General features: G+C 57.9%; 53 protein-coding genes and 2 pseudogenes (2 of these 55 only partly in view). 26 read left to right on the top strand and 29 right to left on the bottom strand.

All coding sequences use genetic code 11. The annotated features are described in order from the left end of the window. Positions 1 to 739 carry the 3' portion of a helix-turn-helix domain-containing protein gene (locus BN1936_RS05410; RefSeq protein ID WP_022444369.1) on the top strand. The gene continues 158 nt to the left of window position 1, outside the view, so the window shows 739 of its 897 coding nt (coding positions 159-897); its start codon lies off the left edge, out of view; its stop codon occupies positions 737 to 739. Positions 740 to 766: 27 nt separating this feature from the next. Here BN1936_RS05410 and BN1936_RS05405 read toward each other — a convergent pair whose 3' ends face one another. Further along, a complete protein-coding gene (locus tag BN1936_RS05405; protein ID WP_022444370.1) occupies positions 767 to 1264 on the bottom strand; it encodes a GNAT family N-acetyltransferase in 498 nt (165 codons plus the stop codon). 201 nt (positions 1265 to 1465) lie between these two features. Here BN1936_RS05405 and BN1936_RS05400 point away from each other — a divergent pair, with 201 nt between their 5' ends. Beyond that, positions 1466 to 1789 carry a hypothetical protein gene (locus BN1936_RS05400; protein WP_022444371.1) on the top strand — a complete coding sequence of 108 codons (324 nt, stop codon included), beginning with the start codon at positions 1466 to 1468 and terminating at the stop codon, positions 1787 to 1789. 89 nt (positions 1790 to 1878) lie between these two features. Here BN1936_RS05400 and ygfZ read toward each other — a convergent pair whose 3' ends face one another. Then, positions 1879 to 2784, bottom strand: coding sequence for a CAF17-like 4Fe-4S cluster assembly/insertion protein YgfZ (ygfZ, locus tag BN1936_RS05395; protein ID WP_022444372.1), 906 nt, complete (start codon positions 2782 to 2784; stop codon positions 1879 to 1881). 115 nt (positions 2785 to 2899) lie between these two features. Continuing rightward, positions 2900 to 3892, bottom strand: a complete 993-nt coding sequence (locus BN1936_RS05390; RefSeq protein ID WP_049686831.1) for a LysR family transcriptional regulator — start codon at positions 3890 to 3892, stop codon at positions 2900 to 2902. A 315-nt stretch (positions 3893 to 4207) separates the two neighbouring features. Here BN1936_RS05390 and maeA point away from each other — a divergent pair, with 315 nt between their 5' ends. The 7 genes and pseudogenes from maeA (at position 4208) to BN1936_RS05355 (ending at position 13263) form a co-directional block, all read left to right on the top strand. Further along, a complete protein-coding gene (gene maeA, locus BN1936_RS05385) occupies positions 4208 to 5716 on the top strand; it encodes an NAD-dependent malic enzyme (protein WP_232422066.1) in 1509 nt (502 codons plus the stop codon). Between the two features lie 166 nt (positions 5717 to 5882). Continuing rightward, positions 5883 to 7336, top strand: a pseudogene (locus BN1936_RS11915) (DASS family sodium-coupled anion symporter). A 13-nt stretch (positions 7337 to 7349) separates the two neighbouring features. Further along, positions 7350 to 8639 (top strand): nickel-dependent lactate racemase family protein, encoded by a 1290-nt coding sequence (locus BN1936_RS05375; protein ID WP_022444377.1) that lies wholly within the window; start codon positions 7350 to 7352, stop codon positions 8637 to 8639. 189 nt (positions 8640 to 8828) lie between these two features. Beyond that, on the top strand, positions 8829 to 9470 hold the full coding sequence (locus BN1936_RS05370) for a nitroreductase (protein ID WP_022444378.1): 642 nt from the start codon (positions 8829 to 8831) through the stop codon (positions 9468 to 9470). Positions 9471 to 9870: 400 nt separating this feature from the next. Continuing rightward, positions 9871 to 10812, top strand: coding sequence for a LysR family transcriptional regulator (locus tag BN1936_RS05365; RefSeq protein ID WP_082164480.1), 942 nt, complete (start codon positions 9871 to 9873; stop codon positions 10810 to 10812). A gap of 238 nt (positions 10813 to 11050) precedes the next feature. Beyond that, positions 11051 to 12217, top strand: coding sequence for a nucleotide sugar dehydrogenase (locus tag BN1936_RS05360; protein WP_022444380.1), 1167 nt, complete (start codon positions 11051 to 11053; stop codon positions 12215 to 12217). Then, positions 12217 to 13263 carry a glycosyltransferase family 2 protein gene (locus tag BN1936_RS05355; RefSeq protein ID WP_022444381.1) on the top strand — a complete coding sequence of 349 codons (1047 nt, stop codon included), beginning with the start codon at positions 12217 to 12219 and terminating at the stop codon, positions 13261 to 13263. Before BN1936_RS05360 ends, BN1936_RS05355 begins: the two co-directional genes overlap by 1 nt. 121 nt (positions 13264 to 13384) lie before the next feature. Here BN1936_RS05355 and BN1936_RS05350 read toward each other — a convergent pair whose 3' ends face one another. Next, positions 13385 to 13588 (bottom strand): hypothetical protein, encoded by a 204-nt coding sequence (locus BN1936_RS05350; protein WP_022444382.1) that lies wholly within the window; start codon positions 13586 to 13588, stop codon positions 13385 to 13387. A 286-nt stretch (positions 13589 to 13874) separates the two neighbouring features. Here BN1936_RS05350 and BN1936_RS05345 point away from each other — a divergent pair, with 286 nt between their 5' ends. The 5 genes and pseudogenes from BN1936_RS05345 (at position 13875) to BN1936_RS11705 (ending at position 18194) form a co-directional block, all read left to right on the top strand. Beyond that, positions 13875 to 14261, top strand: coding sequence for a hypothetical protein (locus tag BN1936_RS05345; RefSeq protein WP_022444383.1), 387 nt, complete (start codon positions 13875 to 13877; stop codon positions 14259 to 14261). A gap of 246 nt (positions 14262 to 14507) precedes the next feature. Then, complete coding sequence (locus BN1936_RS05340) at positions 14508 to 15461, top strand: LysR family transcriptional regulator (RefSeq protein ID WP_049686828.1); 954 nt, start codon at positions 14508 to 14510, stop codon at positions 15459 to 15461. Between the two features lie 221 nt (positions 15462 to 15682). Further along, a complete protein-coding gene (locus tag BN1936_RS05335; RefSeq protein WP_049686827.1) occupies positions 15683 to 17209 on the top strand; it encodes a flavocytochrome c in 1527 nt (508 codons plus the stop codon). Between the two features lie 625 nt (positions 17210 to 17834). Then, a pseudogene (locus tag BN1936_RS11910) lies at positions 17835 to 17957 on the top strand (helix-turn-helix domain-containing protein); the annotation flags it as partial. 57 nt (positions 17958 to 18014) lie between these two features. Continuing rightward, positions 18015 to 18194, top strand: a complete 180-nt coding sequence (locus BN1936_RS11705; protein WP_232422065.1) for a hypothetical protein — start codon at positions 18015 to 18017, stop codon at positions 18192 to 18194. A 179-nt stretch (positions 18195 to 18373) separates the two neighbouring features. On the opposite strand, the gene BN1936_RS05330 is transcribed toward BN1936_RS11705, so the two are convergent. The 13 genes from BN1936_RS05330 to BN1936_RS05275 all read right to left on the bottom strand — a co-directional run bounded on the left by BN1936_RS05330 (position 18374) and on the right by BN1936_RS05275 (position 31276). Further along, positions 18374 to 19024: a ferric reductase-like transmembrane domain-containing protein gene (locus BN1936_RS05330; protein WP_022444038.1), complete on the bottom strand. Its 651-nt coding sequence runs from the start codon at positions 19022 to 19024 to the stop codon at positions 18374 to 18376. Between the two features lie 418 nt (positions 19025 to 19442). Beyond that, positions 19443 to 20327, bottom strand: a complete 885-nt coding sequence (gene nrfD / locus BN1936_RS05325) for an NrfD/PsrC family molybdoenzyme membrane anchor subunit (protein ID WP_049686826.1) — start codon at positions 20325 to 20327, stop codon at positions 19443 to 19445. Then, positions 20324 to 20917 carry a 4Fe-4S dicluster domain-containing protein gene (locus BN1936_RS05320; RefSeq protein ID WP_022444041.1) on the bottom strand — a complete coding sequence of 198 codons (594 nt, stop codon included), beginning with the start codon at positions 20915 to 20917 and terminating at the stop codon, positions 20324 to 20326. The genes nrfD and BN1936_RS05320 overlap by 4 nt, the downstream gene beginning before the upstream one ends. Before the next feature lie 14 nt (positions 20918 to 20931). Further along, on the bottom strand, positions 20932 to 23574 hold the full coding sequence (locus tag BN1936_RS05315; RefSeq protein WP_049686825.1) for a molybdopterin-containing oxidoreductase family protein: 2643 nt from the start codon (positions 23572 to 23574) through the stop codon (positions 20932 to 20934). A gap of 276 nt (positions 23575 to 23850) precedes the next feature. After that, positions 23851 to 24195 (bottom strand): response regulator transcription factor, encoded by a 345-nt coding sequence (locus BN1936_RS11700; protein WP_232422079.1) that lies wholly within the window; start codon positions 24193 to 24195, stop codon positions 23851 to 23853. Then, the gene (locus tag BN1936_RS11695) at positions 24113 to 24520 is read right to left on the bottom strand and encodes a response regulator transcription factor (protein WP_267900960.1); all 408 of its coding nucleotides are present in this window, start codon (positions 24518 to 24520) and stop codon (positions 24113 to 24115) included. Before BN1936_RS11695 ends, BN1936_RS11700 begins: the two co-directional genes overlap by 83 nt. Positions 24521 to 24655: 135 nt before the next feature. Beyond that, positions 24656 to 26473: a sensor histidine kinase gene (locus BN1936_RS05305; RefSeq protein WP_049686824.1), complete on the bottom strand. Its 1818-nt coding sequence runs from the start codon at positions 26471 to 26473 to the stop codon at positions 24656 to 24658. Positions 26474 to 27033: 560 nt separating this feature from the next. After that, a complete protein-coding gene (locus BN1936_RS05300) occupies positions 27034 to 27918 on the bottom strand; it encodes a C45 family autoproteolytic acyltransferase/hydolase (RefSeq protein ID WP_022444199.1) in 885 nt (294 codons plus the stop codon). A gap of 139 nt (positions 27919 to 28057) precedes the next feature. Next, positions 28058 to 29011, bottom strand: a complete 954-nt coding sequence (locus BN1936_RS05295; RefSeq protein WP_022444200.1) for an AEC family transporter — start codon at positions 29009 to 29011, stop codon at positions 28058 to 28060. Positions 29012 to 29113: 102 nt separating this feature from the next. Beyond that, positions 29114 to 29764, bottom strand: coding sequence for a hypothetical protein (locus BN1936_RS05290; RefSeq protein WP_022444201.1), 651 nt, complete (start codon positions 29762 to 29764; stop codon positions 29114 to 29116). A gap of 20 nt (positions 29765 to 29784) precedes the next feature. Beyond that, positions 29785 to 30324: a hypothetical protein gene (locus BN1936_RS05285; protein WP_022444202.1), complete on the bottom strand. Its 540-nt coding sequence runs from the start codon at positions 30322 to 30324 to the stop codon at positions 29785 to 29787. 45 nt (positions 30325 to 30369) lie between these two features. Next, positions 30370 to 30558, bottom strand: a complete 189-nt coding sequence (locus tag BN1936_RS05280) for a hypothetical protein (protein ID WP_049686823.1) — start codon at positions 30556 to 30558, stop codon at positions 30370 to 30372. Between the two features lie 13 nt (positions 30559 to 30571). Then, the gene (locus BN1936_RS05275) at positions 30572 to 31276 is read right to left on the bottom strand and encodes a twin-arginine translocation signal domain-containing protein (RefSeq protein WP_148521184.1); all 705 of its coding nucleotides are present in this window, start codon (positions 31274 to 31276) and stop codon (positions 30572 to 30574) included. A 526-nt stretch (positions 31277 to 31802) separates the two neighbouring features. Here BN1936_RS05275 and BN1936_RS05270 point away from each other — a divergent pair. Both BN1936_RS05270 and BN1936_RS05265 read left to right on the top strand, forming a co-directional pair. Further along, entirely contained in the window at positions 31803 to 33206 is a 1404-nt protein-coding gene (locus BN1936_RS05270) for an FAD-dependent oxidoreductase (protein WP_049686821.1), read from the top strand. A 263-nt stretch (positions 33207 to 33469) separates the two neighbouring features. Next, positions 33470 to 34885, top strand: a complete 1416-nt coding sequence (locus BN1936_RS05265; protein WP_049686820.1) for an FAD-dependent oxidoreductase — start codon at positions 33470 to 33472, stop codon at positions 34883 to 34885. A gap of 76 nt (positions 34886 to 34961) precedes the next feature. Here BN1936_RS05265 and BN1936_RS05260 read toward each other — a convergent pair whose 3' ends face one another. After that, on the bottom strand, positions 34962 to 35555 hold the full coding sequence (locus tag BN1936_RS05260) for a thioredoxin fold domain-containing protein (protein ID WP_022443525.1): 594 nt from the start codon (positions 35553 to 35555) through the stop codon (positions 34962 to 34964). A gap of 508 nt (positions 35556 to 36063) precedes the next feature. Here BN1936_RS05260 and BN1936_RS05255 point away from each other — a divergent pair. Together BN1936_RS05255 and BN1936_RS05250 are read left to right on the top strand one after the other, a co-directional pair. Beyond that, entirely contained in the window at positions 36064 to 37467 is a 1404-nt protein-coding gene (locus BN1936_RS05255; protein WP_022443524.1) for an FAD-dependent oxidoreductase, read from the top strand. Positions 37468 to 37792: 325 nt separating this feature from the next. Beyond that, positions 37793 to 38245, top strand: coding sequence for an Hsp20/alpha crystallin family protein (locus BN1936_RS05250; protein WP_049686819.1), 453 nt, complete (start codon positions 37793 to 37795; stop codon positions 38243 to 38245). A 209-nt stretch (positions 38246 to 38454) separates the two neighbouring features. Here BN1936_RS05250 and BN1936_RS05245 read toward each other — a convergent pair whose 3' ends face one another. Then, complete coding sequence (locus BN1936_RS05245) at positions 38455 to 39549, bottom strand: threonine synthase (protein ID WP_022443522.1); 1095 nt, start codon at positions 39547 to 39549, stop codon at positions 38455 to 38457. Between the two features lie 132 nt (positions 39550 to 39681). Here BN1936_RS05245 and BN1936_RS05240 point away from each other — a divergent pair, with 132 nt between their 5' ends. The 4 genes from BN1936_RS05240 (at position 39682) to BN1936_RS05225 (ending at position 45576) form a co-directional block, all read left to right on the top strand. Next, complete coding sequence (locus BN1936_RS05240) at positions 39682 to 41172, top strand: aminotransferase-like domain-containing protein (protein ID WP_049686818.1); 1491 nt, start codon at positions 39682 to 39684, stop codon at positions 41170 to 41172. A gap of 963 nt (positions 41173 to 42135) precedes the next feature. After that, positions 42136 to 42489, top strand: a complete 354-nt coding sequence (locus BN1936_RS05235) for a helix-turn-helix domain-containing protein (protein WP_022443520.1) — start codon at positions 42136 to 42138, stop codon at positions 42487 to 42489. Between the two features lie 19 nt (positions 42490 to 42508). After that, positions 42509 to 43498, top strand: a complete 990-nt coding sequence (locus BN1936_RS05230; protein ID WP_022443519.1) for a hypothetical protein — start codon at positions 42509 to 42511, stop codon at positions 43496 to 43498. Between the two features lie 1328 nt (positions 43499 to 44826). Then, on the top strand, positions 44827 to 45576 hold the full coding sequence (locus BN1936_RS05225; RefSeq protein WP_022443518.1) for an HNH endonuclease signature motif containing protein: 750 nt from the start codon (positions 44827 to 44829) through the stop codon (positions 45574 to 45576). Positions 45577 to 46297: 721 nt separating this feature from the next. Here BN1936_RS05225 and BN1936_RS05220 read toward each other — a convergent pair. Together BN1936_RS05220 and BN1936_RS05215 are read right to left on the bottom strand one after the other, a co-directional pair. Then, positions 46298 to 46744 (bottom strand): surface-adhesin E family protein, encoded by a 447-nt coding sequence (locus BN1936_RS05220; protein WP_022443517.1) that lies wholly within the window; start codon positions 46742 to 46744, stop codon positions 46298 to 46300. A 45-nt stretch (positions 46745 to 46789) separates the two neighbouring features. Then, positions 46790 to 47353 (bottom strand): sugar O-acetyltransferase, encoded by a 564-nt coding sequence (locus BN1936_RS05215; protein ID WP_022443516.1) that lies wholly within the window; start codon positions 47351 to 47353, stop codon positions 46790 to 46792. Positions 47354 to 47515: 162 nt separating this feature from the next. On the opposite strand from BN1936_RS05215, the gene BN1936_RS11685 reads away from it, so the two are divergent. Beyond that, positions 47516 to 48190 (top strand): alpha/beta hydrolase, encoded by a 675-nt coding sequence (locus BN1936_RS11685; RefSeq protein WP_232422064.1) that lies wholly within the window; start codon positions 47516 to 47518, stop codon positions 48188 to 48190. After that, positions 48187 to 48528, top strand: a complete 342-nt coding sequence (locus BN1936_RS11680; protein ID WP_232422063.1) for an alpha/beta hydrolase family protein — start codon at positions 48187 to 48189, stop codon at positions 48526 to 48528. Before BN1936_RS11685 ends, BN1936_RS11680 begins: the two co-directional genes overlap by 4 nt. A gap of 106 nt (positions 48529 to 48634) precedes the next feature. On the opposite strand, the gene BN1936_RS05205 is transcribed toward BN1936_RS11680, so the two are convergent. From BN1936_RS05205 to BN1936_RS05195, 3 genes are all read right to left on the bottom strand, one after another. Beyond that, positions 48635 to 49012 carry a cupin domain-containing protein gene (locus BN1936_RS05205; RefSeq protein WP_022443513.1) on the bottom strand — a complete coding sequence of 126 codons (378 nt, stop codon included), beginning with the start codon at positions 49010 to 49012 and terminating at the stop codon, positions 48635 to 48637. An 87-nt stretch (positions 49013 to 49099) separates the two neighbouring features. After that, complete coding sequence (locus BN1936_RS05200; protein WP_022443512.1) at positions 49100 to 49519, bottom strand: MarR family winged helix-turn-helix transcriptional regulator; 420 nt, start codon at positions 49517 to 49519, stop codon at positions 49100 to 49102. 98 nt (positions 49520 to 49617) lie between these two features. Continuing rightward, complete coding sequence (locus BN1936_RS05195; RefSeq protein ID WP_022443511.1) at positions 49618 to 49968, bottom strand: hypothetical protein; 351 nt, start codon at positions 49966 to 49968, stop codon at positions 49618 to 49620. 144 nt (positions 49969 to 50112) lie between these two features. On the opposite strand from BN1936_RS05195, the gene BN1936_RS05190 reads away from it, so the two are divergent. Continuing rightward, positions 50113 to 51321: an MFS transporter gene (locus BN1936_RS05190; protein ID WP_049686817.1), complete on the top strand. Its 1209-nt coding sequence runs from the start codon at positions 50113 to 50115 to the stop codon at positions 51319 to 51321. Positions 51322 to 51426: 105 nt separating this feature from the next. On the opposite strand, the gene BN1936_RS05185 is transcribed toward BN1936_RS05190, so the two are convergent. Continuing rightward, positions 51427 to 52041, bottom strand: a complete 615-nt coding sequence (locus BN1936_RS05185) for an HD domain-containing protein (RefSeq protein WP_022443509.1) — start codon at positions 52039 to 52041, stop codon at positions 51427 to 51429. A gap of 143 nt (positions 52042 to 52184) precedes the next feature. Here BN1936_RS05185 and BN1936_RS05180 point away from each other — a divergent pair, with 143 nt between their 5' ends. Beyond that, positions 52185 to 53324 carry an MFS transporter gene (locus BN1936_RS05180; protein ID WP_049686816.1) on the top strand — a complete coding sequence of 380 codons (1140 nt, stop codon included), beginning with the start codon at positions 52185 to 52187 and terminating at the stop codon, positions 53322 to 53324. 153 nt (positions 53325 to 53477) lie between these two features. On the opposite strand, the gene BN1936_RS05175 is transcribed toward BN1936_RS05180, so the two are convergent. From BN1936_RS05175 to BN1936_RS05160, 4 genes are all read right to left on the bottom strand, one after another. Then, the gene (locus BN1936_RS05175) at positions 53478 to 53966 is read right to left on the bottom strand and encodes a nitroreductase family protein (protein ID WP_267900964.1); all 489 of its coding nucleotides are present in this window, start codon (positions 53964 to 53966) and stop codon (positions 53478 to 53480) included. A gap of 8 nt (positions 53967 to 53974) precedes the next feature. After that, positions 53975 to 54577: a nitroreductase family protein gene (locus tag BN1936_RS05170; RefSeq protein WP_022443803.1), complete on the bottom strand. Its 603-nt coding sequence runs from the start codon at positions 54575 to 54577 to the stop codon at positions 53975 to 53977. A gap of 949 nt (positions 54578 to 55526) precedes the next feature. After that, positions 55527 to 56198, bottom strand: coding sequence for a protein-disulfide oxidoreductase DsbI (gene dsbI, locus BN1936_RS05165; protein WP_022443804.1), 672 nt, complete (start codon positions 56196 to 56198; stop codon positions 55527 to 55529). 16 nt (positions 56199 to 56214) lie between these two features. Next, positions 56215 to 56822, bottom strand: partial view of a thiol:disulfide interchange protein DsbA/DsbL gene (locus BN1936_RS05160; protein WP_022443805.1) — the 3' portion only. The gene runs 52 nt beyond the window's last position; the window shows 608 of its 660 coding nt (coding positions 53-660); the start codon falls outside the window, past its right edge — the gene reads right to left on this strand; it ends in the stop codon at positions 56215 to 56217.

Raw genomic sequence — 56822 nt, 5'->3', positions numbered from 1 at the left:
GAAGAGCGGCGCGGTGTATGTCTGTCTCTCCGATAAGAAGCTCGAACTGAAAGCAGGCGAAGGCTGTTTCATCAATAGCGGCATGCTTCACATGATCGCCCCGGTGGAAGACCCGGACAGCACTTACTACTGCATCGACTTCCTTCCGGCGCTTCTCTCACTCTTCCCCGGCTCCATTTTCGAAAAGCGCTATATCGACCCCTATGTCGGGAATCCGGCGTTTGCCGAGATGGCGTTCAGGCCTTCCGTCCCCTGGCAGGATGAGATTCTCACGCGGCTTCAGACGATCGCGGATCTCGCGGAGTCGAAGCTCTTTGGCTACGAGTACCAGGTCGCCGAGTGTCTGATGCAGATCTGGCTCTCGCTCCTTCAGAATTTCCGGCCCGACGCCGCGAAGAAGACGGTCGTCAGCCGGGCGAGGAATGACGCTGTCGCCCGCGCGATCATGACGTACGTTCAGGCGCACTATAAGGAAGAGATCACGATCGACTCGATCGCGGAGGCGGTTCACTACAGCCCGGGCGAATGCTGCCGGCTTTTTAAGCGCGTCACCCACGACACGATCTTCTCCTATATCCGGCTCTACCGCATCACGCAGGCGTCGAAACTCCTCCGCGAAACCGGACTGTCGGTTGAGGACATCGCGACGGAATGCGGGTTCGCGAGCGCGAGCTACTTCATTTCCGCCTTCAAGAAGTGCTTAAAAACAACGCCGCTCCGATATCGGAACGGCGCTTAGAGGGCCAGGACTCTCACCCTTCAGGCTTCAGACCTGAAGCTCCCAGTACTGCACGTCAAGCCACTTCCCGAATTTCTTTCCGGACTCGTGGATCGTCCCGACGTACTTGAACCCGTATTTCTTATGAAGCGCGATGCTCGGCTCGTTGACACCCGTGATCAGGGACACGACGAGATGCGTCTCGGGATCCTCTTTCGCGAGATTCAGGATCGCTTCCATGAGAAGCGTCCCGATGTGGTGACCGCGGCAGTCGGGGGCCACATAGATCGAAAGTTCCACCGTGCTGTGGTACGCGGCTTTTGAGGAGAAGGAGGAGAGTGACGCGTAGCCGACAGGCTTCCCGTCGAGTTCCGCCGTGATCAGCGGATGATTCTCCTTGTTATGCTCGTAAAACCACACCGCCCGCTCTTCAAGCGTCAGCGGCTTCAGGTCAAACGTCGCGACGCCGTGCTCCACCTCGTGGTTATAGATGTCGAGGAGAGCGGGAAGATCGCTCTCAACAGACTTACGAATTGTGACTGCCATTCTCTTTCTCGCTTTTTTAGTGTTCTGCAGGAAGGGTCTGCATAGGAAGCAATCATAACCGCGGCGACATGCGCCGAATCCCGGAGTAACCCGGGAAACTGAGGTTTCCTCGGTAATACGTCTATCATCAGTAAACTAACCGGTTATCAGGGCGGCTTCCGCCTGCCCTTTCTCCTCATTTCTTCTGAATTCAGGATCGCTATGCCAGACACCACGACTCTCATCATCACGCGCTGCGAAGAAAAATCGGGCGAAGTCCTGGTGTACGGGCGGGAGGGGTCGGATCCTGATGCGTCGGACCGCCTCCTCTTCACGAAGAAGGGGCGGCTTCGCGCCTTCAGCAAGACACAGGTCGCGGTGGAGTTTTATGACGGGGCGACGGAGTACTACGACGCGCGGGGCGCGATGGTGATGCCGGACTTCACGGCAAACGGCGCGGCGGACACCCGATGGATCAAGTACGCGATGATCGCGGTCGTCATCCTCATCATCGTCGCGACCGCGATGGGAGTGCCGATCGGCTGAAGACCGATTTTCTTCTCCCAAAATAGAAAGCGGAGTTCCTGCTGAAGGAACTCCGCTTTCGTCAATCAATCAATGAAACTTTAAGCCGCTTACTTCGTCGTCTGGAAGAGGAAGTACGTGGTGCCGGCCGCCTTCACGGACTCGACGACAATTCCAAGTTTCTCCTCAAACGTGAAGTCAGAGCCCGCGGCCGGGACATCACCCTCAGTCTTCGCGAAGACCATCGTCTTCCCGAACTTCGCCATGTTGTTATGGACGCGCGAGATCACTTCCTGTCCCGGGTAGCAGCCCTTGTTGTAGGTCACGCCGCCGAGCGTGTCGTAATTGATCGCCTGCGGGACAAATTTCGACATGGAGCTCGTGAACACCGTTGGGACACCAGCGGAGATCTCAGCGAGCCACCAGAAGGCTTCGGGAACGCGGGTGCCGGCGAGCGCCGCGATCTGATCGGCGGACCCGAGAACGAGGAGACGTTCAGCCGGGGTTTCAAACCCAGGGACCGGCTCTTCTGTCGGAATCACGCGGCCCGCGATCGCGCCGTTCGCGCGGGCGGTGGTCCAGAGGCAGGGCGGGACATCAAGCCCGGCGGGGGCGAGAGCGGCTTTGAGATCGTCGTTTGCCCCCATCACGCCCGCGACCTTCACCGTGTCCGACACGTCCTCAAACTTCACCTTGGAGCGGAAGATATAGATGCTGATCCGTTTCACAAACTCCGGCAGCGTTTCGCGCGGCACCACGAGAAGCACGGACTCCTCGTTCTCCATCACGATACGCGGGGTCGCGAGCAGCCGCCCCTTCACTTCGGCCCAGCCCGCGAGTTTCATCGCGTCGCCGAGACCCGTCACACGGACGCAGAAAAGCTTATCGAGAAGATCCACGGCGTCCTTGCCGCTCGCGCGGACAACACCCAGACCGGCAAGCTCCGTGATAAGAGGCCGGTTCGCCGCGAGAGAGAGTTCATCTGCAGAAAGTTCCCAGCTTCCGTTATCGCTCATGTTCTTTGGTTCCTTTCGGGTTGTGGTGTGAAACGTGAGAAAACGCGTAATTCCGAGCGTTTCTCTCTGAATTGACCGAAAGGATACACGCGTTAAAAGAAAATAACGCGGCTTTTTACGATTTTGCTTGGGGTACGAAACCTTCGGGCATCGGAATCCAGAGCTTCCCGTACCAGAACTGCCACTGGTTCGCGAAGGTCGCGAAGACCCCTCGCTCCACGTACGCCATGAGTTCGCGGAGCACCTTATCGTCCTGAGATCCCGCCCGGCAGTAGACGTGATAGTGGCAGGGCTCACGGTGCCACCCTTTCAGCACCGGAAAGACAAAGCCGCTCGCGAGGTAATCCGACACGAACCCGGGCGTAAGGTCAATCGCGAGGCCTTCGCCCGCGAGCAGCATCTCGCGGCACGCCGCGGCGTCCCCGTGCTGCACCCGGTGCCCCCGGTCGATGTAGTAGGTCTCGGTCCCGTTCTCGAGCTTATTCGAGTACCCGAGGTTCTGCGTGTAGCGAAGGAGGATCGTGTGTCGCTTCAGATCCTCAATCGTTTCCGGAAGCCCGTACTTCCGCTCGTACTTTTTGGTCGCCATGATGAAGGAGTAGCAGATGCCGGCGGGGAGCGCGAAGAGTCTCGGATCCGGCCGGTAGTAGCTCCCGAGCGACACATCGGTCTTCCCCGCGATCAGCGCGGGGAGCCCGGAGTCCGCCGAAATCTCAACCCGGACGTCCGGGTGCCGGTCTTCGTACGTCATGATCTGGCTGATGAGGGTCACGCGGTTCAGATTCATCGGGAGACTGAGCCGCAGCGTCCGCTTTTCGCCTTCCCGGGCTTCCAGCGAGTGGACTTCACTTGCGAGTTCCAGCGCGTCACGCCTTGCCTTCACCATCTTCTGCGCGAAGACGGCGAGCCGCGTCCCGGTTTCGGTGAGCACCGCGGGCCGCACGCGGCGGTCCAGAATCCCGACCCCGAGCTCGGTCTCAAGCCCCGCGATGAGGCGGCTCGCGACCGAAAGATCGAGTGACTCCGCGGCCGCGGCTTTCGCGAGCCCTCCGGTCTTCCGGCAGGCGGCGAGCAGCGACCAGGCTTCAAAATTATCGGTTTTCCTCATCTCTCGGACCTTCCCGGCGTTACGTCTGACGCTCTCATTCTAGCTTGTTAAAACAGCAAGTAAAGTTTGCCGCTCTGTCATTCACTAATTCTTTCGGACTACATATATTGTCCAGTAACGGAGAAAAGCGCCGGGGCCTGGATTCATCGGGCTTCCGGCCCGATTCCCCAACTCTCAATCTTGAAGGACGGGAAATAAAGATGACGGAAACTCTGAAAGGCAATGCCCTGCTTCAGAACGGGGCACTCAGCAAAGGAACGGCTTATACGGCGGAAGAGCGGAAGGCGCTCGGACTCACGGGACTCCTCCCCCCCGATGCCGGCCTCGATCGGCATGCAGGAAGAAGCGATGATGGAGATCTATCACAGCTTCTCCACGCCGCTTCAGAAGAGCATCTTCCTTGACGCGCTCCGCGCGGCGAATGAGACTCTCTTCTTCCGCATGCTGATGGATAACGTGGATGAATTGCTCCCCGTGGTCTACACGCCGACCGTCGGTGACTTCTGCAAGCAGTACAGCCATCTCCTCCGCTTCCCCCGCGGCATGTTCCTCTCGATCGAGGATAAGGGGCATCTCGCGGAGATTCTCGATAACGCACCGCAGAAAGAAGTGGACATGATCGTCGTGACAGACGGTGAACGCATCCTCGGTCTCGGTGGCCTCGGCATCAACGGTCACGGGATTCCGGTCGGGAAGCTCGTGTTCTACACGGTCTGCGCGGGTGTGGACCCCGCGAAGTGCCTCGGGATCACGCTTGATGTCGGCACGAACCGCGAGCGTTATCTGAAGGACCCGCTCTACCTCGGCCACCGTCATGAGCGTGTCCGCGGAAAGGAATACGACGAATTTATTGAAGAGTTCTTCCAGGCCGTGAAGGCGAAGTGGCCGAACTGCGCGATTCAGTTCGAGGACTTCGCGAACCAGAACGCGTTCCGGCTCCTTGACCGCTACCGTAACCGCTACGCCTGCTTCTCGGACGACATCCAGGGGCCCGCGGGCGCGGTTATCGCCGGCTTCTTCTCCGCCTGCCGCGCGAAGGGGACGAAGGTGTCAGACGAACGGATCATGTTCCTCGGGGCCGGTGAATCCGGCACGGGTTCCTCGCGGCTCCTCGTTGAGGCGATGAACGAAGAGGGGCTCACGGAAGAGGAAGCCCGTTCGAAGATCTGGCTTTTCGACATCAACGGTCCGATTTCAACGCGCCGCGGCGATATCGCGGACTACATGAAGCCGTTTGCGAAGGACGTGGATCCGAGCCTCACGTTCGAAGCCTATGTTGACCTCGTGAAGCCCACCGCGATTGTCGGTCTCTCCACCTGCGGCGGCGCGTTCACCGAGTCGATTGTCCGGAAGATGGCCGCGATGAACGATCGCCCGATCATCTTCGCGCTCTCGAACCCGAACTCCCACTCCGAATGCTCCGCGGAACAGGCCTACGAGTGGACTGACGGCCGGGCGCTCTTCTGCTCAGGGTCTCCGTTTGAGCCCGTCACCTATAACGGGAAGACCTTTGTCCCGCGGCAGGGGAACAACTACTTCATCTTCCCGGGGATCGGGCTTGGCGCGATTCTCTCCGGCTGCACCGGGATTCCGCCTGAAGTCCTGCTCCTCGCGAGCCACACGGTCGCGGACTGCGTGACAGACGCGGACCTCGCTCAGGGGTCGCTCTTCCCGCCCTCTTCCTTCATGAGGAAGATCAGCCACGACATCGCGGTGAACGTGATCCGGAACGCCCAGAAGACCGGACGCTGCGCGAGAACCGATATCCCGGCTGACCTCGATCAGTACGTGACGGACTACATGTATTCGCCTGAGTACCGGTAATCCATGAAAGGCCGCGAGTCGGGTTCCGGCGGTTTCGGGCCCGGCTGGCGGCACCCCCCCGCGCCTCCCCTGGCTTCCCTCTCCGCCCGGGTCCGTTTCCTTGATATCGGACCAGGCCAGGGGCAGGCGTCCCTAAATTCGCGGTTTGGGCGGATTTTCTGATCGGATGCCTACCATGTCTGATACAAAAAGTAATGAAGCACCCCGGCCTCAGCCCTCTAAAACAGAGTGGTGGCGAGCGGCGATTCCGCTCGCGGTGCTCCTCATTCTCTGGTTCTGTCCGCTGCCTGATGGCCTGAGCGCCAAAGGGATGCACATGTTCGCGATTTTCGCGGCGACGATTGTGAGTATCCTCACCGCGCCGCTCCCAACCGGCGCGATCATGTTTATCGCGCTCACGGTCGCCTACTTCACCGGGACGCTGACCCTCAAAGAAGACCTCGCGGGGTTCTCTTCCGGCACCGTGTGGCTCATTTTCTCGGCCCACATTCTGTCGCTTGGCTTCGTGAAGTCCGGTCTCGGAAAGCGGATCGCGTACTTCATGCTCTCGAAGTTCGGCGGCAGCTCTACCGGCATCGCCTATTCGCTTGGGCTCGCTGACCTCATCATGGCGTCCGCGATGCCGTCTGTCACCGCCCGAGGCGGCGGCATCATCATGCCGGTCGCGCGTTCCATCTGCCGTGTGATGGGGTCGGAGCCGGGGGAATCCGGCAAGAAGATCGGTGACTACCTCATGATGACCTGCTTCCAGGTCACGCCGATCACGGGCGGTCTCTTCATGACCGGTATGGCAGCGAACCTCCTTGCCGTGCAGCTCGCGAAGGATCAGCTCGGGATCAGCTCACCTGGGGCGGGTGGACGCTTGCCGCCTTCGCGCCCTGCGTCGCCGCGTTCCTCATCCTCCCCTGGTTCACGAAGCTCCTCATCCGCCCGACGATGAATCACACGCCGGAAGTGAAGGTGCATGGGAAAGAGATGCTCGCGGAGCTAGGGCCGCTCTCCACGCAGGAAAAGAAGGTCGCGGTGGGCTTCATCCTCGCGCTCCTTGGCTGGGGCACCGCGATCATCACGGGCTTCAACGCGAACGCGATCGGTATCGCCCTGGTCGCGTACCTGATGGTGACTATGGCCCTTGAATGGAAGGACGCTCTCGCTGAAAAAGCCGCCTGGGACACGGTGGTGTGGTTCGGTGTCTTCATTTCACTCGCGACCGGTCTCTCGAAACTCGGCTTCATCAAGTGGTTCACGGGTGTGGTCTCGGCGCAGCTCGCGGGTTCCGCCTGGATCGCGGCGTTCCTGCTCCTCCTCGTGATCTATGTCTACACGCATTACCTCTTCGCGACGGTCGCCGCTCACGTGATCGCCATGTATGTGCCGTTCGCCGCGGTCGCCATTGCCTGCGGCGCGCCGGTGGGGCTCGTCGCGATCGCGTTCTGCATCTTCTCAAACCCGATGTGGGGTCTCACGGAATACGGTTCCGGCCCTGGCCCGCTTTACTTCGGTCAGGGGTACTTCGAGCGCCCCAGGTTCTATGCCCTCAATTTCGCCGTGATCACGATGGATGTGGTCGTGATGCTCGCGGTCGGCATCGCCTGGTGGAAGGTAATCGGTCTCTATTGATAGGAATGGAAAAATGACGCTGAAGACGTATGAGCTCCCGTATGGCGACACCGTGAAAACCGTGACGCTGCCAGAGGACGAAGTGATCGCGGAAGTCCGGACGAAGTCATTCACCCCGATCCCGAAGGAAGAAGTGAAAGCGAAGATCCTTGAGGCGATCCGGAACCCGATCGGGATCGGACCGCTCGACGAACGCGTGAAGCCGGGCGACACCGTCTGCTTTATCTGTAACGACCTCACCCGCGTCGCGAATTCGTTTGACTTCATGCCGGTGTTCCTGGATGAGCTTAACCGCCTCGGGGTCCCGGATGACCACATGAAGATCGTCTTTTCGCTCGGAGCCCACCGGAAGATGACCCGCGAAGAAATGGCTGAAGCCGTGGGGGAAGAGGTCGCGTCCCGTGTCCCGATGTTTAATTCCGACTGCTACGCGGACCAGAATTTCGAGTACTTCGGGCAGACATCGCGCGGTACACCGGTGCTCATTAATAAGCTCCTCTGCAACGTCGACCACGTGATTCTCACGGGAACGATCGTCTTCCACTACTTCGCGGGGTTCGGGGGCGGCCGGAAAGCGATTCTCCCGGGCTGCGCCGCGATGGAAACGATCCGCATGAATCACCAGTGGATGATGGATGACCGTGTGGGGCTCGGGATCACCACAGGCAACCCCTGCTACGAGGACCAGGTGGAGGGCGTGGAGCGCTTCGCGAAGGACCGCGACCTCTTCCTCTTCAACGCGGTGCTTAACGCGAAGCACGAATTCCTCCGGATGTACGCCGGACACTGGGTGAAAGCGCATCTCGAGGCGTGCAAATTCGTGCGCGAAGTCTACGGCGTCCCGATCCCGCGGGAAGCTGATCTCGTGATCGTGAGCTGCGGCGGGTATCCGAAGGACATCAACGCGTATCAGATGCAGAAAACGATGGATAACGCGAGGATCGCGGTGAAGAAGGGCGGAGCCGTGATTCTCGTCGCCGAGTGCCGCGAGGGGAGCGGGAATCAGAAGTTTGAGGACACGTGCCGCCGGCTTGGGAGCTACGAGGCGATCGTGAAGGAGCTGAAGGAACACTTCGTGATGGGCGCGAATAAGGCGTCCGCGGTCACGCGGAATATGCAGAAAGCGCCCTACTTCCTCGTTTCCGCCCTCGACCCGAAGCTAGCCAAAGAACTTATGTTCGCGGGCTGCGTGACGTCGATCGAGGAAGCGCTTGCTCTCGTCCGCCCGATTGTGGGGGAGCATCCGTCCGTCATCCTGATGCCAGAAGGGTCGCTTACCGTCCCCCTTTTGCCTGAAGACTGAGAAGGAATAAGACACCGGTACTCACATACCACTCTCTGCTCAGAAGTGTTTTTTTCAGGCGGCAGATGGAGCCAAAACCGCAGAATCGGCTCCATCTGCTCTTTTTTTTCAAACACACATATAGTTTTCGCTCTATAAGGAGCGTAATTATTGTAGTAATCGGGCTTTCCGGGTAGAGGAGAAACATATATGGATTTCGATCTGGTTCTGCGTTCACGTCACTCCGTCCGCGTTTTTTCCGAGAAGCCTGTGACCCGCGACATTCTGCGGAAGATTGTTGAGGACGCCGGCCGCGCGCCGTCCTGGGTGAATGCTCAGGAGTGGCACGTTTACATGGCGACCGAGAAGACGCTGAAGAACATCCGCGCTGAATACATGGCGCTCGCCGAGAAGGGCGACCAGGGGATGGCAGACTACGGCATGCCGCACCGCGAAGAGTGGTCGAAGCTCGCTCAGGAGCATATGGCCGGGTTCCACAACCTGATCGCCGCTGAAGGCGTCGGCCAGACGATGGCGGGCGTCGAAGACATGCTCTTCAACGCGCCGGCTGTGGCTTTCATCACGATGCCGAAGGGCGCTTCCCGCTGGGCGGTGCTCGACCTCGGCGGTTTCACCCAGACGATGCAGCTCACCGCCTTCAATAAGGGCCTAGGCTCCATCGCCGCGTATAACCTCGTGAAGCACCCCGAAGTGCTCCGCCGTTATCTCGACATTCCGGAGACGGACGACATTGTGGTCGGTGTCGCTCTCGGCTACGAGTCGGACGATAAGCTGAATCAGCTGCACACGGTGCGCGAACTTGTTGACCGCGTCGTGACGTTCAAGGACTAAAAGAGGCGGCCGGCCGGAGCGTGACTTCTCCGGCATCGGGTTCAGGGCGAACACATGGATCTCCTTCAGAAATGAGGGAGATCTTTTTTATGCCTGCTGTTTTTTTAAGGATCAGAGGAAGGCGGGATGAATCCGGTTCCGCGGAACGCGGACAAAAAAAGGGGCTGACGAAACCACCTGTTAGACGTCAGCCCTCAGACTCAATTCATTTCAGAGAGTTAATGCCACGAAGTTCCAACATTTTTTTCCTTGCGGAATCAAACATCTGAACCCTGACAGGGAAAATATTACCCGTGGCGGGTTATTTTCCATATGGAGAATTTCTCTTTCTCTGTTGCGGTTTTCTTCAACTGCCTCTTCGCTATAATCTCAACACTGATTTTCCCTATGAATCACAGGCATGGCTAAAAATTCCGCAGAAAAAGCGTTGGAAAGCATCCCATCGATGCGGCTTCTGGTAGCGGTTTGCCGTAAGAAATCACTCACAGAAGCGGCGAAGGGGCTCGGACTTTCGCTTTCCGCTGCTAGTCACCAGCTTTCGGTGCTGAAGGACGCCGCGGGCGACCCCCTCTTCCTCCGGACCGATAAAGGGCTCGCGCCGACCTCCGCCATGAAGGAGCTCCTCCCGAAGCTTGAATCGATCATCGACGCCGTGGACGCGCTCCGGAAACCCGCGGTGTTTGACCCCGCGACCGCGAAACGCGATATCCGGATCCTCACGTACGACATGGGGTACCTCGCGTTCGTGCTTCCCGTGGTTCCGAGGCTGCAGACCGAGTCCCCGGGGCTCCGGATCAATGTGGATTTTCTTGAGAGCCGCGAGTTCGCCCTGAATGAGCTGCGGCTCGGGAAAGCCGATCTCTGCATCAACCCGGGGCTTCTGAATCAGAGTGACGTGGTGTCGCAGCCGCTCGGGAAAGTGGAGTACCGCCTCATGGTGCGGCAGGGGCATCCGCTCGAGGCGATCTATCAGGCGGAAGGGCGCGTGACGCTGGAAGAAATCGCCCGCTTCCCGCAGTTCATTCCATCGACCCGTCAGGGCGGCTACAACCGCCCGTGGCTCGATGTGATGGCGATGGGGGCTCCGGTGATCGCCTGCAACTACTTCAATGTTCCCCCCTTTGTCGTGAAGCGGACGGACGCCGTGGAGTGGATCCCGTCGCCGCTCGCGGCCGAATGGGAAGGCACCGGTCTCTTCACCGTGATTCCGCTCACGGGCGAAAACCGCTCAGTCTTTACGTCGCGGCTCTTCTGGGCCGCGCGTGATGAGCGGGATCCGCTGAATCAATGGCTTCGGTCACTCCTCCTCAGCTATGCGCATGATCACTACCCGGCGGAATAAAAATGAAACGGAATCCGGCACACCGAAACACGCCGCTTTTGAGGAACGGCGGGCATTTTGGCACTACAATCGATTGATTCGGTTTTTTGGCACTTCAAAGTCAGTTCCTCTGCGCTGGCACTGTCCCCGGTACCGCTTTTCAAAGCAATTTCGGCCGGACTTTTTCATTTCAGACAGAGGAAACGCCCAGGCTGCAGAATCAAGGCAGATGTCGGCTAATAGGTAAAGGCAGGAAAAGATGAAAATCGCAGTAGTCGGTATTGGTTATGTCGGTTTATCGAACGCGGTGCTTCTCGCGCAGCATCATGATGTGGTCGCGCTTGACATCGTGCCGCATAAGGTCGACCTGATCAACGCCCATAAGAGCCCTATTGTGGACCGCGAGATCGAGGAATTCCTGGCTTCCAAACCGCTTCATCTCCGAGCGACTACAGATAAGAAAGAAGCGTATGAAGGCGCTGATTTTGTCGTTGTGGCTACGCCGACCGATTACGATCCGAAAACGAACTTCTTCAATACAAAGTCAGTTGAATCCGTGATTGATGACATCCTCGCGATCAATCCGGGTACCACGATCATCATCAAGTCAACGATTCCGGTGGGCTACACTGCGGCGCTGAAAAAGCGCCTTGGAATTGAAAACGTGATCTTCATTCCGGAGTTCCTCCGTGAAGGCCACGCCCTCTACGACAACCTTCACCCCTCTCGCATCGTGATCGGTGACCACGGCGAAAAGGCTCACGTCTTCGCGAAACTCCTCGTTGAAGGGGCTGAGGATAAGGACGTGCCGGTGCTCTTCACGAATTCCACCGAAGCCGAGGCGATCAAGCTTTTCTCGAACACCTACCTCGCGATGCGAGTCGCGTTCTTTAATGAGCTCGACACCTACGCGATGAGCAAGGGCCTGGACTCCAAAGAGATTATCGAAGGTGTCGGTCTCGACCCCCGCATCGGTACGCATTACCGGAATCCCTCTTTTGGTTATGGCGGCTACTGCCTCCCGAAAGACACGAAGCAGCTGCTCGCGAACTATTCTGATGTTCCCCAGACGCTGATCAAGGCGATTGTGGACTCGAACCGTATCCGCAAGGACTTCATCGCGGAAGAGATCGCGAAGAAGAATCCGAAGCGCGTTGGCGTATACCGTCTCATCATGAAGTCCTGTTCCGACAACTTCCGCGCGTCTTCGATCCAGGGCATCATGCGGCGTCTTACCGAGAAGGGCATCGCGCTTGAGATCTACGAACCGACGCTTGAGGCGGACACTTTCCTCGACACCCCGGTGGAACATGACCTCGCGGCATTTAAAGAACACTGCGATCTCATCATCACGAATCGCAACAGCCCGGATCTTGCTGACGTCGAAAGCAAAGTCTTCACCCGTGACCTCTTCGGAAACAACTGATGTCGTCGAGCGAAACCCAGAAACCCACTTCCACTCTCATTTCCGTCATCATCCCGGCTTATAACGTCGCGGAGAAACTCCCTGAGACGCTGGATTCCCTGGCGTCTCAGAGCGCAAAGGACGATCCCCGGTTTGAGTTCATCATCGTGGATGACGGAAGCCGGGATAACACACTTGAAGTGGCGAAATCCTACGCGGCTTCAGACCCCCGTTTCCGCGTCATTCATCAGGAAAACCGCGGCTGCGGTCCTGCCCGCAATAATGGCATTGAGGCAGCGCGCGGCACCTGGATCGGGTTCCTCGATGGCGACGACATCCTGATGCCGGGAACGCTTGAGAAGGTTCTGAAGCTTGGTGAGAATCCGAAAGTCGACTGGATCTTTGGGAACTATGTAGAGTTCACCGATCACCGAGATGGCGCACCGGCTCCGAAGACGCCTGACGGCATGACTCCGAGGATTCCTGAGCTTCCTGAAACCGGAACGACGATGCCGGCCTTTGAGTGGATGAAAGATTCCATCCGCCGCCATCACTGGGTGCACTACTGCTGGATTCAGTTTGCGCGTCGCTCCTGGGTAAATGAACGGAAACTGCGTTTCCCGCCCCGGAACATCTTCCATCAGGATGTGTTCTGGACCGCCGATCTCGCGGTCGAAAATCCCCTCATGGTGTTTTCGCGCGATATCTTTGTCGCCTATCGCGTGTGGTCCGCTTCAGTCAGTAACTCTAAGAAACCCCGTGTCGGCAAGCGCCACGGATATTCCTACATGCATATCATCCGGTCTCTTGTTCGGATGGCAGCGAAGCTCCGCCCGGAACACCCCGATGTGGCAGACGCTCTGATTGACCACTGTGCCTTTGAAACGCGTCACTTTTACGGAATCCTTAAGCACCGCGTCGCTCCGGCGGACCGGAAACTGATGGCGAAAGTCTGGTGCCCGGAATACACCCCCGCGCTTTTCTGGCAGGGGCTGCCGAAGACCGGCTCCGGGATTTGGTTCGCCATTAAGTTCGGTCTCACACTCTTCAAGTACCGGCACTGCTGATCGAACCGAAAATAACGATTAAACCCCGCTTTGGTTATTCCAAAACGGGGTTCTCGTTTACCTCGAAGTCTGAAAGGCTAATAGAAATTATTAAGTTTCTATCAGCTGCTATCAGGATCTATCAGTGCCAGATCGTCAGCGCTTCAGAGATTAAGACCGCGGTCGCGATGAGCGCGAGCGGCAGGAGCTTGATCGCGTAGTAGCGGCGGCCGTGCGCCTCCTCGCCCTTCTGCCTCAGCCAGTTCGGATTCACCATGCAGCGGATAAAGCCGTACCACGAGATCACGGTAAGAATCGCGAGAACAACAACGAAGAACATCTGCATTTCAAGCGCCTGCGTCTATAAGAAAGAAACGAACGTGAATAGTAGCAAACAATAAGAGAACAGAAAAAAGAAAGTCTGAGACCGCGTGGCAAAAATCCCTCGTAAAGCAAGGCTCTCAGAAATTAATTTCCTCTATAAGACCCGTGGAATTATTGACGATTTCTATGGATTTCCGCTTACAACTATTAAGTTACGTTAATAATTCCATCAATGAGTGACTTTGAGCCCTGAAAAAGATAGATATTTTCTAGAATAACTTTATCCAATCAATGAGAAGGAGCTCATCATGAAAGTCCTCACTCTCGCGGCAGCCGCCATGCTGCTCTTCGGAACCGCCTCTCCCTCCTTTGCCTGGGTGCCGGGCCCCAGCAACTTCGAAGAAACCGTTTTTGATAATTATCCGTCCGCCGAAAAGGCTCTCGATATTGAGCAGCCCCGTGAACCATGGAACGCGGAGAGCGCGAGCGACAACGCGGAATACCGGAAGAAGGTCATCCAATACGTGAGCAAATCGAAAAAATTCATCACGGCGGCCGAAAACGATAAAAAACGTATCGATGAGCAGATCGATCAGTCCGAAGAAAACATGGACGAGGTCGTCAGGCAATACAACTGGTGGCGCTACAAGGAGCACGTGAAGGGCGAGGATCTCCGCGTGGACGAAATCGAATAAGGAACGCCCCGACCCCTTCCAGACCGGTCTCACTCCTGATGGACGAGACCGGTTTTTCATGCATAGGATCTGATAGAAGCTATGCGTATCTATCAGAAACTATCAGGATCTATATAAAAACTGATAGCGTTTTCCGGTTCCGAGCCGCAGTCGATCCTGCTTCCGGTATAACGTTTACCGTACCCTGAAACCGAAATCGGTTCAGTATACTTTTCCGGTTCAGAGCGGATTTCCAGGGAATCATTCATGCAGACGAAGGACTACCTCGAAGCGTGGCGCGTGTTCGTTTCCGTTGCCCGCACGGGAAGCATCAAGGAAACTGCGATCGAGCAGAACCTCGATATGTCGGCGGCGTCCCGTCTCCTCTCGTCACTCGAAACCGATCTCGGATTCCCGTTCTTCGACCGGCACTCACGCCCGATGGCGCTCACCGAGCGCGGCCAGTCACTCGTCCACCACGCGGAGCAGCTCCTCGCGTACTTCAGCCAGGTGAACGAAATCGCTCGGTCACTCTCCGGAAACGCGGTCCGCTACAAGCTCTGTTATCCGCTGAACGTCGGACGCTCAAACCTCATTGAGCAGCTGAATGACTATAAGAAGATCGATCCGCTCCTCGAATTCGATCTGATGAGTGAGTGTGATCACGAGGATGTGCTTTCGGGGCGCGTCGATATCGCGCTCCTTCCCTACCGGCCGCCGTCCAAGGGGCTCGTCATGTGGTCCGTCGGTAAAGGACTCAACTTCCCGCTCGCGACGCCGGCGTACCTGAAGCGCCACGGAACACCGGAGAAGCCTGAGGACCTCACGAACCACAATCTCATTCTCCGGACCGGGCGCAACTATCCGGCCTCCTACTTCCTTTCCCGCGGAAACGAGAAAGCGCCTCTCATCACGAAGCACGTGGTGTTTACGGGGGACGCCCTCTCCTGCAAGGCCGCTCTGATGGCGGACGCCGGGATCGCGATGGATCTGTCGTTCGACCTCTGCCGGCAGGAAATCCTCCGGGGCGACCTCGTTCCCGTGCTGAACGGCTGGCACCGGCTCCCCTGGGAGATGACGTTCGTGATGACCGCGCGCCTTCAGGATAATGAGCGACTGATGCAGTTCTGCCGCTGGATTGTGGAACGTGAAACGATCGACAATGTCGCAAGGTGGAAGCCGATGTTCCTCAAATTCGGCGGAGAAACCGAGATTCTCTAGGTCTTGGGGCATTCGCTCGTCTCACTCAATTCCCTCTCTCCTCCTTTTTTCTAATCCTTTCTTACGAGGTTTTGGCTTCAGAGATTGTGAAAATCACAATCTCTTCAAGCAGAATCGCTGTACCTCCGCCGTTGCCCGCTTCGTACACTTTTTTCTAACGGCGCGCGATTTGGAGAGAAGTCCGCGCGCCCCAGATACTGAAGTATTGAGAGGAGATGGATATGGCGGATCTTTCGAGAAGAGCGTTCCTGGGAACCGGGACGGCGATGGGGCTTGGCGCGATGCTGGCACCGGCTGCGGAGGCGAAGCCCTACGACCCGATGCCCGCAAAGTGGGATGAAGAGATGGATGTGCTGATCGTCGGCTCGGGTTTTGCCGGGCTCGCGGCGGCGCTTGAAGCGAAAAAGAAAGGCGCGAACGTCGTCGTTCTCGAAAAGATGCGGACGCTTGGCGACAACTCCATCATCAACGGCGGCATTATGGCGGTTCCCGGATCCCCGATGCAGAAGAAGAATGGGATCAAGGACACGCCGGAACTCCTCGCTGAAGACATGCTGCGTGAGGGCCAGGGGCTGAACGATCCCAACAAAGTCCGCACGCTCGTGAACCAGGCGCTCCCCACCTGGCAGTGGACGCGGGATGAGCTCGGCGTCGAATGGAACATGGATCACCTCGTGCAGGAAGGCGGTCACTCGGTTCCCCGCTGCGCGATTACCGGAAACGGCTCCGGCTCCGCGATCGTGACGAAGCAGATCGCGAAGTGCAAAGAGCTCGGGATCCCGCTCCGCACCCGGGTCTTCATGGAAACAATCATCCGCGATACCGATGGCCGCGTGAAGGGTCTGAAAGTCCGCGAGGGCTACAAGTTCCGCGACAACACCTCGGGCCGCGTGAAGTACATCCGCGCGAAGAAAGGCGTGATCCTCTGCTACGGCGGTTTCGGTGCTGACGTCGCCTACCGCATGCACCAGGATCCGAAACTCACCGATAAGTTCCAGACCACAAATCAGCCGGGCGCGACAAGCGAAGGCTGGCGCGAGGCAAACCGTATTGGCTGCCAGATCATTCAGGCCGATTGGATTCAGTGCGGTCCCTGGAACAGCCCGGATGTAAAAGGCATGGGAATCGCGCTCTATTTCGCGCAGAGCGCCGCCGCGATGTTCGGGATTTGGGTCAATTGCGCGACCGGGAAGCGCTTCGTTGATGAGCTCGCGAACCGCAAGGTCCGGGCGGACGCCGTGATCAACGCAGCGAACAAGGGTCAGCTCTGCATCGCGGTCGCGAATAAGGAAGGGATCGAGATGATACAGCAGATCCACCACAACATCCTCGCGAAGCAGCTGGAGCGCGGCGTGGTGTACGAATTCCCGACCTTGAAAGCGATGGCCGAGAAATTCCATATTCCGGAAGCCGCGCTTCAGAAGACGGTTGATGAATACAACGCCGGTCTCAAAGCCGGTAAGGATCCGCTGAACCGCTATATCAACAAAGACTGCAAGCCGATGGTGAACGGTCCCTGGTACTGCTCGAAGCTCTCGCCGAAGGTCCACCACTGCATGGGCGGCATCCTCACCGATATGAAGGGCCGGGCGCTCGACTGCACGAACGATAAGCCGATCCCGGGGCTTTACGCAGCGGGCGAATCGACCGGCGGCGTCCATGGCGCGGTGCGCCTTGGCTCCTGCGCGGTGCTTGACTGCCTCGTGAACGGCCGCATCTGCGGTCAGGCGGTGATGGACGAGGCGTAACCGCTTTCTCTTTTGCCCGCGGCGCGGATCAGCCCTAATGGAATTGAGCTCCCGAGTACGGCTCTTCCGCGCCGCCTTTCCCGAATGATCTCCCCTGCCGGGGATTTCTTGATCAGGGTCCGGTTCTCACGAGGAACCGGACCTCTTTTTTTCCCAAGGGTCCCCGGAATACGCCTTTCTCCGGTTCCCTCAGCTATACCTTGGGGAAACGGGCCGCCGCTTTACCGTGATCCAAAGAAAAGCAAGGAAACGGTAAACCTGACGCTCTCAGGCACCTCTCGAAACGCAACACTTTCAGGCAGTTTCTCTTCGCTTTTTTCTTTGTAAATGGTAATAGTTCCTGTTTTTTACAGAACTACCATCGCCGCTAGTTATCTTCATGCTACCGACGTTATCAACCTCCAAAACCCCTTAAAACCGGTATTCCGTGTTAAAAATAAGCCTTCAGTGCCGTACAGAACTGTGGGGACGGTTCTGTTTCAAAGAACAGGAAACGAACCCTGCATCACCCGAATCGGGGAGTAGGAAACTACCCATAACGAGAGAATTTACCCTCCCGTAACAAAAAACATAAAAAATTGTTCTATCATAGTGTTAAGAACATTACCTCCATAGGAGGCGAGATGCTGAAAAAAATAAAGTAGCCCGGATCCACGAACTCTACGAGAAAGAGCACGCGTCAATCAAAACGATCTGCAAGATCCTCAATATCTCCAGGAATACTGTCAGACGGTATCTCCGTGAGACAGAATTCAAGGGATATGAAACACCGCAGCTCGCTTATCTGCGCAATAACCGCGCGGAAGTGAGAGCGATCTTCAATTCCTGCAATAAACGCTGCACCGCGATGCTCCCGATTCTTGAGGAAAGAACCGGACTGAAGTTCCCGCTGCGGACTCTACAGCGCTTCACGCACCCCTGGCGTCATCGCCGCACGAGAACCGCGGTCTCCTCGGTCCGCGATACTCAGTCAGCGTCTCTCTGATTCATAAAACGGGTCTCCTCTGTCCCTGGGACCCGTTTCTCTTATCCTCTTCAGCTCACCTCGCTGAAGAAGCTTTTTTGCTTTCCAAAATCACGCCGGTCTTTCCTTCCGGCGAAAAAAGATCCCGCGGATTCTGTCCAATCCGCGGGATCTTTTTTGGCTTTTAAAGAAACGCCTGATCAGTATTTCTTCGGGAGGAACGCGGTCACAGAGCAGATCACGCCGACGATCGTGACGAGGATCGTGAGGATCCCGAGCGGCATCAGGAGATCCGACGTCTCAATGAGGCGGATCGAGTGGATCGTGAGAGCGATGAAGACAATGCCAAGCAGCCGGTGAACCTGCATCCAGAGGTATTTGCCCTTCAGGAGCGGAATCACGGCGAGGATCACGAGAACGCAGGCCGCGATCGTGAGCACGAGACCGCTCGTCTCAGCGAACGGTCGCAGCGCGCCCCAGAACGCGGAGAAGCCGCCTTCCGCCGCGTGACGCACAATACGCGGCACGGGTTCCGTCGCGAACGGCTCGACGAGCGGCGAAAAGATCATGCGGGTGCCCCAGTGGATGAGGGAGAGGAGGATCGCGGAGACGCCGAGCGCCTTATGCCAGAAACCGATCTCGGGGAAGCTCGCCCCGGTGAGCCCGGCCACGAGCCGCGGCTGTGTCATCAGAAGGATCGCGCCCGCGAACGCCTCCCAGGCGAGGAGCCCGTCCAGGTAATAGACCTCGTGCATCAGGCCCCGCATATTCGGGGCCGGGGGATCGAGCCAAAGGGTCGCGCCCCACGCGAGGACGGTGATCAGGATCATCAGGAAAACGCTTTTCTTCATGTCTGCGCCTTTTTTTTGAGTTAAGCCGTTGGGCCGGTTTAATCGATTCTGTGGGAATCGGGGGTTTCTGCCTACTACCTATGTGCCATATGGTATTGGAGAAATTTCCGGAAGGCGAGACTTTTTGCAATTCTGTTATTTCTTTCAAATGGAAACCGGTTTTTTTCAATATTTAACGCTGTTATCAGTTGACAGAAATTTTCTTTTCATAACCAGAAATTAGCCGAGAAACATTATCGTTATTCGTTATGTCATCATTCTGACCCTATGGGTGAGCCCCAAAAAAAGAGGGCCCCGGGCGGCGCGCCCCTGGGCCCTTCAAGTCAAGCAAAAGATAAGTCAATCAATCAATCAATGAATCTTTAAAAAAGTCCTCTGGCGGCCCTGTCCCCTAAAAGCCGCCGGAGGCGCGCAGAACTCAGACGAGCGGATCAAAGTATCCGGCGAAGAGCACCGACGCCCGGATGCAGAGAGCACCGGCGAGCGCGAGAACCGCGCAGAGCGGAGCCGCGAACTTCGCTTTTTCCCCGAACACCCGGATCGCGAGCGGGAGGAGGATCCCGGCCGCCACCGCGCCGATCCAGAACATCGCGGCCCAGTCACCGGAAATCAGGCTCATGGCACCCGCTTTCGCGCCCGGAGTCGAGAAACTCGCCCTGACCTGCAGGAGCGCGAAGAGCGCGAGAAGCTCCGACACCTCAATCACGATGCCGGCCGTCCGGGCCGTGCCCGGAAGCGCCTTCTTATCCCGGAACCCGAGGAACTCCCAGACCGCGAGCGCGCAGCCAAGGCCCGAAAGCACCCAGAGGATCGGGATCAGCGCCGTGTGCCAGAAGGTGACGCCGGACGCCTGCGTGAGGAGGAACCCGGAGTACACCGTGACCGCGACACCGACCACGGCGAGCAGCACCGGAACCGCCTTCCGTTCCGTGAAGATCGGGGCCCAGCCGGGCTTAAATTTCCCGTAGAGCACGGCGGTCGCGACAAGCGTCAGCACCGCCTGCACGCCTAAGAGGCAGATACCAATCAGCATCCAGGAGCCGAAGTTGAGGCTCCCGCTGATCAACGCGTTAAACGCCGCGAACGGGAGATTCGTGAGCCGCGCGAGGTGCGAGAGCACAAAGACGCAGCCGAGGATCGACGCGACGAAAGAGACGAGCGCGATCCGTTTATCCCGCACGAAGTAGAAAAGCGCCATCAGCATCCCGGAGAGGCCGATGAACCAGAGGAAGAACGCGATCGTCCATCCCCAGTGAGCCGCCGCGAGCTGCGGCGTAAGCGAGAGAAATCCTGCGTCTGTCATTTCGCCACCTCGACAAAGAAGTTAGGAAGCGTGCCTTTTTCTTCAAGGAGCTTCACGGTACGGCTGGAAGCGATCTCGCGCGAAATCGCGCTTTCCGGATCCAGGATGTCGCCGAACACACGGGCGTTCGTGGGGCAGGCGGCGACGCACGCCGGGTCTTTCCCCTCCGCCACGAGTTTCTGGCAGCCTTCCCCCATGCACTTCTCGGGGAGGCCTGTCAGCGGATTGCTCCACCGCGCGTCATACGGGCACGCCGTAATGCAGTAGTTGCAGCCCATGCAGCGCTTCGGGTCGATCTTCACCTGGCCCGTTTCCGGATCCCGGTAATTCGCGCCGAATGGGCACGCCTTGATGCAGGGCGCGTCCGTGCACTGCTGGCACTGGCTCATGATCTGGAACGGACGGCGGTTCCCGTCCATCACGATCTTCTGAATGTTTCCCGGCATTACGCGGCCGTGGATCGGCTTTCCGGATGCCATCACATCGCCGTAATTCGTCTGCGCACAGGCATTCATGCAGGCCGTGCATCCAATGCAGCGCGTCGCGTTAAAGAGATGCGCGAGCTGCTTCTTCGGTTTCATTTCAGTCATTTTTTCGCGCTCCTCTAGTCAGAAAGGACCTTCACCGAGACGGACCCGTTATTCGCGAGCGGTCCGAAGACGGGACTCGCGTAACCGGTCGCGAACCAGTTGGGATTCACACCCTCTTCCATCCAGTCCGCGGTCTCGGGGCTCATGGCGCGTAAGAGTTTCGAGCGGGTGCCGCCTGAGAACCCCGGCATGTGAAGGCACCCCTGCTTGATGCGATAGGAGAGATGCACGCGAGACTTCTCGGTGAACCCCGTGTCGATCGCGCGGATTTCAAGGAGCGCGTTCTCACGGACCCCGATCCGGGCGGCGTCATCCGGATTCATCACGGCGCGGCGCTCCGAATTCGCGTGCGACCCCGGTCCGAACATCCCGAGACCCGAGTTCCCCTGGAGGTTCTTGCCGGACACCATGTAGAACTCGTTTGGTTTCGAGGGGAGCGTGTAGGCCTTCACGGGTTCCCAGGCAGGGAGCCCGGGGACGCCCTTCCGGTTCGCTTTGAGGTACGGCCAGAACGCGTAAATCTCCATCTTTCCGGTCGGCGTGTCGAAGGGCTTCTTATACGGGTACGTCCCGTAGGCCTTCGGTTTCACGACGGCCCACCCGTTCGCGTCGAGCGACTCCTTCACGGCCTTCGCTTTCTCGGGATCCTTCGCTTCGAGATCCGCCATCAGTTTCGGGAGCCCGTAGCCTTCAGAGAGCGTCTTATTCCACTTCCGGAATTCGGCGTTTGTCTTGCATTCTTTCGTGTACCCGAGCCGGGCGGCACGGTCCGGCCAGGCGCGGCGGATGACTTCGAGCAGCGGGAAGAGGTCGTCCCGCGACTCATTCCCATCCGGAATCGGAAGCCCCGGGGCGTTACGCTGAATCGCGCCGCCCATTTCGCGCGCGAATTCAATTCCCGTCACACCGCCCTTCTCGAGGAACATCGTGGCGGGGAGAACGTAGTCCGCGTAGTCACACGTTTCCTGCGGCATCACGTCCTGCACCACGACGAGGTCGAACTTCATCAGCATCTTTCTCATGCGATCGGTATTCGCCTCACGCTGGAGGAGATTTGACGCCGTCACGAAGAGCGCCTTCACGGGGTAAGGCTTTTCTTCTTCCAATTCTTTCTGAAGCGCGAAGAACGATCCCGGAGCCGCGGGGAAGTAAGCCTGGTCCGCGCGGAGCGTATTCGTGATTTCCCACGTGTTCCCATTCGGCGCGGTGCAGGTCTTCGTCTTCGCGTCAAACTTGATTGAAGAAGACGTCAGCCCGGAACTCTCTTCCACGCAGAGACCGCCCTGCTGATCGACGTTTCCGATAAAGGCGTTCGCGGCGCAGAGGAGGTGGCAGAGCTCGACGTCGTTCCCGTTCCGGCTTGAGTACCAGTTGTCTTCAAAGACGCCCTTCTTCGTCGCCATGAGGCGGGCGAGACGGACAATGCGGTCAGCCGCGATACCGGTGATCTTCGCCGCGGCGGCGGGCTCATACTTCGCAGCCTCTTCCGCGTACGCCATGAAGACGGTCTTCACGGGGATCACGGCTCCAGCCTTCGTCTTCAGTTCGCCATTCCACTCAAGCTCCGGCACATCCCCGGCGTTCTCAATGAAGGACTGAACTTCCTTTTCCTTCCCCGTCGCCGGGTCCGTCACCTTCTCGGTCTTCACGCCGCGGAAAACCACGGTGCCTGCCTTGGTCCGCATCGCGTAGAGCGCCTTATCGGCGTCCGAGTCCGTGCCGGTCAGCTCCGCCTTCGTGATCGGGTGACCGTCGTCGGAACTCACGAGATAGGCGGCGTTTGTCTGCCGAGCGAGGAACTCGGCGTCGTAAAGCTTCTTCCGGATCATCACCTGGAGCATCGAGAAAATGAGAGCGCCGTCGGTTCCCGGCACCACCGGGATCCAGTCCGCGGTCCCGAGCGCGGGATCCGGCTGCCAGGGGTTCACGAAGATCACCTTCGCCCCGCGGTCCTTCGCTTCCACGAGCCGGTGCGCGACCCCCATCGGGCAGTTGATCGAGCGGCCGACGAGCATGATCACGGACGCGTGATCGTAATCCGGGTCAATCTTGTTCTTTCCCTGATACTTCTTACCGAACGCGAGAATCCGGCCGGCGTTCCCCGCGGTGTTGCAGGTCGCCTGATGCCCGATCTGATTGATCGTCCCGAGCGTAAAGGACGCCCACTTCTGGATGCCGGAAAGCGTGTGGCTCGTGTAGACGACGGACGACTCGCCATACTTCTCCACGATCGGCTTCAGCTGCTTCGCTATGCCGTCCAACGCCTCGTCCCACGAGACTTCCTTAAACTTCCCTTCGCCCCGGGCGCCGACCCGCTTCAGCGGCTTCTTCAGCCGATAGGGGCTTGCCCAGAGCATCGCGGCCTGAGACGCGCGCCCGCACATGCCGCGCTGCGGATGCATCGGATTCGGGAACACGCGCACCGTCGCGAGACTCGGCTTCACGCCCGTTTTCTTCATGATGATGAGACCGCATCCGCCGCCGCACACCTTGCAGGCGACGGGGTTCGCTTCCCATCCTTCTTTCTTCAGAGTCTCGATCTGCTCCGCGATCACCTTCCACGAAATTGCGGACGCGCCGGCAGCGGCTGCCGTACCCGCGAGCAGCGTTCGCCGGGACAGTCCGACCCCGGTTCTCCTTTCAGTTCTGGTTTCCATCTCCAATATCTCCCGAAATAGGTCTTTCGAAGGAGCCTTCAAGTGCCGGCAAGCTTTTTTGTATCGGGGCCGTGCCTCTCCGGTCTCACTTCTGACCTCACAACCTGATCTTATTTTTCTTTTAAAAACAGATAAATCCGATATTCTCCCCGACACGGTATTGGAGGAATGCCGTGGGTGGGTACGGGAGGTTTCTCGTAATACAAAAAGATAACCCCCTGAAAGTCATCGCTTTTCAGGGGGCGGGGTTTTGGAGGGAAAGAATAGGAACAGGGGCTAACGCTCTCCGATTGAAATGAGGAAGGAGGCGAGTTCAGCGCTCCCCCGGAGCCCGAGCTTCCGGAGGAGCGAGCTCCGGTGCGCCTGGACGGTCTTCTCCGTGATCCCGAGCTGATCCGCGACCTGCTTATTGAGGTCGCCCGCGGCAACGCCTTTCGCCACTTCTTTTTCGCGGGGCGTCAGTGTGTCCCAGAGCGTCCGGGCGGCGGCGATCCCGTCCTCCGCCTTCCGGCGATCGAGATCCGCTTTGACGGCTTTCTCAATCGCCGCGATCAGGCGGTCGGCTTTGACGGGCTTCGGAAGGAAGTCGGATGCCCCGTCTTTCAGCGCCTGCACCGCCATATCGATGTCGCCGTGCGCGGTCGCGAAGATCACACGCCTGCACCGCCATATCGATGTCGCCGTGCGCGGTCGCGAAGATCACAGGGAGGCGGTTGCGGCGGGACGCGAGTTCCCGCATCAATTCAATCCCGCTCATTCCCGGCATCTGCACGTCGAGCACGACGCACCCCGGGACATGCGGGTCGTCAAGCTTCAGAAACGCCTCCGCGCTCGCGTAGGACCGCACGGTCCACTCGGCGCTTTCCAGAATAAATTCCCAGGAGTGGCGGACGGATGCCTCGTCATCCACGACGCGGATCGCCGCCTCCTCTCGCATATCAGCCATGCCTTGCTTCTCCTTTGATTCCAACGCGGGCGCGTCCGGCGGTTTCCTTTTGTGTTTTTTGGCTTCTCGTGCCTCTTCGGGGGAGGCCGGAGCCGGGTGGGAAACTGTCGGGGGGGGTCCCCGGTGTCTTAATTCTTACGCGTTCTTCTCTTTCTGCTCACTCCAATATGTTTTCACCTTGTCTTCGGGACAGAGCGGTACGGTAACCGTTACCGTAAGACCGCGCTCCGAGCGGCGCTCGAATTTGATCGAGCCCCCGAGCCCCTCCGCGAGTTCCTTCGTGATCCCGAGCCCGAGCCCGAGACCTTCCTTCCGGGTCGATTTCCCGAGTTCCGAGAGCCGCGAAAACGCTTCATCCGTGAGCCTCGGCCCGTTGTCCGATACTTCCGCGACCGCCCTCTCCCCCTCCCGCCGCATCGTGATCGTGATCCGGGGCGGGAGCTCCGGGTCGTTTTTCGATGTCGCGGTCTCCGCGTTCCGAAGGAGATTCATGAAGATGATCCCGAGTTCCACGGGGTCCCCGCAGACAATCAGACTCGGGCTCCAGGGTACGGTAACCGTTATAGGAGAATCCGTGTGCCGCCTGAAGGTTTCGACCGTCCTGTTCACTTCGGCTGTGAGGTCAAGCGGCACATGCGCGCTCTCCTTCCCCTTCACGAAGTTCCGCACCCGATCCACGATCGCGTCCGCTTCTTCGCCCGCCTTCTCGATTTCAGAGAGTGAATGCCGGAGCGCCTCCTCTTTCATCGTCCCGCGGGAAAGCCGCATCTCGAGCCCCTGCGCGTAATTCATGATGACCGCGAGCGGCTGCTTCAATTCGTGTGCGAGCATGCTGGAAATCAGCCCCACGGCCCGAACCTTTTCGAGCGACCCGATCTTTTCAGATTGCTTCTTGAGTTCGAGTTCCGCCCGCAGCCGGTCTTCTTCCGATTTCATGAGGGCAACCGTGCGTTTCCGCGTCATTCCGGTAATGACGGACGAATAGAGGATCAGGATCACGAGCAGAATCGCGGCCCCGAACACGTACTGCCAGTATTCGCGGAGCGCCCACCGGATCCCGCGTGGCTCAGGCTCAAGATTCATGAGCGTAAAGAGATTCCGCATCGTTTTCCGGTCACTCGCGACAGTCCAGTAGAGCCCGGAGCGGCCGGAAGGCGGCAGGTCGAGGAGCGCCTTCAGCACACGTCTGGAATCCGCTGACCCGAGACTCGGTTTCACGGAGAGGAACCAGCCGGGGTAGAGCATCGTGGAGTGCCGACAGCGGAATCCGCTATCCCCCTTCCGTTCCCCGATCACCCGGAAGTCGCCTGGCTGGATCTTCCCTTCGGACTCCAATTCCTCGAGGAGACACGTGATCACGAAGCCCCCGTCCGCGCGGCCGGACTTTACGGCATCCAATACATTCGTCATCGGCATCCCGACTTCCGTCACCGACCCGAAGTAATGGTCGGGGTCGAGCCCCTGACGGATCATGTCGCCCGCCGGCACCTGCCACCCGGCAAACGCCTGACGGCCGACGATCGCGAGATCTTTCCCCGCGAGGTCGCCCTTCGTCTGGAGATCCGTCCGGTCTCCCCGCACCACGACCGCCGCGCCATTCGCGTGGTTCGGGTCTTTGGCGCGGAATGAGGTGAGGGTGAGAAGCGCGGAGCCATTCGTTCCTTCGAGCATCAAGGAGCTCAGGCCGCTCGACGCGATCGAGATATCGAAGGCGTTCGCTTTCGCGGCCGCGAGAAACGATGGCGGATCGTACTCATGAATGAGAAGCTGCCTCGGCTCCACCGCCCGCGCGATCGCGTCGACGGTTGCCGAGAAGTACCGGACCGAGAGCGCCTCCCCATAGCTATTCACCACGGCAAGACGCACAGGCGGTGCCTTCGGGAGCACGGGGTCAGCCCCCGAGGTCCCGATCACGGCGACACAGAGAACCGCGGCACAGAGTTTCCGGATCATGGTGAAAGGAAAGGAAAGAGAAACGTCACTCTCCTCGACTCTACACGAGAAACCGTGAAAGAGAAATCAAGGGAGAACTGAGCCTCGCTCCCGGGTACGGTTCCCGTTACCGCTTTTCTCATAGTTCCTGATAGATGCTGATAGAAACTGATACATCCTATTAGAAACTATGAGATTTCAGAGCCTCAGCGGGGGCGTTTCAGAGCCGCGCTCCTCCGAACCTTTTCTCCCCGCCGGAACACGGAAAACCGCCTCCCGCTCTCCCGATGAGCCCCCTCTTCCGCTCTCACCGGGTACGGTATCCGTTACAGCTGTTTTCTCATAGCTTCAGATAGAAGCGCATAGGGTGTATCAGTAACTATTAGCTGCTATGAGTTTTTCGGTCTTTTCTATCAGGATCTATTAATCAAAAAGAAATCAATTCCAGACAGGTACGGCAGACGCTGCACCATTGGAAGACGCCCGGGCGGCTGGGTTCCGCCCGAGCCCCCTCTTTCTTCCGCCCAACAAAAAAAACCGGGGCGGTGAGCCTCGGGTTTCGAGTAAGACGCGGAACTGGGTTATCGATTAAACGTCACCGGTTCCTCGATCACCTGGAGCGACGCAGGGTCGTCCGCCTTCGTCCGCCACTCAAGATGCAGGATCGGGTACCCGCCCGCCTTCGGGAACTTCACCGCCATATAGGCGACAGTCTGGGTGCCGTCCGGCTGGCTTCCCGTGCGCCAGATGCTGTGATCGGGACCCGCGTTCCGGTCGTGACCGAGCGCCTTGAAGGCATCGAACGTCATCGTCTTCCCGTCCGATGTGGAGTCCGCGAGCAGCGCCTTTATCCGCGCGAGCCTCACTTCGGAGCTCTTCCCGATCTTCTGGTTAAAGGCTTCAGACTCGGGCTCGATATAGTGATTCGTGTGGGCGATCGTCCCCGTCTTGATCCGCTTCACGGTGCGCTTGCCGCCTGGCATCACCTCAATCACGGCGGCCTCCGTTTTATCCGCGAGGATGAAGTTCACGGGTTCCACGTAGGCTTCCGTCGCTCGGATCGCCTCTTCCACCGTCGCGCAGTGGCGAAGCAGGTACGCGGGGGAGGTGAAGCCGTCCTTCGACCTGAAGTGAGGCATCGCGAGGCGCTCTTTCTTCGGGATCGAGCCCGCGGTGGAGAGCCCGAGCGCGAGCCCCTTCTCATTCACGCCCATGTTGAAGTTCTGGTACTTGCCGGTCGCGAGTCCCACGTACGCGTAGCCTTCGCCCGGTTTCGGGGTCACGCGGACCAGCGTTTCCTCGCTTGGACGCCAGTCCCGGACTTTTGACATCATGACGCCGCCGTCATCGACCGCCGTTCCCGCCGCGGCGTAGAGCGTGCAGGCGTGAGCGCGCGACGGCGCGAGAAGCACGGAGGCAACAATAAGCGCCGCGGTGATCGCCACGGCAGACGGATGGATCTTCATTGAAGACCTCCAAAAATAAATACAGACCTTCACTTCGGTCCGCGACTGACGATTTATACCGGAACGGCAAAAAAGAAACACCAGGTCAAGGTAACCCAGTGTTTCAGGAGTTCAGAGCGGCAAAAACCGGAACCGGTTTTTACCGGAAGAGGAAGAAGTAGATCGGGCACATGACGAGCGCGAAAACCGTGGTGCTTGTCATAAAGGACGAGACCGCGATGTTGGTTTTGAGCCCATAGAGCGCGCACGTGAGCACCGAATTGATGGCCGTCGGGCAGGAGGAGACGATGATCAAGGTCGCCGCCATCACGGGATTCGTGATGAGCAAGGCGCAGAGTGCCCAGACGACGAGCGGCATCAGGATAAATTTGAGGGGCATCAGCCACAGCGTCTTCGACATCTCGCGGCGCGCCGCGTCGAAGTCGAGAAGCAGGCCCACCGGGAGGAACGCGATCCAGGCCCCAAGGTGCACGAGCGGCTTAAACACCATCTGAAGCCACTCAGGCTGCGGCACGTGGGCGAGCGAGAGCCCCGCCCCGACGATCATCCCGATCAGCGCGACCTGATTCCAGGTGAAGAAGAGTTCCGAGAACGAGCGCTTCTTCATCGGCGCTTTGCCCTCACCCGCCACCGCCATGTCGTGGAACTTCTGCGCGACCGGGAAGTTGAACGTAATGAGAAGCACGTTCTGGATCACGGCGACGATCTGCACGTACGCGAACGCGGCGGGCCCAAGAAGCAGGTAACAGACAAGGCCCCCAAGCGTCCCGGTGTTCCCGAGCATCCCGGCCGTCACCAGCGCACCCCGCTCCCGGGGATCGGGGTTCTTTTTCGTCGCCGCCATCATGATGAAGTACGGGAGGAACGTGATCACGAGCGCGATCACCGGCACCCAGAAGATCGCGGGGCCGATATGAAGGCTCCAGAAGGAGATCACCGCGAGGACCGTAAAGACCACGCGGACATTAAACGTGAAGACCTTTTTCGTCCCTTCCTGGGTGACGATGCCTTTTTTATGAAGAATGTAGCCAAGCGAAATCGGGACGATCGTATCGATGAGGAGGAGCGCGATACGGAGAAGCGTGTCATTCATGAGCGGGTGCTGCCTGATAACAATTAGATTAATTTTCGGACGTAATATTAACCTTTTTGTTTAATCCCGTCTTTCGCGTCCCCTCCTCCATTCGTTCCCGGATTACTTATCGGGCCCGTAAAACGACTCGCGCGCGACCCCGAAGAGCCGCGAGAGCTCCGACTCGGTGATGTCCGGATCGAGCAGCTCGAGTTCCCCCGCGTTCTCCATAAAGCCAAACGGGTAGGAGAGCGGATCGATCGCCCGAGTGAACGCCTCGGTGTTCGCCTGGATCACGCCGCTCACCTCACCCACCGACAGCTGCCCCTTATCGTTATCGGTGTCGTCCGCCTCGCGGATTCCGCGCCGCTTCGGGTCATCGAAGAGACTCAGATGGCGGTCGAGCATCCGCCACTGCGGGTGCGCGAAAAGGATCGTGTCCGCCTGGGCGCGGGACACCGCGTTCACGGCCGCGATCGGGCAGAAAACGATATCGACGATCCCGACAAACGGTCTCACGCGCCGGACGAGCCTGATGCTCTTTGGATCCTGGGGGTCAAAGAAGAGGTACGCGACTGCCCGCCCCGCGCCGCCGGGGTACTCAAAGCCCCCGGAGCCCGTCGCGACTCCCGCTTCCCGCGCGAGACGGTCCGGCACCTTCACGAGGTCCTGCCACGTGTTCTTTTCGGTCGACGCGGCCGCGTTTCGTCCGATCGAAAGCGAGAAAAACGCCCCCAGGAGAACCGCGTCCCGCCGTGAATAGCGTTTCGTCATAACCTCCCCCGATCCTTATTTCAGCGGCGCGTAGTAGGGGCTCTCGCCCTTCCGGAGCACCGTCCGGAGGTCTTCCTCCGTGAGCGACCCATCAAACGGCACATAGCGGTTCGGGCCGCTCTTAAAGACGCCAAAGGGGACGTCGCGCCCTCCGACCTCGCGGTAACCTTCCCGTTCGCCCAGACCGCGGATTCCATCGCGGGCCTGTCCCCCGTCCGGCTCACGCGAAGCCCCCGGGTCCCCGGATCACTGAAGCGGACGATGTGGTGATCAAGCGCCCGCCACGGTTCCGCCGCCCCGAGTATCTGCGCCCCCTGAGGGCCGGATCGCCAGTTGAGGTACGCGACCGGGTAGAAGTGGATATCGATGTCATTCAGAAGCGGCTTCAGCCGCTCGATCATCCGGATAGAGTTCTCACCCTGGGTATCGAAGACGAAGTACGCCACGGGCCGCCCCTCGGGCCCCGGGTACGAGAACCCCCGCGACCCCTGCTGGAGCATCGGGACCTGGCCCGAGAACGCGTCGATCATCTTTTTCCCGTTCCAACCAAACGGGATCATCACCTTCTTAAGGATCGCGTAGTGGGGATCCGCCCGGGTATGCGCCTATGCCCAGGAGGCGGATTCGAGCGCCCCGTCAATCAGTTCGGCGTAAGGCACCACAGACGACCCGGTCGCGAGCTGGCTCGCCGCCGCCTCTTTCGCGATCGCCATACCGGCCGCCGCGGCGAGGACCGTCCCGGCCGCCATCCGGCGGGAAACACCTGACCCGTTCTTTTTCTCTTCCTCTTTCATCTTCCGTCCCCTCCTACTTCGCCTTCACGAGATCGAAGAGCGCGAGATAGTGATCCCAGTCCGGCTGGTTATTGAAGGGGCGGTATCCCCCATCCATCCCGAGATAAACGCCAAAGGGCACATCAACGCCCCGCGTCGCCCGGAAGAGGTTCGTGTTCGCCCAGATTTTCCGTTCGGAATCTTCCGAGATCCGGCTGACGTCGTACTCAATCCCGTTCGAGCCTTTCTGGCTGAAGAGCGTGATCTGGTCGTCGAGCGCAAGCGCCCGGTTCGGGGCTCCGAGGATCGTCGCCCCCTGAAACTCGGACTCGGGTCCGAGGAACGCGAGCGGGAAAATGTGAAAGTCGATGAGGTGCGAGAGCTTTTTGAAGGTTCTCAGCATGGTGATCGAGTTCGGGTCCTGCGTATCGATCGCGACGAACGCGGGTCGCCTCCCCGGGTCTCCCGGGTACGTCACGCAGGCCGCGCCGTGGGTCGGGATCCCATCCGGTCCGATAAACGCCTCGAACATCTCCTTCGCGTTCCAGTCGGGCGCGACCCACACCATCCGGTAGGTTTCGCGGATCATATCCGCACGCCACCGGGCCCTCGCGTTCGCGGTGGCCCGTTCCGCCTGATAGCGGACCCAGGGCCGGGTCGGCAGCGCTTCCGCTGTGCCCGCCGCCGCGGCACCCGCGGCCCCAGCCGCCAATAGTTTTCTGCGCGATATCTCGATCATCACTCAGTCCTTCAGAGACCGCGGCGAACCAAAAAAACGCCGCCGCAGTTCTTATTTCAGATCCCCGATATTAACGCCCGGATTAATGCCGGTCTACAGAAATAACCGTGTTATCTATCAGGTACAGCGAAAGTAACTAATGGGCTTATGAATCGTTCTTTTCCGCTTTGATTTTTCTCAGAAACCCTGAACCCATGGGGCTTTGAGGCAGTTTCAGAATAGAGCAGTCGGCCCGCTTCCGATCTCCCCGCTCCCGGCCTAAAGGAAACCTGTCACGCCGTTTCTTACCCCTTCGCCAATAAAAACACCTGTTCGGGTTTTCCTTGATAAACCGGTCCGTGACCCCATGTTTTCAGGCAGTTCCCGGTTCGGTTTTGTCCGTTATGTCCCGTATTACGAAAAATTACCGTGACTTTTATCACAGAAATACCCTATTTTTTCCGGAATAATCCGTTTTGCATAGACGGACGAACTAATCCATACGAACTTTTTAACCGTCTATGAACTTAAATCTCTGGGAGAGAAAATGAAAAAGACCATTCTGGCAAGCATGCTTGCCGTCATGATGGCGACCCCCGCGTTCGCCGCTGAATCCACTGACATCGTCATCATCGGTTCGGGCGGCGCTGGCCTGTCCTCCGCCATCACCGCGACCGAAAAGGGCGCCAAGGTTATCGTGCTTGAGAAGATGGCCTACTTCGGCGGCAACTCCAACCGCTCCGAAGGCGAAATGAACGCCGCCGGCACGAAGCAGCAGAAGGCTCACGGGATTCTCGACGACACGCCGGAACGCTTCGCCGCTGATACGATCCGCGGCGGCCACGGTCTGAATGACCCGGCGCTCGTCAAGGCTCTGACGGAAAACGCTGCCTCCGCTGAAGAATGGCTCCTCGACCTCGGCGCTCACTTCTGCCATCGTATGGGTCGCGGCGGCGGCCAGACCCGTGCCCGCGGTCATGGTCCTTGCGACGGTTCGCCGGTCGGTATCGAAATCATGCGTGTGCTCGGCGAACGCGCGGATAAGGATCATATCGACATGCGCCTCAATAACCGCGTGACGAAGATCCTGATGAAGAACGGAAAGGTCGCCGGCGTCCAGGTGAAGACTCCGAAGGGAATGGAGACGATCAACGCCAAGGCTGTGATTCTCGCGACCGGCGGTTTCGGCGCGAACCACAAGATGGTTGAGAAGTATCGTCCTGAACTGAAGGGCTTCTCCACGACGAACCACCCGGGCGCTACCGGTGACGGCATCGTCCTCGCCCAGCAGGTTGGCGCTGGCCTTACCGACATCGAGCAGATCCAGATTCACCCGACCGTCATCAAGAAGAACGGCGCTCTGATCTCTGAATCGATGCGTGCCCGCGGCGGCTTCCTGCTGAACAAGAACGGCAAGCGCTTCACGAACGAGCTCCTGACGCGCGACGTCGTTTCCGCGAATGAGCTCAAGCAGCCGGGCGGAATCGCTTACCTCGTGATCGACAACTCCATCTACTCGAAGAACAAGATGGCTCAGAACTACACGGCTGAGAAGCTGATGACGAAGTGCGACACGATCGCTGACGTCGCGAAGCTGATCGGTGTGGATCCGAAGGTTGTCCAGGCGAGCTTCGATCAGTACCACAAGGCGTTCGATAACAAGAAGGATGATCTCTTTGGGCGCCCTGAGATGCTGATCCGTATGGACCAGGCTCCGTACTTCGTCGCTGAAGTCACCCCCGGCATCCATCACACGATGGGCGGCGTGAAGATCGACCCGCAGGCTGAAGTCCTGACCCCCGAGAAGAAGCCGATCCCTGGCCTCTTCGCCGCGGGTGAAGTGACGGGCGGTGTGCACGGCGGCAACCGTATCGGCGGCAACGCTGTGGCTGACATCATCACCTTCGGCCGCATCTCCGCTAACTCCGCTCTGAAGTACATCGGTAAGTAATAGCGAAGTAAAAGCTTCAAACAATCCGGGAGGACCGTCTCTCTCTCCAAAGGTCCATCCCGGAGGTCTCCGAAGTGAGCACCGCGTGAACCGCTTCATGCGGTGCTCAATTTTCTCCAGTAGTGCTTTGTAGTGTTTTGCTAGGACCGCACGCGATCTTTCTCTCTCCTCAGATCGCTGCGGCTTTTTTTTGCCCGATTTTTCCCCCGCCCCTCAGGCGCTATTATTTAAAGAACTTTCACTTCGTCCTGAGGAATCGGCTCATGAAAGAGACTGTTCTCGCGGCCTCCCTCGCGCTTTCGCTTCTCTCCTCCCCCGCCTTTGCCGCTGAAACCGCGGATGTGGTCGTGGTGGGCGCAGGCGCGGCCGGCCTCTCCGCTTCGATCGGCGCGGCTATGCGCGGCGCGAAAGTGATTCTGCTTGAAAAAACGGGAGACGCGGGTGGGAACACCGCGTTCGCGAAACTCGGGCTGAACGCCGCCGCGACTCCCGATCAGGCAGCAGCCCGGATCACGGGGGACTCCGCGACGCTTTTTGCCGCGGACACGATCCGATACGGGCACCAGATTAATGACGCGGCCCTCGTGCGCGCGATGACCGTGACCTCCGCTCCGGCGCTCGCGTGGCTTGAAACGCTCGGCGCGAAACTCTGTCTTCGGATCACTCCCGTGGGGAGCGAAGAGCGGCCGCGCCTCATGGCTCCCTGTGACGGAACCGCGGTCGGTCCCCGCCTCATCCAGGTTCTGAAAGCGAAGACGCTTGAGAGCGAGGTTGACCTCCGCACCCAGGCCCGCGCGACCAAACTCATCCTCGCGGACCAGAAGGTTGCAGGAATCGAGGTCCAGACGCCGAAAGGCCGCTACCAGATCAAAGCGAAAGCCGTGGTCCTCGCGACCGGAGGCTTTGCCGCGTACTCGTCCCTCGTGGACCAATCACACCCGACACTCAAAGGCATCGCGCCTGTCGGTTTCCGGGACGCGACGAGGGACGGGCTCGTGATCGCGCGGACGGCGGGCGCTTCGCTCCTCGACCTCGATCAGCTCGAGATCCGTCCGACCGTAAGCGTGAAGGGTAATGTTCCGATCGAGGAAGCCCTGCGGGCGCGGGGCGGCATACTCCTTAATAAATCGGGGAAGCGCTTTACGGACGAAACCGGGATCCGGGATATCGTGTCGCAGGACATCCTGAAGCAGTCCGGGCACGCGGCGTACCTCGTGATTGACAGCGAAATATTTGACGCCGATAAAGCCCTTCAAACCTATGTGGACCAGGGGCTCATGAAGCGCTGCGGGACGGTCGCCGCGGTCGCCAAAGCGATCGGCGCGAACTCAGCCGCTGTGAAGTCAACCCTCAATCGCTACTACCGGACTTACGACCGGAAGTTCGATCAGGATTTCGCGCGCTACGAAATGCGGGTTCGGCTTGATCAGGGCCCCTGGTACGTCGCCGCCGTGAAGCCCGGCGTTCTCGCGACACTCGGTGGAATCAGAATCAATGACCGCGCTGAGGTTCTCGGGTCCGGTGACACCCCGATCCCAGGGCTCTACGCCGCGGGGGAAGTGACAGCCGGAGTTCAGGGCGGGAACATGATGCCGGGGAACGGATTGACAGACGCCGTCACCTTCGGCCTCATCGCCGGCGCGAAGTCCGCGGCATACGCGGGAAAGACCGGCCTCTGAGACGATTGGACCCAAACAAAACGGGAGAGCTCAATCAAGAGTTCTCCCGTCATTTATTTCGGCTTCTGATTTTTAATCAGAGCTTCACTTCAAAGAGCGCCGCGAGTTCCTCGGTCGAGAGGTTCTCATCAAACGGCTTATATTCGCCCTTCGAATTCTTGAAGACGCCGTAGGGCACCGCGCGGCAGCCGGCACGGCGGTGCAGCTTCGTGTTCGTCCAGACCTTGTTCCGGAGGTCCTCGGGGAGCTTCGCGAGGTCATAGCGGATACCGCGGAACTCGGGGTCGCGGAAATGCTCATGCTGCTCCTCATACTTCTTCCACGGTTCCTTCGACGCGAGGATCGTGCTCCCCTGGGGTTCGGAGTTGATATTGAGGAACGCGATCGGGAAGAAGATCACGTTCACTTTCGAAAGCAGCGGCTTCACGTTTTCCGTGAACTTCATGCAGTCCGGGCACTGGGGGTCAATCGCCACATAGGCTACCGGACGGTCCGCGGGACCGGGGTAAGAGAAACCGGTGCCCTGAGCCTTGAACGTCTCATACATTTTCTTTCCGTCCCAGATCACGGGGACAACAGCCGGACGGGCAGCCGCGGGGCGGGCCGCGATAGCGGCGGCAGCTGCGGCGGAGAGGGCGATCGCGCTCCGGCGCGAGAGAGTCTTCTGCATTCTTTTTCCTTTTTTTCGTCGGGGTATCTGAGGGGGAAAGCCGGAACTCCATACGTCTTTCGCCGTTTCACAGAATTTCAATCTTATGTCCGCGGGTTACGGATAAACCCGATGTTTTACAGGCTGAAACAAAGGGAGCCCCGAAACCTCATTGACGCGCCCCGTGAACCGCGCCGGATTCCCCTCTTATGTACGGGTTTAAAGAACGGCTGACACGGCTCTTACTGACGTAACAGTTACCGGTACATTTATGAATATTTAACAGGGAATAACCGTGTACACCGAAAATCCTCGATAAAGCGGAGCATAGAAACGGCTTTGATTCGATGAAATCAGCCTTCTTCATCGATGAAATCTCTTCTCTCCCAATCGAATTTCTGTTCCCGGAAACGCAAATTCCGTTTGATTGTTGCTTTTACGTCAATGACTGTTAAAAAATATTTCAAAAATCGATATAGCTAACGTAAGATAGTTATTGCTGTATTCCTATAAATCTAGAGGAGAGAAGATGAAAAAAACTCTGATTGCGGCTGCTCTTTCCATGCTGGTCGCGAGTCCGGCTTTTGCGGCTGAATCCACTGACATCGTGGTCGTGGGTTCGGGCGGCGCGGGGCTCTCGTCCGCCATCACCGCGACTGAGCGCGGCGCGAAGGTGATCGTCCTTGAGAAGATGGCCTACTTCGGCGGCAACTCCAACCGCTCTGAAGGCGGCATGAACGCGGCCGGCACGAAGCAGCAGATCGCGGACGGCGTGACGGACGATTCGCCTGCCATTTTCTACGCCGACACGATGAAAGGCGGCCACAACCTCAATAACCCGGCGCTTCTGAAGACGCTGACCGAAAACGCCGCGGGCGCTGAAGAGTGGCTCCTGTCGCTTGGCGCGAAATTCTGCCACCGCATGGGTCGCGGCGGCGGCCAGACGAAGGCCCGCGGTCATGGACCGTGCGATGGGTCTCCGGTCGGTATTGAACTGATGCGGGTCCTTGGTGAACGCGCGGATAAAGACCATATCGATATGCGTCTCAATAACCGCGTGACGAAGATCATCATGAAGAACGGCAAGGTCGCCGGCGTCGAGGTGAAGACTCCGAAGGGAATGGAGACGATCAACGCGAAAGCCGTGGTGCTTGCCACCGGCGGTTTCGGCGCGAACCACAAGATGGTGGAAAAGTATCGTCCTGAACTGAAGGGCTTCTCGACGACCAACCACCCGGGCGCGACCGGTGACGGTATCGTCCTCGCGCAGCAGGTCGGCGCGTCGCTCACCGATATCGAGCAGATTCAGATTCACCCGACCGTCATCAAGAGGAACGGCGCTCTGATTTCGGAGTCGATGCGTGCCCGCGGCGGGTTCCTGCTGAATAAGAACGGCAAGCGGTTCACGAACGAGCTGCTGACCCGTGACGTCGTCTCCGCGAATGAGCTCAAGCAGCCGGGCGGCATCGCGTACCTCGTGGTCGATGACTCGATCTATAAGAAGAACAAGATGCTCCGCAGCTACGTCTCCGAAGGTCTCATGAAGAAATGCGACACGGTGGCTGACGTCGCGAAGATGATCGGCGCCGATCCGAAGGTCGTCCAGGCGAGCTTTGATCAGTACTGGAAGGCCTATGACAACAAGAAGGACGATCTCTTTGGCCGTCCCGAAATGGTGATCCGCCTCGATCAGGCTCCGTTCTATGTCGCTGAAGTCACCCCCGGTATCCATCACACGATGGGCGGCGTGACGATTGACCCGAAGGCTGAAGTGCTGAATAAGGCAAAGAAGCCGATCCCGGGTCTCTTCGCGGCGGGTGAAGTGACGGGCGGCGTGCACGGCGGCAACCGCATCGGCGGCAACGCTGTGGCTGACATCGTCACCTTCGGCCGTATTTCCGGTAACAGCGCCGCGGCTTACGTCGGCAAGTAATCGGAAGCAATAAAACTGAAAGCCCTGCTCCCGACAGGGCTTACGGAAAAATGAAGCGCGTCGGTTTATCCCGGCGCGCTTTTTTTGCCCCTGTCGTTTCTTCGTTACCTTTTTCTCTTTTACCGTGATTCAGAAAAGAAATTTTCCGTGTCTTATAAAAAAATTTTCTGACCCCTTGAAAAAATAAAAACCGCCCCCATAATATTTATTGCAGGGGGATGAAAATAAGTACAAACATCCGATCATTCCCCTTTACCAATCAGGGTTAAGTACCTGTTAATCAAGTGTTGACCGCTCAGACGACGGCCATAATGGAGTGATAATTATGGCAAATGTTCCTACTATTTTTGATGAATCCCCTCTGAACATCTTTGATCCGTTTGATGTGTTCTCTGGTTTCAAATTCCCGGATCCTTCCACTACGGTTTTTGGCAAGAACGCTGACCGCCTGATGAAGACTGATATCCGCGAGACCGACAAGGGCTATGAGCTCGCGATCGACCTCCCGGGCTTCAAGAAGGAAGAAATCTCCGCTGAGCTGAAGGACGGCTACCTCACGGTTTCCGCCTCCAAGAGCCACAAGGAAGAAAAGAAGAAGGAAGGTCACCTGATCCGTCAGGAACGCTCTTCTGGCTCCTGCGCCCGTACGTTCTATGTGGGTGAAGGCGTGAAGCAGGCCGATTGCAAGGCCTCTTACGAAAACGGCATCCTGACTGTCTGCATCCCGAAGGTCACGAAGGAAGAAAAGGCCGCGAAGCAGATGATTTCGATCGCCTGATCGGAGCTTAATCTGAGAGGCGGTCCTCCACCGTAAAAACTGGAAGACAAAAAAGAACCCGCGATACGCCTCACCCAGGCGCGCCGCGGGTTTTTCTTTAAGCCCCTCAAAGGATATGTTTTTATGACGCCTCTTCATTGAGGCGCTCTTTTTGTTATTCAGACTCGGCGCGGCGCAATCTTCAGGCGTCCGCTGTCTTTTATTCGTTCTCAGTGGTCGCTCTTGATCCCGGCGCTGCACATCGAAAGCAGCGCGTCATGCGTCGGGCCGTACTGACGGCAGTACGTGTAGTAGGCGGCGAGCGACGCGGCGGTCGTGTGCTCCGCGTAGATCCCGCGGTGCGCGAGTTCCGCGCGAGCGGGGAGGATATCCTCTTCCGCGGCGCAGACGATGCGGATCTTATGCTTCCGGATCATCGCGAGGATTTCGTCCGCCCTCGCGGGCTTCCCGATCGCGATCCCTTCCGCCATCGTGGGCTTCGGGGTAATGGAGACGATATGTTCGGCGCCCTCCGCGATCGTTTCGGCGAACGGCGCGCAGTTCGCGCCCTGGACCGCGATCACCTGCGGGAAGTGATCGATCGCGCCCGAGGCATAGAGGTGCTCAAGCGCCTTCACGGCACCGATAAAGAGCGTCCCGTTCCCAAGCTCGATAAAGATGTTTTCGGGCATCCGGTGCAGCCGCTCAAAGACCTCGTAAATGTAGGTCTTCGTTCCTTCATAGAAGAAGGGGTTGAAAACGTGGTTCGCGTAGTACGCGCCTTCATCCCGCACCTTCGCGCGGCAGACATCGGCGCAGTGATCACGGTCCCCCGGCACCACCACCGCCTTCGCCCCGAACGCCTCGATCATCGCGATCTTTTTCGGGCTCGTGCCTTCAGGCACGTAGATCTCGCACTCAATCCCGGCGCGCGCCCCGTAGGCCGCGACCGCGATTCCGGCGTTGCCGGACGAGTCCTGCACGCACTTCTTAACCCCGATCGACTTCATGTGGGCGACGAGCGCTGCCGCCCCGCGGTCCTTGAAGGACAAGGTCGGCATGCAGTAGTCCATCTTCACGAGGACGTCGTCTGAGAACGGGATCACGGGCGTCATTCCTTCTCCCATCGTGACCTCTTTCCACGCGTCCCCTTCGAGCGCCATGAACGCCCGGTACCGGAAGAGGCTCCAGGTATCGCGGTCAATCTTCGAGTCGTCCCAGGCCGGAGGCACGAAGTCCAATTCAAAAAGTCCGCCGCAGTCACACGCCGGCGCCTTTGTATCGGTCGACACTTTCTTTCCGCAGCAGGTGCAAACGAAATTCATGATGGAATCCTCATAGGGTGGGATGAGTCCGGGAACGACTCTGATGACAGACATTCTACCTAGGGACTTTGCGTGTGACTGATACAGTTTGGTACTATCTCACTGATACAGATCGAAAGGAAGGAAGTTCCCGTGGAAGCGAAGAAAAAACCGGTGGTGTCAGTCCCCATTCATATCCGGAAAAACGGGAAACTCCCGGTTGGGAAGCTGATCACGCGGGAACTGATCCGGCTTCGGAGCCGCGGGGCGCTGAAACCCGGAGACCGGCTCCCCGGGATCAGGAGTCTCGCGTCTGACCTCGGCGTCGCCCCGAACACCGTTGCCGGCGCCTACGCGGAACTCGCCGCGACGGGGTTCGCGGTCTCAAAACCCGCCTCCGGCTACTTCGTCGCGGAAACAAAACCGATCCCGGAACCCCCACGCCCCGCGCGCCCGCCGGTTCACGGCCGTCCATTGACGCGGAAAGCGGAAGCGGCCCGGAGCGCCGCGGCGGCCGCCGGCTCCGGAAATTTTGAGAACCGTCCGTTCAAGATCTATGGGTCGGCGATGGAGAAAACGGTCGAGCGGGACTGGGTGAAGATCGCCGCGTCCACTGTCCGAAGCCCCTGGCGGCACACCTTTTACAGCCCGCCCGCCGGCTACGCCCCCTTACGGAAAGTGATCGCCGCAAAACTTCGTGAAACGCGCGGGATTGTGTGCGGTGAGGAGAACATCGTCATTACGACGGGGAGCGTGCAGAGCCTTTCCCTTATCGCCGGCACGCTTTTCACGCCGGGCGATGCCATTCTCACCGAAGCCCCGATGCTCCCGCTTGACGCGAAGGTGCTCGACTTCGCGGGGCTCCGCCGGATTCCGGTGCCGGTGGATCGGGAGGGCATGGTGTTTACGGCGCCTGAAGGCGTCCTGAAACCGAAGGGAATCCTCGTCACCCCGGCGAGCCAGATGCCGATGTCGGTTCCGATGGCGGACGCGCGGCGAGCCGCGATCCTTCGCTGGGCGCTTGATACGGGAGCCTGGATTCTCGAAGAGGATACGGATGGGGTTGTGACGCTCGGTGACAAACCCCGTTTTCCCATCCGGTCGCTCCCGGGGGCCGATGAAGCCGTGATCTATATGGAGAGCTGTACGCTGCAGGTGTTCCCGGGGCTGAGGCTTGCCTACGCCGTGCTCCCGGAACCGCAGGCAGAGGCGCTCGCCGGCGCGAAGCTCCTCACGGACCGCTTTACGTCGGAATCGCTTCAGGCCGCGCTTGCCGAGTATCTCGAAAGCCCCGGCTCCGCACACCACATCCGGAAAATGGCACGTGACTCCCGGAAGCGCTTCGCGCTCCTCCGGGATGCCCTTCGCTCGTCACTCGGGTCTCTAGGCCGGGTGTCAGAAACCGAAGCCGGCCCTCACCTCGCGCTTCTTCTTGATCCCGCTATTCCCGATACCGCACTGCAGGCTGCGCTAGAGAATGACGGAATCACCGCAAGAGCGATCAGCAGCTTCACGGACGCCCCGGCCGGAACGAACGGCCTCCTTCTCGGGTTCGGCACGTTTACAGAGAAAGAAATTCTCTCAGGCGCCGCCCGTATCGCGGAACGCGCGAAGGCGCTTTTCGCCGCGGCCAACCCCCGCTGACGCCGTGCCGCTTTCTCAAAATCAAAAAAAACCGGCTGATCATAAACACGATTAGCCGGATAACACTAGAGTCAAAGGAAAGAAGTCACACACTACACGCTGCCCCCACTGCACTGCTTTGCACGTTGGGGCTGCTCGGAGATTTTCCTTACAGATCATCCCCTTGCAGAATTAACAATAGACGCTTCCTGTGATTGCGCGCGGATCAATTGCAACGAGATGATGCAGTGAAGGGAGGTTTTCGGATTTCGGATACAAATAACGGCAGATGACGTATTTTTCCTGACCGCGGATAAAAAAATTCCGGCATTTCTCGTGAAAATGCCGGAAAAATAAATTTTATAGTTCAAAACCACAAAGGAGAGAGATACTTCATCACACTCTGCGCCTCGGGTACTCACCGAGACTGGCTGTCGCTGCGGGGTCTGCAAACCCGCACCTCTTGCGTAGTGAATAATTTAGCCGAATGACCTGAAACATTCTTCCCGAAATTGAAACAAAATCCTTTAACAACAATCGGGAACAGCACAGACGGGACTTCCGGCGCGATATCGGGGTTTTCAATTAATCGCTGAGATTACCCCTATGTGAGCAAAAAAAAGCTCGGCGATTCCGGAAATAAGCACCGAGCCAAATCTCGTTTAAAACAAAAGCATGCCTGCGCGCGACACACAGAGACCGCGTCCGGAGGCTACCCGGACAGCTGAGGCTGCCAAGCGCAGAAAAGAATGGACCTCAGCGCGCTTCGCTACTTTATGCCCGCTGACTGCAAAGATGGCTCAGGAAAATGAAACAGAAGTGTTACTGAAAGCGGGACAGCTCACTCCTCTACCCGCGACAAATACTTTTGACAAGTGTGTAGTATTTACTCTACACTTACCGCAGGTAATAACGATTACTGATGGTTTTGGTTCGTTTTTGGTTTAGCTAAAATGTGGAGTAACTGCTACACAGGCTAAAACCATGGACTTTGGAACATACATTCGCGAAGCACGGTTCAGACTCCAAGAGGAAGACCGACGCACCTATTCGCTGCGCCAGGTCGCTGAACGAGTCGGGATCGAGCCCTCCTATCTTTCCAAGATTGAGCGAGGCATATTTCCTCCTCCATCTGAAGAAACGATTGTGTTAATCGCCCAGGAGCTTCACGAAGACAAAGACGTTCTTCTCGCCATGGCAGGCAAGCTATCCAGCGACCTCAAGGCCATTATTACCGCCCGGCCAAAGCTTTTCGCCCAGGTTCTCAGGCAGATGAAGCAGATGCCGGACGACGCGATTCTGGAGATCAGCCGTGAAGTGAAAGACGGCGATTGGTGATAACTGAAGGAGATCCTCCATGTCTGAGAAGGACCACACTGTCCAAGTACAACTCCATACCCATAAGCCCCGCAGTCGCGTTCGTTTAATTAACAATGACGAACTGGAATTCGCCTTTCCCGCGATCGGCAAAGACTGCATACTGCGCATTAATTTCCAGCGCACGCTTCGAGTTCCTGATGGTGAAGTCAATAATCTTCCGCCCGGACTAGAGCAGTTTGAACTCGAACACGTCGAAGACTATGAAGGCAGGATTCCTCAGAAATGGCTGGAGCAAGGCGGACTTATGATGCCAATGTACCAGGCTGAAGCCATGTGGATCTCCTTCTGGAGCCCCGCGTTTTATCCGTTCGCCGTCCGAATCGCGGCAGGCAAAATCTGCGCGGTGACCGGAGAAGAATGGAAGCCCGGTCTCGTTAAGGGCACACGGGTTGATGGCGGCAAAGAACAGAATCTTCAGAATTACCTCCCGGTTCCCGACCAACCCTGGATCGACGGCTTCTGCGTAGAAAAGGGAGTCATCCGCCAGTTCGTCGCCGCCCCGCTCGGCGAAGGTCAAACCGCGGAGGAACAGCTGACTGGCAAGTCTGAGTTTGGCGGCATTCAGATTCAGGTTTATCCGCTTAAAAAGGAAAAAAAGCAGGCGGAAGATCACAAAGCAGATTTAGATTTATACAGCAAGGTGGTAACTGACAGCACGGTAACTGACAGTCTGTCAGAAATGGGACTCGGCACCGGCGGCCGCATTCATCAGGAAATCTACAAAGACCGCCGTGAAGTCTCGGACTACGACACCACCCAGTCGGCACGGGCCTATGTCCACCTCGTTAACTCAGCCGATTGGTCAAGGATTACAGCGCTTCCTATGCCCCACGAACCCGTATCCGAGGATGACTACATCTGGCTAGGACTTCCCTGGTTCGACTACTACTCCGAAGAGAGCGTGGTTTCGGGGAGCAATAGGCTCGCCGGTCTCAAACCCGTTGAAGTGACTGACGGCGACTGGTAATCCTTAATCATCCGACGATCAACTCTAAAAACTCGGGGATATCAGGCCGATCAGCATCGCCTCTGCGGTCCGCCAGTTCAACAATAGCAATTCATTTACCTGAGGTAAGAGAAGCCGCGAAGTGAACAGCAATCAGGATGCCGCGGGCTTGAAGCCAAAATCAGTTTCGTCAGCAGCAAGCTTTCAAGTCTTATTTGCGGCTGACAAGCCGGGCATCCCGTGATTCTTGACGAACTGGCCAAGAAATTCAACGAGCCTTCACGCGACGTGCTGCGGAGTGTGGGACAGAACCGAATTCTGTGAAACAGTAAATCTTTGCCAAGATCCTGGGCCGTGATCTAAAAAAATCCGGCGAACCCGTAAGGGAAACGCCGGAATCAAAGTTTCGTTATCACATTAAAGGCAAAACACCGTTTGACCAGAGCAGCTCCGAAGCGGCCCGGAGCTGATTGAGAACACCACAATGTATCTCAACGTCTGACCTCACTTTACTCCAGATCACGGGAATTCGCATCACCTAAAAAGCAACTCAAGCGTAAATTTTTATCCAGATTTACCCTATATAGTTATGTTTTTATTTAGTTTTGCTATAAATTTAATATATTGATTTAATTAAAAAAATTCCGGCAATCCATAAAGAAAGCCGGAATTAAAACTCACATCCAAAGGAGAGATTTCACTTATGCTCTTCACAGCTCTGCCGTGGCGCAAAACTGAATGGGAAACACCGCTGCGTGTTCCTCATCGCATGAGAATAATGTAGTACCGAAACCTGCAAAGTTCTGCCGCTAATTGCAACAGAATTGTGTCTGATGCAACGTGCCTGAGACACTTTGCCGCCCCCATCCCTGAAATCCGATTAGTTGCTGTTTTTTAAGGATAAAAAATGCCGGTACTCAGGAGAGACCGGCACTGGAAAATTCACAATCCATCGGAGAGATGTCGCCTTCGCTTTCAGGGACCGCGGCGCGCGGCACCCGTTAAAGAAGATTTTTTGTGTCTTCCTCAATGCGTAAGAAAAGCTTATTCCTCTTCTCCGCAAAGAGAGACATCCGAATTGCAACAAAATTATGTCTGTTGCAACACAGGCCTCAAAGAAACTTTCTTCCTTCCGAGTGGTTTCTGTATTGAATTCAGCGGGGTATCGATTTACTTCATCTTTATCGATCTGTGTCTGTGTGTCAGCTGGCAGGAGGAAAGCTTTCGGCGAGACTTCCCCTCCCCCCGCCGCGACAACATTGCCGCTGCTGATTTCATCCGTACGGTCCAATAGAATGTATTTATCAGGTTAGACAACAGAAGCGCGAAAAAGACGCGCGGAGAAACAGATGGGACTTTTCGACGATATTCTCGACACCACGGTAAAATTCGCGGGAGTCACCCTTTCGGTAGCAGGGGGCGTAGCCGTGAACACGGTCCGTGGAGCAGCTGCCGCGGTGGGGGACGCGCAGGAAATCGTCTCCGGTCTCACCCGGCTCGATTTAACGCCCATCGGAAACGTCGCCGAACGCCGGATTTCCAGAGCCGTTTCCGGCATTGAGTCCCAGGTCAAAACCGCCGCGACGCTTCTCGACGAACTCGGCGCCTGCGCCCTGGATTCCGACCGCCCCTTCCTCACGGACGAGAATACCGAGCGTCTGACGAGTCTCGCGACAGCGGGTCTCGTGGTCGCGGCGGGCGGCTCACTCGTCTCTTCAGTCCTCCCGGATGACCTGGGGTTTGACGGTGGGAATGACACTTCCGGCGGCCTCCTCGCGTCTGACCTCTCTTCGATCCCGACCGAAGACGGCATGTTTGATGGCGACAGCGGAGACCTATCGGATTTAGCGAAGGCGGGCGAGCTCGACGGTACCGATCACATTGAGAGTGAGGACATCACGCGAAGCCTCGCCTCGCGCGACGCGTTCCTCGAAGAGAACGGTTACGACGGCGTTCCGGAGGGGTACGAGGTTCACCACATCGTGCCGCTATCTGAGGGCGGCGCCGATACCCCTGACAATATGATTCTTCTCACCGAGGACGACCACGCCGAAATCACGGCTGAGCACGGCCGCTTTTACGGCTGGCATCGCGCGTAACGGGCTCTTCTGAACCCCGGATTCGTTACTGCGGGGAACGCTCAGAAAAGTCCCGGGGGGGAAGCGGAAATTTTTCAGCGCTGCGGCACTGATTTCACCCCCTTGCGCAGGCAAAAAAAAATCGGCAGATTTCAAAAAATCTGCCGAAAAATCAAAAGCTTATTCAAAGGAGTGATCGTCTTAATCCAACTGCAAACCTGTGCCCAGAGACGGAGGGGGCTCAGAATGAAGGGGGTTCCAATTCCTTCATTCCTTTCGGTTAAGGAGAACTATACCGACCGACCCTGAAAAAAAGTTATGCGGATTTGAAACAAACGAACGGCCCGTGTAACAAAAGATATCCCGGCTTCATCCGCGCTTAAGATATCCCATTGAAAAACAGGGTAAACCTCTGTTTTGTCTGGATTTTCAAGGACAAAAGCCGCCTCAGGGGTTCAATCTCTGACACCGTAAAAAAGACTGTTTTTTCAAGAGAATAGAATGATTCTCATCTGACCGCAGTAACAAAAAACCGTCAGAGCCTTGATTCATAAAGAAAAACCGGAGAATTACGACAATCCTCCGGTCATCCGTGAAACATTTTTTTATGGCTATCCACAGTTGTGGTGGAAAAGGTTTGAGTGAGGCAATAACTTTTCCTTATAAAACAGCCACTTTGGCACACTGCCTAATTTTTAGGCATAGCCGTGAAACACCGATAAACAGGGACGCGGGTCCCCCGTTACTTCGAGCATTTCAGGTCGATCAGCACAGAGGCGACAGAACCCGGATCCGCGCCAACCCAGGATTCGGGATAGGTTTTCGTCGCGAGCGCCGCGCCTTTCCCGTAGCGGTCCGCGTAGAACGTGACACCGGTATAGGCGATCTTTCTCGCCCCGCACTGAATCCGGAACGTGTTCACGGCGGATTTGGCGTCCGGGTTCGCCGGGAGCTTCCCGCCCGTAAACACCGTTTCCATCACGTACGCGGTGTCCCCCGCTCCCGCCTTGATCATCCGGTAGAACCCGTTCTGGCGATCCACCCAGCGGGGATCCCAGCCATTCGCGTCTGCGAACTTCCCGGATTCAAGTTCGTCCGTCTGCAGCGGCACCACGGGGGCAGCGAGGACCGCGTTCCCCGTGCCTAAGAGTGTCAGAGTGAGGGCAGCCGCGATTGCGAAGCGCTTCATGCTTTCTGTTCCTAATCTTTATCTATATAGAAGGTATCTGAGAGATTACTCCCGCGGGATCGTTTTCTTCACGACCGCGGGGTTCCCGGCGGCGAGTGAGTCATCCGGTATGTCCCGCGTGACGACAGAACCCGCCGCGATGATGCAGCGTTTCCCGATCGTGACCCCGGGGCACACGATCACGCCGCCCCCGAGCCACGTGTCTTCGCCGATCGTGATCGGGCGCGCCTTCTCAATCGTCTTCCGGCGTTCGAGATAGTTCACCGGGTGATTCACCGTGTAAAGCTGACAGTTCGGGCCAATCTTCACCCAGTCGCCCAGCGTGATCGGCGCCTGATCGAGGAACACGCAGCCGTAATTCACGAAGACGTTCTCCCCCATCCGGATCCCGTTCCCGTGGTCACAGAGGAAAGGCGGGCTCACCATCGAGCTCTCGGGGCACCCGGGGATCAGGTCGAGAAGCGCCGCGCGGTACTCCGCGCTGTGCAGCGTGTCGAGCTTCCGGAACGCGGCGCACGCTTTCCGCGCGTGCGTGAGACTCGCGTGGATCTCAGGATCCATGAAGTCATAAACCTCGCCCTGCCGCATCCGCTCAAATTCAGTCGTCATTTGGCACTCCTCCCTCTCCCGCGCCTCGGTTTTCCATCAAAGCTTACTGAAAGTTTACGTAAAGAGGCGCTACAAAGCGTGGCTCAAGGGCGGACCCTATCCCTTTATGCTTAGAATAGTTAGCCGTCTATTCATCAACTAACCACAAAACATTACCGAAGTATGAAGGAAATCATTCTGCCGATCGCCATCGCGCTCGCGATGACGGTACAGACCGCGTGGGCTGACGCGGCCTCTGAAGTCGTTAAAACCCAGGGCGCCGAAATCATTACGGTTCCCGTGAAAGACGGCATCATCGATACGATGTCGGGCGTGATTTACAGCCAGGTGAAGACCCCCCGTAACGTTCAGGGTCTCCGCATGACGCTGATGATCCCGCATAACAACGCGAAGAAGCCCGCGATCGTCTACTTCCCGGGCGGCGGCTTCACTTCGGCAGCGTATGAGAAGTTCACTGAGGTGCGTTACGCTCTTGCCCGCGCCGGGTTTGTGGTCGCGGCCGCGGAATACCGTCCGATCCCGACGAAGTTCCCGGGACTCGTGAATGACGGCAAGGCAGCGGTCCGGTTCCTTCGCGCCCACGCGAAGGAGTTTGGCATCGACCCGAACCACATCGGCGTGATCGGTGACTCGGCGGGCGGCTATCTCGTCGATATGCTCGGCACGACGAACGGCGAAAAGGCCTTTGATCAGGGTGACTGGCTCGATCAGTCCTCTGACGTCCAGGCCGTGGTCTCGATGTACGGCATCTCGGACCTCAAGGATATCGGTGAAGGCTTTTCGCCCAAGGTGGTTGAGAGCATAAGTCGCCGTCCGCGACCGAAGCGATTCTCGTGAACGGCTTCTCCTTCGGACCGTCCGCCGGCGGCTCGATCCTTTCAAACGAAAAAGCCGCGGACTACGCGAGCGCGATTCACCACGTGAAGGGCAAGGAACCTCCGTTCCTCCTGATGCACGGCGTGATTGATCCTCTCGTCTCCCCGCTTCAGAGTTCCAAGCTCTACACCGCGCTGAAGGCGAAGAACGACGACGTGAAGTTCGTCCTCGTGAAGTACGCGAAGCACGGCGACCTTCCCTGGTTCCTGCAGCCGGTGATCGACCGTATCGTGCAGTTCTTCAAGGATAAGCTCGGCACTCCCGCGAAGGGCGAACAGTCGAACGGCATCTCGCTTTAATAAAAAACGCCCATCTTTATAAGGGCGTCTGAATAGCGAAAGAGGCAGATTCCATTTACCGGAATCTGCCTCTTCTTTTGTTTCTCTGCCTCGCGGCAACGCTGGATTACTTCATCCAGGGCGCCTTGTCGTCCACAAGCTTCGCGTCCGTCATCGTGAAGCCGCCGAGGCTGTGAGCCTTCGTCTGCACGCAGATGTACTTGAGAGAGGAATCCGCCGCGGCGCGGATCGCGCGCTTACCGGCCGGATCAATACGGAAGCTGTCACCTGCCTGGATCGGGAGCGTTTCGCCGTCGATCCAGAGTTCGCCCTTGCCTTCCAGCACGATGTAGAGCTCTTCGTTATTCGTGTGAACATGAGCGAAAGGCACGCCGCCGTTCGGGGGAACGGTGTTAATCGACACCTCAGCGCCCGTGAGGCCCAGCGCCTCATGCAGTTCAACGCGGGGAGCGGGTTCAGAGTGGACAAGCTTATAATTAGCCATTGCAGTATCTCCAGTGTATTGATTTGACGTCTTATTATTAGACGCCTAACTATTAATCAGGCTGAAAAATTCAGTCTTTCCGAATTCCTACGCGCCGGCCGCCTTCTTCAAGAGCAGCTCAAGCGTCTGGGTTTCTTCTGGCGTCAGGTTCCGCGCCATTTCTTCCGAGAGCGCTTCTGACACCTCGTAGAACATGGGTTCGAGCGCGCGGCCCTTTTCGGTAAGCCACACCTCGGTTTCCCGCCGGTCCTTCGTGCTCCGGCGGCGTTCGACGTAGCCCGCCGCGATCAGCTTATCGACGAGCACCGTGACCGTCGGCTTCGTTCTGTGAGACCCAACCGCGATATCGGTGCTCGTAGCCCCGTCGTGACGCAGCAGGTAATTCAGAATGTCGCCGTGGCTCGGTACAATATCCGTCACTCCGCGCCGGCGGAGCTCGGAAACGAGAAAGCGGTTCGCATGAGCAACAATGCGTCCCGCTGACTGAGCGATAAAGTTGATTGCCATGACCGATATATTAGTTAGATATCTAACTAAATGTATGCGTAATAACCCTAACTAAAGGGCAGGATCTGTATGAGAGCGAGGGCGTTAGGCCGCGGGGTTCAGCCCCAGAGCTCGCGGTAATTCGCCGCGAAAAGGTCGAGACCCTTCTGGACACGCTCCTGATACGCCTTTTCCGCTTCAAGCACCGCATCCGGAATGGGATCCAGGCCCCCCGCTTCCGACTTCTCATACCACTTCACGAGCGGCGAATGACGCTCATCCTTTTTGATTTCCTTGAAGCTCCAGATCATGGCATCCAGCACCTCGTTCCACGCCTTCTGACTCTCAAAGGCATCGGGGAACGTGCGGCGGGAAGACTTCCGGAACTTCTTCAGCCCCTTCAGAATCACGGGAGCGAGCGTGTAGTAGAGGCTCCAGGTATCCACCTTTTTGAATTTGATTTTCTTCATTCCGAATTCGGACTTTTTTATATTGAATATCTTTTTATCCTAGCGGATTTAGGGAGGCGCTGCCCGGTATACCGGAGTTCCCGAACTCTCTTTACAATCGCTCCTATCGATTTCGCGCTGAATAAAAAGAAGAGGTTTCCCGCGATGGAAAAGAAGTCGCTTGCGATACTCGCTACGTCGCACTTTGTGACCGACCTGAATCTCGGATCGCTGCCGGCGGTGCTTCCGTTTTTCGTGACGGTCTATGGATTTGACTACAAGTCGGTCGCCGGGCTCATGTTCGCGTCGAGCTGCCTCAGCACCATTGTGCAGCCGTTTTTCGGGTGGCTCGCGGATAAAGGTCCTCGCCACTGGTTCATGGGGCTCGGGCTTCTGATCTGCGGGATCTCGTTCGCGATGGCCGGCTTTTTCACGAACTACTGGGCGATTTTCGCCGCGATTCTGCTCTCCGGTGTGGGAAGCGCGATCTTCCACCCCGAGGCCGCGAAACTCGTGAACGCGATCTCAGGCGCCAAACGCGGCATGGGGATGAGCGTCTTTTCAGTGGGCGGGAGCGGCGGCTTCGGCGCGGGGCCGCTTCTCGCGGTCGCGCTTATTACGGCGTTCGGACTTCACGGCATGGCTTTTTACGCGATCATGGCGCTCGCGGTCGGCGTGCCGCTCCTTCTCTTCAGCTCCAGAATCAAGGTGCCGAACGAAGGCGTGAAGCCTGTGAAAACGGCAGCGGCGGCGGTCGCGGAAGAGCCTCAGGCGAACGACTGGAAGTCGTTCTCGAAATTGACGGTCTTTATCGTCCTGCGGTCTGCCTGCTACACCGGGATCAATAGTTTCCTCCCGCTTTACTGCATTTATTCGCTCGGGGCCTCGCACTCCGCCGCGAGCGCGACTGTCTCGGTCCTCGCCTTTGCCGGCATCTTCTGCACGTTCCTTGGGGGGCCGCTCGCCGACCGCTTCGGCTACGCGAAGATGATCCGGATCGGGAGCCTGCTCCTTGTGCCCGCGATCGCGCTGGCCGTGCTTCCGCATAATATTTTCTGGGTCTACGCGATGCTGATCCCGATCAGCCTCGCGTTTAACATCACGTACTCCCCGTTTGTCGTTCTCGGGCAGAACTTCCTCGCGAAGAGTGTCGGGTTCGCGTCCGGCATCACGCTTGGGATCTCGTTCAGCGCGGGCGGCATTCTCGCGCCGGGCCTGGGGTGGTTTGGCGATAAATTCGGGATCGCGTTCACGATGGGGCTCCTCGTGGTGCTCGCCCTTGCCGCTCATCTGATCTCGTACTTCATCCCAAAGAAGCCCGCGGGGACACCGGCGGCCGAAGTGAAACCGGACGCCGCGAAACCCGCTGCCTGATCAGACCGGGTTTCATCGAAACACAAAGCCTCTTTCTAAGAATAGAAAGAGTCTTTTTTGATGGCCCTTGAGCGCCTGAGGGTATGGAGGCGCCGGTCCTGACTCTCAGTCTTCCTTCAGCCGGCCCTTCGCGGCGTTGGGTTTAATAAAGTGCTCGAGCTGCCAGGCCCAGAGGGCTTCGGATCCCTCATGCGTCCGGGCGTTCCGTTTCATCACCTGCGACACCTTCACGCCGTGCTCGTTCCAGGCGCGGCCATCCGTCGCCGCGTTCAGCATCATCGGCTGGAACCGATCGAGCGACCGCGCGAATTTCGCTTCAGGCGTTTTCCACGCCTCAAACTCTTCCCAGAGAGCGCGCATCTTTTTCGCCTGATCCTCAGGGAGCTTCGAGAAAAGGCGATCCGCGCCGCTCGTTTCCCGCGTCTTCTGCGTCGCCGCGCCCGCCGCGTCGTACGCGAACGTGTCCCCGGCGTAGATCTCCACGAGGTCGTGGATCAGGAGCATCTGGATCACGCGGCCGGTGTCAACCGCTTCATTCGCGTATTCGGAAAGCACCATCGCCATCACGGCCATGTGCCACGCATGCTCGGCGTCCGTCTCTTTCCGCAACTCATCCGCGAGATACGTCTCCCGGACAATCGTCTTCTCTTTATCAATCTCAAGGCAGAAGTCGAGCTGCCGCTCGAGCCGCTTATTTTTCTCCGCAATGTCGTTCGCCACTCTCGTCTCCGATCAATAACCGACTCCGGGCTGAGTTCTTTTTTCTCTACCCCGGCGCCGAAGCCAACATTTTAGAAATCAAATCGATAGAATGGAGCCATTTGCTCAAAATTTTGAGCGGCTTTAAAAACCTTAGGTGAGTAATGTCAGCAAAACTGAAGCTCCGGGCGGATACGCTCAGCTGCTTTTTCTATTTTCTGATGGTGGGCGTCTACTACGCCCTCTTTACGTCCCGGCTTCCGGCGATCAAGGCGGAAACCGGAATCGGAGACGCCGAGGTGGGGATTTCGCTTCTCACGCTCGGGATCGCGTCCGTCACTGGTCTCATTTTCTGCGGCCGACTGATTGAGCGTTTCACGTCGCGCCGCCTTCTTCAGGTGTCGTCGCTCGCCCTCTGCCTGATCGTCCCGTTCGCCGGTCTCGCCCCGAATGCTGTGACGCTTTACCTCGTGACGGCGTGCCTTGGGCTCGCGGTCGCGATCTGGGATGTCTGCATGAACGCGCAGGCGCTGCTGCTTGAAATCGAGACGCATGGCCGCTATATGGGGAAAATGCAGGCGGGGTACAGTTTCGGCTGCATCCTCGGGGCCTTGGTCGGCGCCCTGTTCGCGTACTTCGCGCTCTCCCCCTTTGTCACGTTCCTCGTCTTTTCTCTCACGACGCTCTTCTTCTGGTGCTTCGCGTTCCGGCATCTGAAGGATGACCTTCCGCGTCAGAAAACGGAGAAGCGGGGCCGGATGCCGCTCTTTATCTATTTCTGCGGGCTTCTTGAGATCCTCGCCTTTACGGGCGAAGGTTCGATCGGCGACTGGGGCTCGATCTTCCTTCACTCCGCGAAGGGGGCGACGGAGGCGACCGCGGCGCTGAGTTTCGGTGTCTGCGCGCTCGCGATGACGCTGGTCCGCACGCAGAGCGACACGCTTCGGGAAAAAATCGGGGATCAGAAGCTGATCGGGGGAGGCGCGCTGCTCGCCGCCGCCGGGTTCCTCCTCTCTATCTTTGTCTCGAACCCCTGGGTGTGCCTCGTCGGTTTCGCGATGATCGGGGCCGGCATCGCCCCCGCGGTCCCGGTCATCATGAGCCGCGCGGGAACGTACCCCGGAGTGGATCCTGGCGCCGCCTGCGCGACGGTCTCAACGCTTGGCTACGGAACGCTTCTCTTTATCCCGCCGCTTCTCGGTTCCGTCGCGGAGCATGTGGGTCTCGATACCGCGTTCTTCATCCCCTTCACGATGGCGCTCCTCCTCTTCGCGGGAAGCTTCGCGCTGAAACCCCGGAACTGATCCATTAACGGTCAGACCCCGGAAATCCAGGGAGCCTTCGGGCTCCCTTTTTTATCAGCAGGATCTATCCCTGCCTGAGAGTCTTCAGACAAACAAAAACTCCGGCGCTTTACCTGGTAAAGCCCGGAGCTCGGTCGGAAACCCGTTCGACGCTTACTTCACATAGTGAACGCGGGAGGGATCGTAGCGCTTCTCCTGCGGGTGGTCGTCAAGCGGGTAACCGATCGCGACGAGCGCGAAGGGAACCACGGTGGAAGGGAGCGAGAGGATTTCTGTCACTTTATCCCTCCGGTCCTCAAGCGGCATGAGGCTCATCCAGGTGCCGCCGAGATCGAGCTGCTCCGCTTCAAGAAGGATCGAAAGCGTCGCGGCCGACAGGTCCATCTGGCAGTTTTCGGGGTAGATCAGTTTCGGCTTCACAAGGCACGGGACGATCACGACCGGGGCCTTCGCCGCGGCTCCCGCGTAGGGGGAGGCAAGCGACAGCGCCTCTTTCGTCTTCGGGTCTGTCACTACCCAAAATTCCCACGGGCTCTGATCGCCCGCGGACGGCGCCTGCATCGCGGCTTTGAGGAGACGGGTGATGAGGGCGTCATCGACCGGGAGATCGCGGAACTCACGGACGCTTACTCGGGTAAAAATCGGATCGGTTATTTCGGTTCTTTTCCTTTCCAGGTGTTCCAGTGGATACGTGCGGGGTTGTGGCGGAAGGCGCTGGCGCCTGAAACGGCGTCAGCCGGGACTTTCCCGACCGCCACCATGATTTCGGGGATAACGTTCGAGGGGAGCCCAAGCGCCTTCTGAGACGCGGTGACGCGAGACTTCACCGGCGCGAGACTCATCGGGACCGAGTGGGGTCCCAGGTGCCCAGCCTCCGCGAGCACCGCTTCGGCCGCGGCCCCCGCGTCAAACTGCACGAGGTCCTCGATCCGCGTGTCTTTCAGATTCGCGCAGATCACGAGCACCGCGGGAGCGGTGGCAAGCGCGGTGGAAAAAGGCGACGCTGCTTTGAGGTTCTTCATGACCGTCTTATCCGTCACCCAGATATATTCAAGCGACCGCTGATTGACGGCGGTCGGAGCCGAAAAGGCGGCCGCGGTCAGCGTATCAAGCGTGGCTTTGGGAAGAGGATCCGAGAGATAAGTTCTCGCGGTGGAGCGGGCGAAGACGTCACCGTCCGCCGAAGTCACCGCCATTGCTGAGGTTGAAATCAGGAGTGCGCTCAGTACACACAGAGCAGCTGTTTTTTTCATTTCTGTCCTTTTTGCGACCGGGAGCACCGGCTCCCGGGATTTCACGAGGCTATCGTAATCAGAAATCCATAGCTTTGAGAGACTGAGAATAAGAATCAGTGAAAAAAGTATGTAAAGCGTATCTCCAGACACAGCAGAAAGCCCGCGGAGGCGGCTCGCGCGGGCTTTCCGGGAGGAGCGATCGCAGCCGGAGAAGCTGTCTTACATCGCCGATTCCCCCGAATGTGAGCCCCGGGGGTTAGATGCCAGCTATGGGCTTTTTCCGGGGCTGATGCGGGAGCAGATCTTCGCGGAACCTCTAACTGTTCCAGATCTCTCCGTTCGCATAACTATTATCGCTCCTCAGTCCTGCTTTTGCCCTATCGAAAATCCTGTTGTTTCAGTGAGTTATTTGTTCTACAACTTGAAAAGTTGGAGGTGATTCGGGGGGACCCGTTCACCTCCTCTTTCGTGCGCGCGATTAAAAGCGGTTCAGCTCCCGCTTCTCCACACTTCCCCACGCTTCCGCATGAGAAGGCGCCTTAAACGCTTCCCGCGTTCCGCCGCTCCCAGGGCAGTTCTCCAGCAGCTTCCCCTCTCTCGCCATGCGTATCTATTAGGTTCTGATAGATCATCCATAAATCCTATTAGCAGCTATCAGGATTCTTTTAAAACCTCATACGCCTGAACCTCGGGGAGCTTCCCGGGTTCCGGCTCCCTCGTCTCTTTGAAAAAATCTCAACTGTCCGTCTTCATCCCGTTTAGTCCGACCGGATGCGTCAGGATCGATCGGATTCTTTTTGGAACGTCTTCTATGATTTTCTATGAGTATCTGATAGAAATTCATGAAAATCTATTAGCTGCTATCAGGACCTATCAGGTATCAGATCACTTCCCAGCACTGTCAGAAAAAAGACCCATCAGGCAGAAGACACCCTGATGGGACCGATCATTCCCTTCGGTTTGACGTTTACTCAGGCTTTCTTATGAACCGATTCCAGAGGAAGCACACCGCCATAATGACGAGGATAAGAAGCATGAAGCCGAAGGCGAGCTCGCAGCACTGCGCCATGCTCATGAACTTCCACTTCGGAATCAGATACCAGGAGTCTGAGCTGTTATACATATCAATGAACCACTGCTGCAGGCTCGAAAGCTGAGTGCCGTCCGGCACCACCGCGAGATCGTAGCCGCAGTCACCCGTCGGTTTGAACCAGTCAGGTGCCCACTGCGCGAGCGGGAGATCAAGCGGATAGTGCGGATCCGTCGAGCAGCCCTGCATGCCGAACATTGCGGTCGGATCATCGCTATGAACCGCATGATGAATAGCCTCGAGTTTCACCGAGCACATGAGCCCATACACCGCCCCGTAAATCGCGAGAGCGTATCCCACGATCTTCAGCGCAATGTTTTTCGGATTCACGAGACAGATGATGCCGCCGAGCGCCATCACCAGAAATCCATACCGGATGTAGACGCACTGTTCGCAGGGAGCCATGTAGAGCCACACCTGGAACATGTAGTGCGCGACGAGGACGAGGAGAACACAAACCGCGGCCATCAGGGCCCAGGGCCATCTCATGTCCTGCCACGCGGCGATCGTTCCGATCGGATCGTGCCGCAGCTGAGAGAACCATTTCATGGATACGGCCTCCCGATTACATCTTTGAAAGCTTCTGGATCAGGGCGACGAAGCCGTCAATACTCCGGATGTTCTTTGTCATGATGAGCCACTTGCCGTTCACGACATAAGCCGGGATCCCCTGAATCTTCGCGACGTCATAGACCGACTTCCAGGAGTTCGCGAGATTCTGCACCGCGGCGGTTTTCCGCTCCTTATCGAATTCAGCGGCGCTGATCCCTGTCGCCCCGCAAAGCGTATCAATGAAGGCGCCTTCGCCCTTCGTCCAGCGCTCCCCCTTCCGGTGATAAGCGAAATACACCGCGTCCTTCGCCTTCTTGAAGAGAGAATCCTTCGCTTCGATGCTTCGGCCGGCCTTTTCGTCTTTCAAAATGCACATGGCGAAGAACTCGGACGCCGTGCGGCCGTACTTCCCCTTCGTCTCAAGATGGCGGGGTTCAAACGTCAGCCCCGCCTTTTCGATCATCGGGACTGCCTTCGGGTCGACACCGATGTCGTAGCGGAAACAGAACGGGCAGTCATAGGAAAAGATCTTGATCACATTGTTCTTGCGGCTCGGGAGCGGCTTCGAGAGACGAACGTAATCCGTGCCTTCTTTGAAGTCATCGGCCAGAGCCGGGAAAG

Origin of the sequence: Dakarella massiliensis, assembly GCF_001182045.1 — a bacterium.
In the GTDB taxonomy this organism is placed as follows: Bacteria; Pseudomonadota; Gammaproteobacteria; order Burkholderiales; family Burkholderiaceae_F; genus Mesosutterella; species Mesosutterella massiliensis.
Note: the sequence above shows the minus strand (reverse complement) of the source record. Positions and strands in the feature narration are given on the sequence as shown.

Excerpts from the sequence above, each read along its gene's own strand:
- BN1936_RS05255 (WP_022443524.1), top strand. The coding sequence starts at position 36,064 with ATGAAAAAAACTCTGATTGCGGCTGCTCTTTCCATGCTGGTCGCGAGT.
- BN1936_RS05280 (WP_049686823.1), bottom strand. The coding sequence starts at position 30,558 with ATGAAAGAGGAAGAGAAAAAGAACGGGTCAGGTGTTTCCCGCCGGATG.
- ygfZ (WP_022444372.1), bottom strand. The coding sequence starts at position 2,784 with ATGAGCGATAACGGAAGCTGGGAACTTTCTGCAGATGAACTCTCTCTC.
- BN1936_RS05230 (WP_022443519.1), top strand. The coding sequence starts at position 42,509 with ATGTCTGAGAAGGACCACACTGTCCAAGTACAACTCCATACCCATAAG.
- BN1936_RS05340 (WP_049686828.1), top strand. The coding sequence starts at position 14,508 with ATGCAGACGAAGGACTACCTCGAAGCGTGGCGCGTGTTCGTTTCCGTT.
- BN1936_RS05190 (WP_049686817.1), top strand. The coding sequence starts at position 50,113 with ATGGAAAAGAAGTCGCTTGCGATACTCGCTACGTCGCACTTTGTGACC.
- BN1936_RS05285 (WP_022444202.1), bottom strand. The coding sequence starts at position 30,324 with ATGATCCCGTTTGGTTGGAACGGGAAAAAGATGATCGACGCGTTCTCG.
- BN1936_RS05215 (WP_022443516.1), bottom strand. The coding sequence starts at position 47,353 with ATGACGACTGAATTTGAGCGGATGCGGCAGGGCGAGGTTTATGACTTC.
- dsbI (WP_022443804.1), bottom strand. The coding sequence starts at position 56,198 with ATGAAATGGTTCTCTCAGCTGCGGCACGATCCGATCGGAACGATCGCC.
- BN1936_RS05335 (WP_049686827.1), top strand. The coding sequence starts at position 15,683 with ATGGCGGATCTTTCGAGAAGAGCGTTCCTGGGAACCGGGACGGCGATG.
- BN1936_RS05330 (WP_022444038.1), bottom strand. The coding sequence starts at position 19,024 with ATGAAGAAAAGCGTTTTCCTGATGATCCTGATCACCGTCCTCGCGTGG.
- BN1936_RS11695 (WP_267900960.1), bottom strand. The coding sequence starts at position 24,520 with ATGGCTGATATGCGAGAGGAGGCGGCGATCCGCGTCGTGGATGACGAG.
- BN1936_RS05300 (WP_022444199.1), bottom strand. The coding sequence starts at position 27,918 with ATGAAGATCCATCCGTCTGCCGTGGCGATCACCGCGGCGCTTATTGTT.
- BN1936_RS05265 (WP_049686820.1), top strand. The coding sequence starts at position 33,470 with ATGAAAGAGACTGTTCTCGCGGCCTCCCTCGCGCTTTCGCTTCTCTCC.
- BN1936_RS05345 (WP_022444383.1), top strand. The coding sequence starts at position 13,875 with ATGAAAGTCCTCACTCTCGCGGCAGCCGCCATGCTGCTCTTCGGAACC.
- BN1936_RS05365 (WP_082164480.1), top strand. The coding sequence starts at position 9,871 with ATGGCTAAAAATTCCGCAGAAAAAGCGTTGGAAAGCATCCCATCGATG.
- BN1936_RS05250 (WP_049686819.1), top strand. The coding sequence starts at position 37,793 with ATGGCAAATGTTCCTACTATTTTTGATGAATCCCCTCTGAACATCTTT.
- BN1936_RS05320 (WP_022444041.1), bottom strand. The coding sequence starts at position 20,917 with ATGACTGAAATGAAACCGAAGAAGCAGCTCGCGCATCTCTTTAACGCG.
- BN1936_RS05245 (WP_022443522.1), bottom strand. The coding sequence starts at position 39,549 with ATGAATTTCGTTTGCACCTGCTGCGGAAAGAAAGTGTCGACCGATACA.
- BN1936_RS05260 (WP_022443525.1), bottom strand. The coding sequence starts at position 35,555 with ATGCAGAAGACTCTCTCGCGCCGGAGCGCGATCGCCCTCTCCGCCGCA.
- BN1936_RS05350 (WP_022444382.1), bottom strand. The coding sequence starts at position 13,588 with ATGCAGATGTTCTTCGTTGTTGTTCTCGCGATTCTTACCGTGATCTCG.
- BN1936_RS11685 (WP_232422064.1), top strand. The coding sequence starts at position 47,516 with ATGAAGGAAATCATTCTGCCGATCGCCATCGCGCTCGCGATGACGGTA.
- BN1936_RS05370 (WP_022444378.1), top strand. The coding sequence starts at position 8,829 with ATGGATTTCGATCTGGTTCTGCGTTCACGTCACTCCGTCCGCGTTTTT.
- BN1936_RS05270 (WP_049686821.1), top strand. The coding sequence starts at position 31,803 with ATGAAAAAGACCATTCTGGCAAGCATGCTTGCCGTCATGATGGCGACC.
- BN1936_RS05195 (WP_022443511.1), bottom strand. The coding sequence starts at position 49,968 with ATGAAGAAAATCAAATTCAAAAAGGTGGATACCTGGAGCCTCTACTAC.
- maeA (WP_232422066.1), top strand. The coding sequence starts at position 4,208 with ATGCCGGCCTCGATCGGCATGCAGGAAGAAGCGATGATGGAGATCTAT.
- BN1936_RS05295 (WP_022444200.1), bottom strand. The coding sequence starts at position 29,011 with ATGAATGACACGCTTCTCCGTATCGCGCTCCTCCTCATCGATACGATC.
- BN1936_RS05405 (WP_022444370.1), bottom strand. The coding sequence starts at position 1,264 with ATGGCAGTCACAATTCGTAAGTCTGTTGAGAGCGATCTTCCCGCTCTC.
- BN1936_RS05290 (WP_022444201.1), bottom strand. The coding sequence starts at position 29,764 with ATGACGAAACGCTATTCACGGCGGGACGCGGTTCTCCTGGGGGCGTTT.
- BN1936_RS05235 (WP_022443520.1), top strand. The coding sequence starts at position 42,136 with ATGGACTTTGGAACATACATTCGCGAAGCACGGTTCAGACTCCAAGAG.
- BN1936_RS05400 (WP_022444371.1), top strand. The coding sequence starts at position 1,466 with ATGCCAGACACCACGACTCTCATCATCACGCGCTGCGAAGAAAAATCG.
- BN1936_RS11700 (WP_232422079.1), bottom strand. The coding sequence starts at position 24,195 with ATGGCGGTGCAGGCGCTGAAAGACGGGGCATCCGACTTCCTTCCGAAG.
- BN1936_RS05390 (WP_049686831.1), bottom strand. The coding sequence starts at position 3,892 with ATGAGGAAAACCGATAATTTTGAAGCCTGGTCGCTGCTCGCCGCCTGC.
- BN1936_RS05360 (WP_022444380.1), top strand. The coding sequence starts at position 11,051 with ATGAAAATCGCAGTAGTCGGTATTGGTTATGTCGGTTTATCGAACGCG.
- nrfD (WP_049686826.1), bottom strand. The coding sequence starts at position 20,327 with ATGACAGACGCAGGATTTCTCTCGCTTACGCCGCAGCTCGCGGCGGCT.
- BN1936_RS05205 (WP_022443513.1), bottom strand. The coding sequence starts at position 49,012 with ATGGCTAATTATAAGCTTGTCCACTCTGAACCCGCTCCCCGCGTTGAA.
- BN1936_RS05275 (WP_148521184.1), bottom strand. The coding sequence starts at position 31,276 with ATGATCGAGATATCGCGCAGAAAACTATTGGCGGCTGGGGCCGCGGGT.
- BN1936_RS05220 (WP_022443517.1), bottom strand. The coding sequence starts at position 46,744 with ATGAAGCGCTTCGCAATCGCGGCTGCCCTCACTCTGACACTCTTAGGC.
- BN1936_RS05200 (WP_022443512.1), bottom strand. The coding sequence starts at position 49,519 with ATGGCAATCAACTTTATCGCTCAGTCAGCGGGACGCATTGTTGCTCAT.
- BN1936_RS05180 (WP_049686816.1), top strand. The coding sequence starts at position 52,185 with ATGTCAGCAAAACTGAAGCTCCGGGCGGATACGCTCAGCTGCTTTTTC.
- BN1936_RS05375 (WP_022444377.1), top strand. The coding sequence starts at position 7,350 with ATGACGCTGAAGACGTATGAGCTCCCGTATGGCGACACCGTGAAAACC.
- BN1936_RS05315 (WP_049686825.1), bottom strand. The coding sequence starts at position 23,574 with ATGGAAACCAGAACTGAAAGGAGAACCGGGGTCGGACTGTCCCGGCGA.
- BN1936_RS05355 (WP_022444381.1), top strand. The coding sequence starts at position 12,217 with ATGTCGTCGAGCGAAACCCAGAAACCCACTTCCACTCTCATTTCCGTC.
- BN1936_RS05170 (WP_022443803.1), bottom strand. The coding sequence starts at position 54,577 with ATGAAAAAAACAGCTGCTCTGTGTGTACTGAGCGCACTCCTGATTTCA.
- BN1936_RS05305 (WP_049686824.1), bottom strand. The coding sequence starts at position 26,473 with ATGATCCGGAAACTCTGTGCCGCGGTTCTCTGTGTCGCCGTGATCGGG.
- BN1936_RS05225 (WP_022443518.1), top strand. The coding sequence starts at position 44,827 with ATGGGACTTTTCGACGATATTCTCGACACCACGGTAAAATTCGCGGGA.